74 protein-coding genes, 1 pseudogene and 1 other annotated feature (1 of these 76 cut by a window edge) are annotated in these 55,570 nt (G+C 41.2%); of the genes and pseudogenes, 4 read left to right on the forward strand and 71 right to left on the reverse strand.

Annotation, left to right across the window (positions count from 1 at the left end):
- Positions 1–491: 491 nt before the first annotated feature.
- Positions 492–725, reverse strand: coding sequence for a hypothetical protein (locus tag AC3WR0_RS20005; protein WP_166030281.1), 234 nt, complete (start codon positions 723–725; stop codon positions 492–494).
- A 136-nt stretch (positions 726–861) separates the two neighbouring features.
- Between AC3WR0_RS20005 and pdaB the strand changes: the two genes are divergently transcribed.
- On the forward strand, positions 862–1,611 hold the full coding sequence (gene pdaB / locus AC3WR0_RS20010; protein ID WP_492553959.1) for a polysaccharide deacetylase family sporulation protein PdaB: 750 nt from the start codon (positions 862–864) through the stop codon (positions 1,609–1,611).
- A 23-nt stretch (positions 1,612–1,634) separates the two neighbouring features.
- Here pdaB and AC3WR0_RS20015 read toward each other — a convergent pair whose 3' ends face one another.
- Positions 1,635–2,303, reverse strand: coding sequence for a KinB-signaling pathway activation protein (locus tag AC3WR0_RS20015; protein WP_492553960.1), 669 nt, complete (start codon positions 2,301–2,303; stop codon positions 1,635–1,637).
- A gap of 149 nt (positions 2,304–2,452) precedes the next feature.
- Between AC3WR0_RS20015 and gerD the strand changes: the two genes are divergently transcribed.
- Positions 2,453–3,061, forward strand: a complete 609-nt coding sequence (gene gerD, locus AC3WR0_RS20020; RefSeq protein WP_492553961.1) for a spore germination lipoprotein GerD — start codon at positions 2,453–2,455, stop codon at positions 3,059–3,061.
- 54 nt (positions 3,062–3,115) lie between these two features.
- Here gerD and AC3WR0_RS20025 read toward each other — a convergent pair whose 3' ends face one another.
- The 3 genes from AC3WR0_RS20025 to AC3WR0_RS20035 all read right to left on the reverse strand — a co-directional run bounded on the left by AC3WR0_RS20025 (position 3,116) and on the right by AC3WR0_RS20035 (position 5,819).
- Positions 3,116–4,174 carry an Mrp/NBP35 family ATP-binding protein gene (locus AC3WR0_RS20025; protein ID WP_492553962.1) on the reverse strand — a complete coding sequence of 353 codons (1,059 nt, stop codon included), beginning with the start codon at positions 4,172–4,174 and terminating at the stop codon, positions 3,116–3,118.
- Between the two features lie 158 nt (positions 4,175–4,332).
- A complete protein-coding gene (cwlD, locus tag AC3WR0_RS20030; protein WP_492554007.1) occupies positions 4,333–5,052 on the reverse strand; it encodes an N-acetylmuramoyl-L-alanine amidase CwlD in 720 nt (239 codons plus the stop codon).
- Between the two features lie 323 nt (positions 5,053–5,375).
- Positions 5,376–5,819, reverse strand: a complete 444-nt coding sequence (locus AC3WR0_RS20035; RefSeq protein WP_492553963.1) for a YbaK family protein — start codon at positions 5,817–5,819, stop codon at positions 5,376–5,378.
- Between the two features lie 475 nt (positions 5,820–6,294).
- Between AC3WR0_RS20035 and AC3WR0_RS20040 the strand changes: the two are divergent.
- Positions 6,295–6,378: pseudogene (locus tag AC3WR0_RS20040) on the forward strand (DUF1232 domain-containing protein); the annotation flags it as partial.
- Positions 6,379–6,411: 33 nt separating this feature from the next.
- Entirely contained in the window at positions 6,412–6,549 is a 138-nt protein-coding gene (locus tag AC3WR0_RS20045; protein WP_492553964.1) for a hypothetical protein, read from the forward strand.
- 99 nt (positions 6,550–6,648) lie between these two features.
- Here the strand turns inward: AC3WR0_RS20045 and pqqE are convergent, their stop codons facing one another.
- The 66 genes from pqqE to cysE form a co-directional block, all read right to left on the reverse strand.
- A complete protein-coding gene (gene pqqE, locus AC3WR0_RS20050; RefSeq protein WP_492553965.1) occupies positions 6,649–7,785 on the reverse strand; it encodes a pyrroloquinoline quinone biosynthesis protein PqqE in 1,137 nt (378 codons plus the stop codon).
- A complete protein-coding gene (gene pqqD / locus AC3WR0_RS20055) occupies positions 7,763–8,101 on the reverse strand; it encodes a pyrroloquinoline quinone biosynthesis peptide chaperone PqqD (RefSeq protein WP_492553966.1) in 339 nt (112 codons plus the stop codon). Before pqqD ends, pqqE begins: the two co-directional genes overlap by 23 nt.
- A gap of 46 nt (positions 8,102–8,147) precedes the next feature.
- Positions 8,148–8,876, reverse strand: coding sequence for a pyrroloquinoline-quinone synthase PqqC (pqqC, locus tag AC3WR0_RS20060; RefSeq protein WP_492553967.1), 729 nt, complete (start codon positions 8,874–8,876; stop codon positions 8,148–8,150).
- Positions 8,877–8,878: 2 nt separating this feature from the next.
- Positions 8,879–9,805, reverse strand: a complete 927-nt coding sequence (gene pqqB, locus AC3WR0_RS20065; RefSeq protein ID WP_492554008.1) for a pyrroloquinoline quinone biosynthesis protein PqqB — start codon at positions 9,803–9,805, stop codon at positions 8,879–8,881.
- Positions 9,787–10,029 (reverse strand): hypothetical protein, encoded by a 243-nt coding sequence (locus AC3WR0_RS20070; protein ID WP_492553968.1) that lies wholly within the window; start codon positions 10,027–10,029, stop codon positions 9,787–9,789. Before AC3WR0_RS20070 ends, pqqB begins: the two co-directional genes overlap by 19 nt.
- Before the next feature lie 55 nt (positions 10,030–10,084).
- Entirely contained in the window at positions 10,085–10,159 is a 75-nt protein-coding gene (gene pqqA, locus AC3WR0_RS20075) for a pyrroloquinoline quinone precursor peptide PqqA (RefSeq protein ID WP_155900136.1), read from the reverse strand.
- A gap of 358 nt (positions 10,160–10,517) precedes the next feature.
- Positions 10,518–10,982 (reverse strand): hypothetical protein, encoded by a 465-nt coding sequence (locus tag AC3WR0_RS20080; protein WP_027322875.1) that lies wholly within the window; start codon positions 10,980–10,982, stop codon positions 10,518–10,520.
- A 102-nt stretch (positions 10,983–11,084) separates the two neighbouring features.
- Positions 11,085–13,016: an outer membrane protein assembly factor BamB family protein gene (locus AC3WR0_RS20085; RefSeq protein ID WP_492554009.1), complete on the reverse strand. Its 1,932-nt coding sequence runs from the start codon at positions 13,014–13,016 to the stop codon at positions 11,085–11,087.
- A 350-nt stretch (positions 13,017–13,366) separates the two neighbouring features.
- Positions 13,367–13,759: a 30S ribosomal protein S9 gene (rpsI, locus tag AC3WR0_RS20090; RefSeq protein ID WP_027322877.1), complete on the reverse strand. Its 393-nt coding sequence runs from the start codon at positions 13,757–13,759 to the stop codon at positions 13,367–13,369.
- A gap of 20 nt (positions 13,760–13,779) precedes the next feature.
- Complete coding sequence (gene rplM / locus AC3WR0_RS20095) at positions 13,780–14,217, reverse strand: 50S ribosomal protein L13 (protein ID WP_027322878.1); 438 nt, start codon at positions 14,215–14,217, stop codon at positions 13,780–13,782.
- A gap of 277 nt (positions 14,218–14,494) precedes the next feature.
- Positions 14,495–15,235 (reverse strand): tRNA pseudouridine(38-40) synthase TruA, encoded by a 741-nt coding sequence (truA, locus tag AC3WR0_RS20100; protein ID WP_492553969.1) that lies wholly within the window; start codon positions 15,233–15,235, stop codon positions 14,495–14,497.
- Between the two features lie 12 nt (positions 15,236–15,247).
- A complete protein-coding gene (locus AC3WR0_RS20105; protein ID WP_027322880.1) occupies positions 15,248–16,045 on the reverse strand; it encodes an energy-coupling factor transporter transmembrane component T family protein in 798 nt (265 codons plus the stop codon).
- Positions 16,045–16,911, reverse strand: a complete 867-nt coding sequence (locus tag AC3WR0_RS20110; RefSeq protein WP_492553970.1) for an energy-coupling factor ABC transporter ATP-binding protein — start codon at positions 16,909–16,911, stop codon at positions 16,045–16,047. The genes AC3WR0_RS20105 and AC3WR0_RS20110 overlap by 1 nt, the downstream gene beginning before the upstream one ends.
- Complete coding sequence (locus tag AC3WR0_RS20115) at positions 16,887–17,726, reverse strand: energy-coupling factor ABC transporter ATP-binding protein (protein ID WP_492553971.1); 840 nt, start codon at positions 17,724–17,726, stop codon at positions 16,887–16,889. Before AC3WR0_RS20115 ends, AC3WR0_RS20110 begins: the two co-directional genes overlap by 25 nt.
- A gap of 344 nt (positions 17,727–18,070) precedes the next feature.
- The gene (rplQ, locus tag AC3WR0_RS20120; protein WP_027322883.1) at positions 18,071–18,433 is read right to left on the reverse strand and encodes a 50S ribosomal protein L17; all 363 of its coding nucleotides are present in this window, start codon (positions 18,431–18,433) and stop codon (positions 18,071–18,073) included.
- An 82-nt stretch (positions 18,434–18,515) separates the two neighbouring features.
- On the reverse strand, positions 18,516–19,460 hold the full coding sequence (locus AC3WR0_RS20125) for a DNA-directed RNA polymerase subunit alpha (protein WP_492553972.1): 945 nt from the start codon (positions 19,458–19,460) through the stop codon (positions 18,516–18,518).
- A gap of 178 nt (positions 19,461–19,638) precedes the next feature.
- A complete protein-coding gene (gene rpsK, locus AC3WR0_RS20130) occupies positions 19,639–20,028 on the reverse strand; it encodes a 30S ribosomal protein S11 (RefSeq protein ID WP_027322632.1) in 390 nt (129 codons plus the stop codon).
- 24 nt (positions 20,029–20,052) lie between these two features.
- Positions 20,053–20,418 (reverse strand): 30S ribosomal protein S13, encoded by a 366-nt coding sequence (gene rpsM, locus AC3WR0_RS20135; RefSeq protein ID WP_027322633.1) that lies wholly within the window; start codon positions 20,416–20,418, stop codon positions 20,053–20,055.
- A 24-nt stretch (positions 20,419–20,442) separates the two neighbouring features.
- Positions 20,443–20,556, reverse strand: a complete 114-nt coding sequence (rpmJ, locus tag AC3WR0_RS20140; protein ID WP_000868344.1) for a 50S ribosomal protein L36 — start codon at positions 20,554–20,556, stop codon at positions 20,443–20,445.
- Positions 20,557–20,591: 35 nt separating this feature from the next.
- Positions 20,592–20,810 (reverse strand): translation initiation factor IF-1, encoded by a 219-nt coding sequence (gene infA, locus AC3WR0_RS20145; protein ID WP_027322634.1) that lies wholly within the window; start codon positions 20,808–20,810, stop codon positions 20,592–20,594.
- The gene (locus tag AC3WR0_RS20150; protein WP_492553973.1) at positions 20,788–21,123 is read right to left on the reverse strand and encodes a KOW domain-containing RNA-binding protein; all 336 of its coding nucleotides are present in this window, start codon (positions 21,121–21,123) and stop codon (positions 20,788–20,790) included. Before AC3WR0_RS20150 ends, infA begins: the two co-directional genes overlap by 23 nt.
- Before the next feature lie 15 nt (positions 21,124–21,138).
- A complete protein-coding gene (gene map / locus AC3WR0_RS20155; protein ID WP_492553974.1) occupies positions 21,139–21,885 on the reverse strand; it encodes a type I methionyl aminopeptidase in 747 nt (248 codons plus the stop codon).
- Positions 21,885–22,535 (reverse strand): adenylate kinase, encoded by a 651-nt coding sequence (locus AC3WR0_RS20160; protein ID WP_492553975.1) that lies wholly within the window; start codon positions 22,533–22,535, stop codon positions 21,885–21,887. The genes map and AC3WR0_RS20160 overlap by 1 nt, the downstream gene beginning before the upstream one ends.
- A gap of 59 nt (positions 22,536–22,594) precedes the next feature.
- Entirely contained in the window at positions 22,595–23,890 is a 1,296-nt protein-coding gene (gene secY / locus AC3WR0_RS20165) for a preprotein translocase subunit SecY (protein WP_492553976.1), read from the reverse strand.
- Positions 23,890–24,330 (reverse strand): 50S ribosomal protein L15, encoded by a 441-nt coding sequence (rplO, locus tag AC3WR0_RS20170; RefSeq protein WP_492553977.1) that lies wholly within the window; start codon positions 24,328–24,330, stop codon positions 23,890–23,892. The genes secY and rplO overlap by 1 nt, the downstream gene beginning before the upstream one ends.
- A 33-nt stretch (positions 24,331–24,363) precedes the next feature.
- Positions 24,364–24,546 carry a 50S ribosomal protein L30 gene (gene rpmD / locus AC3WR0_RS20175; RefSeq protein ID WP_027322640.1) on the reverse strand — a complete coding sequence of 61 codons (183 nt, stop codon included), beginning with the start codon at positions 24,544–24,546 and terminating at the stop codon, positions 24,364–24,366.
- Between the two features lie 14 nt (positions 24,547–24,560).
- Positions 24,561–25,061, reverse strand: a complete 501-nt coding sequence (gene rpsE, locus AC3WR0_RS20180; RefSeq protein WP_027322641.1) for a 30S ribosomal protein S5 — start codon at positions 25,059–25,061, stop codon at positions 24,561–24,563.
- 24 nt (positions 25,062–25,085) lie between these two features.
- Positions 25,086–25,448, reverse strand: coding sequence for a 50S ribosomal protein L18 (gene rplR / locus AC3WR0_RS20185; protein ID WP_492553978.1), 363 nt, complete (start codon positions 25,446–25,448; stop codon positions 25,086–25,088).
- 32 nt (positions 25,449–25,480) lie between these two features.
- Entirely contained in the window at positions 25,481–26,017 is a 537-nt protein-coding gene (rplF, locus tag AC3WR0_RS20190; protein ID WP_492553979.1) for a 50S ribosomal protein L6, read from the reverse strand.
- A gap of 31 nt (positions 26,018–26,048) precedes the next feature.
- Positions 26,049–26,447: a 30S ribosomal protein S8 gene (gene rpsH / locus AC3WR0_RS20195; RefSeq protein WP_027322644.1), complete on the reverse strand. Its 399-nt coding sequence runs from the start codon at positions 26,445–26,447 to the stop codon at positions 26,049–26,051.
- Positions 26,448–26,476: 29 nt separating this feature from the next.
- Positions 26,477–26,662, reverse strand: coding sequence for a 30S ribosomal protein S14 (gene rpsN, locus AC3WR0_RS20200; RefSeq protein ID WP_027322645.1), 186 nt, complete (start codon positions 26,660–26,662; stop codon positions 26,477–26,479).
- A 26-nt stretch (positions 26,663–26,688) separates the two neighbouring features.
- Positions 26,689–27,228 (reverse strand): 50S ribosomal protein L5, encoded by a 540-nt coding sequence (rplE, locus tag AC3WR0_RS20205; RefSeq protein WP_027322646.1) that lies wholly within the window; start codon positions 27,226–27,228, stop codon positions 26,689–26,691.
- Positions 27,229–27,253: 25 nt separating this feature from the next.
- Positions 27,254–27,562 carry a 50S ribosomal protein L24 gene (gene rplX / locus AC3WR0_RS20210; protein WP_492553980.1) on the reverse strand — a complete coding sequence of 103 codons (309 nt, stop codon included), beginning with the start codon at positions 27,560–27,562 and terminating at the stop codon, positions 27,254–27,256.
- Positions 27,563–27,598: 36 nt separating this feature from the next.
- A complete protein-coding gene (rplN, locus tag AC3WR0_RS20215) occupies positions 27,599–27,967 on the reverse strand; it encodes a 50S ribosomal protein L14 (RefSeq protein ID WP_027322648.1) in 369 nt (122 codons plus the stop codon).
- Between the two features lie 39 nt (positions 27,968–28,006).
- Complete coding sequence (gene rpsQ / locus AC3WR0_RS20220; protein ID WP_027322649.1) at positions 28,007–28,270, reverse strand: 30S ribosomal protein S17; 264 nt, start codon at positions 28,268–28,270, stop codon at positions 28,007–28,009.
- 21 nt (positions 28,271–28,291) lie between these two features.
- On the reverse strand, positions 28,292–28,492 hold the full coding sequence (rpmC, locus tag AC3WR0_RS20225) for a 50S ribosomal protein L29 (protein ID WP_027322650.1): 201 nt from the start codon (positions 28,490–28,492) through the stop codon (positions 28,292–28,294).
- Positions 28,482–28,916 carry a 50S ribosomal protein L16 gene (rplP, locus tag AC3WR0_RS20230; RefSeq protein ID WP_492553981.1) on the reverse strand — a complete coding sequence of 145 codons (435 nt, stop codon included), beginning with the start codon at positions 28,914–28,916 and terminating at the stop codon, positions 28,482–28,484. The genes rpmC and rplP overlap by 11 nt, the downstream gene beginning before the upstream one ends.
- 1 nt (position 28,917) lies before the next feature.
- Positions 28,918–29,574 carry a 30S ribosomal protein S3 gene (gene rpsC, locus AC3WR0_RS20235; protein WP_027322652.1) on the reverse strand — a complete coding sequence of 219 codons (657 nt, stop codon included), beginning with the start codon at positions 29,572–29,574 and terminating at the stop codon, positions 28,918–28,920.
- A gap of 3 nt (positions 29,575–29,577) precedes the next feature.
- Positions 29,578–29,919, reverse strand: a complete 342-nt coding sequence (gene rplV / locus AC3WR0_RS20240) for a 50S ribosomal protein L22 (RefSeq protein WP_027322653.1) — start codon at positions 29,917–29,919, stop codon at positions 29,578–29,580.
- A gap of 18 nt (positions 29,920–29,937) precedes the next feature.
- Entirely contained in the window at positions 29,938–30,216 is a 279-nt protein-coding gene (gene rpsS, locus AC3WR0_RS20245; protein ID WP_027322654.1) for a 30S ribosomal protein S19, read from the reverse strand.
- A 60-nt stretch (positions 30,217–30,276) separates the two neighbouring features.
- The gene (rplB, locus tag AC3WR0_RS20250) at positions 30,277–31,107 is read right to left on the reverse strand and encodes a 50S ribosomal protein L2 (RefSeq protein WP_492553982.1); all 831 of its coding nucleotides are present in this window, start codon (positions 31,105–31,107) and stop codon (positions 30,277–30,279) included.
- A gap of 29 nt (positions 31,108–31,136) precedes the next feature.
- A complete protein-coding gene (rplW, locus tag AC3WR0_RS20255; RefSeq protein ID WP_027322656.1) occupies positions 31,137–31,421 on the reverse strand; it encodes a 50S ribosomal protein L23 in 285 nt (94 codons plus the stop codon).
- Positions 31,421–32,044 (reverse strand): 50S ribosomal protein L4, encoded by a 624-nt coding sequence (gene rplD / locus AC3WR0_RS20260; protein WP_027322657.1) that lies wholly within the window; start codon positions 32,042–32,044, stop codon positions 31,421–31,423. Before rplD ends, rplW begins: the two co-directional genes overlap by 1 nt.
- A gap of 29 nt (positions 32,045–32,073) precedes the next feature.
- Positions 32,074–32,700, reverse strand: a complete 627-nt coding sequence (rplC, locus tag AC3WR0_RS20265) for a 50S ribosomal protein L3 (RefSeq protein WP_027322658.1) — start codon at positions 32,698–32,700, stop codon at positions 32,074–32,076.
- Between the two features lie 33 nt (positions 32,701–32,733).
- Positions 32,734–33,042, reverse strand: a complete 309-nt coding sequence (rpsJ, locus tag AC3WR0_RS20270; protein ID WP_027322659.1) for a 30S ribosomal protein S10 — start codon at positions 33,040–33,042, stop codon at positions 32,734–32,736.
- A gap of 812 nt (positions 33,043–33,854) precedes the next feature.
- Entirely contained in the window at positions 33,855–35,042 is a 1,188-nt protein-coding gene (gene tuf / locus AC3WR0_RS20275; protein ID WP_492553983.1) for an elongation factor Tu, read from the reverse strand.
- 127 nt (positions 35,043–35,169) lie between these two features.
- Entirely contained in the window at positions 35,170–37,251 is a 2,082-nt protein-coding gene (gene fusA, locus AC3WR0_RS20280; RefSeq protein ID WP_492553984.1) for an elongation factor G, read from the reverse strand.
- Positions 37,252–37,299: 48 nt separating this feature from the next.
- Entirely contained in the window at positions 37,300–37,770 is a 471-nt protein-coding gene (gene rpsG / locus AC3WR0_RS20285) for a 30S ribosomal protein S7 (RefSeq protein ID WP_492553985.1), read from the reverse strand.
- A gap of 42 nt (positions 37,771–37,812) precedes the next feature.
- Positions 37,813–38,235, reverse strand: coding sequence for a 30S ribosomal protein S12 (rpsL, locus tag AC3WR0_RS20290; RefSeq protein ID WP_308179751.1), 423 nt, complete (start codon positions 38,233–38,235; stop codon positions 37,813–37,815).
- A 103-nt stretch (positions 38,236–38,338) separates the two neighbouring features.
- Positions 38,339–38,587: a 50S ribosomal protein L7ae-like protein gene (locus tag AC3WR0_RS20295; RefSeq protein ID WP_492553986.1), complete on the reverse strand. Its 249-nt coding sequence runs from the start codon at positions 38,585–38,587 to the stop codon at positions 38,339–38,341.
- Positions 38,588–38,881: 294 nt separating this feature from the next.
- On the reverse strand, positions 38,882–42,478 hold the full coding sequence (gene rpoC / locus AC3WR0_RS20300) for a DNA-directed RNA polymerase subunit beta' (RefSeq protein WP_492553987.1): 3,597 nt from the start codon (positions 42,476–42,478) through the stop codon (positions 38,882–38,884).
- Positions 42,479–42,569: 91 nt separating this feature from the next.
- On the reverse strand, positions 42,570–46,130 hold the full coding sequence (gene rpoB, locus AC3WR0_RS20305) for a DNA-directed RNA polymerase subunit beta (RefSeq protein WP_492553988.1): 3,561 nt from the start codon (positions 46,128–46,130) through the stop codon (positions 42,570–42,572).
- A gap of 252 nt (positions 46,131–46,382) precedes the next feature.
- Entirely contained in the window at positions 46,383–46,985 is a 603-nt protein-coding gene (locus AC3WR0_RS20310) for a class I SAM-dependent methyltransferase (RefSeq protein ID WP_492553989.1), read from the reverse strand.
- 155 nt (positions 46,986–47,140) lie between these two features.
- Positions 47,141–47,503 carry a 50S ribosomal protein L7/L12 gene (gene rplL, locus AC3WR0_RS20315; protein ID WP_492553990.1) on the reverse strand — a complete coding sequence of 121 codons (363 nt, stop codon included), beginning with the start codon at positions 47,501–47,503 and terminating at the stop codon, positions 47,141–47,143.
- Positions 47,504–47,557: 54 nt separating this feature from the next.
- Positions 47,558–48,058, reverse strand: a complete 501-nt coding sequence (gene rplJ / locus AC3WR0_RS20320) for a 50S ribosomal protein L10 (protein WP_492553991.1) — start codon at positions 48,056–48,058, stop codon at positions 47,558–47,560.
- A 31-nt stretch (positions 48,059–48,089) separates the two neighbouring features.
- Positions 48,090–48,216, reverse strand: a sequence feature (ribosomal protein L10 leader region).
- Positions 48,217–48,267: 51 nt separating this feature from the next.
- Positions 48,268–48,966, reverse strand: a complete 699-nt coding sequence (rplA, locus tag AC3WR0_RS20325) for a 50S ribosomal protein L1 (protein WP_027322670.1) — start codon at positions 48,964–48,966, stop codon at positions 48,268–48,270.
- A gap of 164 nt (positions 48,967–49,130) precedes the next feature.
- The gene (gene rplK / locus AC3WR0_RS20330) at positions 49,131–49,556 is read right to left on the reverse strand and encodes a 50S ribosomal protein L11 (RefSeq protein ID WP_166030241.1); all 426 of its coding nucleotides are present in this window, start codon (positions 49,554–49,556) and stop codon (positions 49,131–49,133) included.
- Between the two features lie 263 nt (positions 49,557–49,819).
- Complete coding sequence (gene nusG / locus AC3WR0_RS20335; protein WP_027322672.1) at positions 49,820–50,353, reverse strand: transcription termination/antitermination protein NusG; 534 nt, start codon at positions 50,351–50,353, stop codon at positions 49,820–49,822.
- A 292-nt stretch (positions 50,354–50,645) separates the two neighbouring features.
- Entirely contained in the window at positions 50,646–50,828 is a 183-nt protein-coding gene (secE, locus tag AC3WR0_RS20340) for a preprotein translocase subunit SecE (protein WP_492553992.1), read from the reverse strand.
- Positions 50,829–50,872: 44 nt separating this feature from the next.
- On the reverse strand, positions 50,873–51,022 hold the full coding sequence (gene rpmG / locus AC3WR0_RS20345) for a 50S ribosomal protein L33 (protein WP_166030238.1): 150 nt from the start codon (positions 51,020–51,022) through the stop codon (positions 50,873–50,875).
- 113 nt (positions 51,023–51,135) lie between these two features.
- Entirely contained in the window at positions 51,136–51,786 is a 651-nt protein-coding gene (sigH, locus tag AC3WR0_RS20350) for an RNA polymerase sporulation sigma factor SigH (protein WP_027322674.1), read from the reverse strand.
- A gap of 70 nt (positions 51,787–51,856) precedes the next feature.
- Positions 51,857–52,366 (reverse strand): NYN domain-containing protein, encoded by a 510-nt coding sequence (locus tag AC3WR0_RS20355; protein WP_492553993.1) that lies wholly within the window; start codon positions 52,364–52,366, stop codon positions 51,857–51,859.
- Between the two features lie 2 nt (positions 52,367–52,368).
- Positions 52,369–53,112 carry a 23S rRNA (guanosine(2251)-2'-O)-methyltransferase RlmB gene (gene rlmB / locus AC3WR0_RS20360; RefSeq protein ID WP_492553994.1) on the reverse strand — a complete coding sequence of 248 codons (744 nt, stop codon included), beginning with the start codon at positions 53,110–53,112 and terminating at the stop codon, positions 52,369–52,371.
- Positions 53,109–53,534 (reverse strand): Mini-ribonuclease 3, encoded by a 426-nt coding sequence (locus tag AC3WR0_RS20365; RefSeq protein ID WP_492553995.1) that lies wholly within the window; start codon positions 53,532–53,534, stop codon positions 53,109–53,111. Before AC3WR0_RS20365 ends, rlmB begins: the two co-directional genes overlap by 4 nt.
- Positions 53,535–53,537: 3 nt before the next feature.
- Positions 53,538–54,935, reverse strand: a complete 1,398-nt coding sequence (cysS, locus tag AC3WR0_RS20370) for a cysteine--tRNA ligase (RefSeq protein ID WP_492553996.1) — start codon at positions 54,933–54,935, stop codon at positions 53,538–53,540.
- Positions 54,916–55,570 carry the 3' portion of a serine O-acetyltransferase gene (gene cysE, locus AC3WR0_RS20375; protein WP_492553997.1) on the reverse strand. It continues 14 nt past the right edge of the window, so the window shows 655 of its 669 coding nt (coding positions 15–669); the start codon falls outside the window, past its right edge; the stop codon is at positions 54,916–54,918. The genes cysS and cysE overlap by 20 nt, the downstream gene beginning before the upstream one ends.

A 55,570-nucleotide genomic window follows, 5' to 3' on the forward strand; every position in this document is an offset into this window, starting at 1 on the left:
GTTCGTCCTGAGCCAGGATCAAACTCTCCGATAAAGAGAATGAGTTTTAGCTCATAAAGTTACGTTGGCTGATGAATAAAATTCATCATGTTATTGTTTGTTTGTTTGTTTGTTCACGCTTTGTTTGTTTAGTTTTCAAAGAGCAAGGCAACTTCTCTGATTCATCCTCTTTGCAGCCTTGCGACGAGCTGAACATATTCCTCTTGAATACGTGCTGGCACAGGAGCAATTATAAGGTTTGCATCGTGAAGTTCATTGTGTTAATCGCTCATAGGCGACTTTCTTAATATATCATCTTTCTAACCGTGATGTCAACAACTTTTTTCGCTAACCTTCAATGGCTATCAGCGACGTTTATTAATATACCAAGATAACAATTAAAAGTCAACGGCTTTTTTGAAAAAGTAATACATAACTTTTTCGAGTCTTTAGGAGCTTTGCTCTAAGAAGCTTTTACATATACCAGTCTGTTTATTAAATTGTTTTCATCGCTATATTTTATTAATTGTCTTTGTCTTTTTTCGGCGCATATATCGCAGACATTCATTTGGAGAGGCAACCCGTTTAAAAAGGGTAAATAAAATTTTATAGCGTTCATCCATGGCCCTTTTTACAATGTGATCAATTCGATCATCTTTTAAATCAAATAGAATTTCGTCCATTTCTCTTTTGATTAAATACTGCATTTCTTGGGTTTCCTTTTCACTTAGAAGAATGCCAATCATTTTTTCACGCTCCAAAATAGTGTTGTGATAGTATTCTTTTCCATTAAATCCAATTTTATAATTAATGGTATTCATATTTTTTTGAAAAGGCTCATAGGTATGAGACAAGGAATGCTATGGACGAGGTGAGGAAGACATGAATTTTTATGTTTTTAACGTTAAGGTTTTTAAACAGCTTACCCTAGTAATAATTGCTGCATTTTTCACAGCCTGGTTTTTGTATATGGACCAAATTGCCCAACTGCCAGTCTTCTCTACAAAGGATGGACCAAAAGCTGTTTATAAAGGGGAAAAGGATATTGCCTTAACCTTTGATATTGGTTGGGGAGATGAAAAGGCAGGGCCTATATTAGATGTTTTAAAACAAGAAAATGTTAAGGCAGCTACCTTCTTCCTCTCTGGTGCCTGGGCAGAGCGTCACCCTGACCTGGTAAGCAGAATTGCAAAGGAAGGATATGAAATCGGGATATTAGGATACAATTATGAGGATTACATGAAGTTGGAAGAGGCAGGAATCAGAAAGGACCTATCTAAAGCACAGACTGTTTTTCAAAAGTTGAATATTAAGGATATAAAGCTGGTAAGAGCACCTACAGGACACTTTGACAGCCGGACATTAAAAGCCGCAGAGAGATTTGGTTTAACTGTTGTACACTGGAGCATTGACTCAAAGGATTGGACTAATCCTGGCGTTACCACCATTGTTAAAAATGTCAGTAAGGCCGATAAAGGAGATATTGTGCTTCTCCATGCATCCGACTCTGTTAAACAAACAGCCAAGGCACTGCCTGAGGTTTTACAGGAAATTCGCAGCAAAGGGCTTAAACCCGTTTCAGTATCTGAAATGATTGCCAACGGGACTGCCCAATCAAATGAAATACGGTAATCCTATACAAAAAAGCCGTCCAATTAAATGGACGGCTTTTTTTTTGTCTTTCCCCCAGCCTTAGGGTTAGCTGCAAGCTCTTCCCGCCGGCGATCAGACTGTGCATTAAGCTTATGAAGAATTAATATCTGATAAGCATTACACACCAATAAAGCAAAAAGCATCAAATAAAACCAGCTGTGCTCATTGACCCGAAGAACTGGCACCCACTCTATGACTGTTACCACAATCATAAAAAATAATGCAGGAATAAATGCCTCTTTATTCGTTTCTTTCGCCTTTATCCAGGCCACCAAAAGACCAACGGCCAATAAAAAGGCAGCAACACCGATATACGGCAAAATACTGTCTCCACTTTTAGCAAATGATTGGTAACGTAAATAAACAAGGTCAAATAAAACAAAAATAGTAAGGACCGCTTGTACTCCATTCCAAAGTGAAACGGATTTAAAGATGCCGAGCCCAAATCGATGAACGGTCAAATAAGCAAAAAAGCCCATTTGGCTTATTACACTAAAAAGAAATCCCATTACAATAAGCCAGACCAGAACTGAAAGAATTTCAACTACTTTTATATCAGCGAATATCGGCTGGAATTCATTCCATCTTACAATAAGGCCGACTATGGCAGTTGTCAGGCCGCCAATCAAGCAGGTATTTATAAACAATTTTACCCAGTTACGGCTAGTCACTCTATTCTTCCCCCACACACTAAATTAATTCCCTTATGATTGTACCAATGAGGGTCTGAAAAATCCAGATATAGAAGAATTTAAGCGAATAATACTTCTCCATTTTCTTCATCCTAACATTAAGGATTCATGTGAAAGGGGCTTATCAAATGAACAAAAAGTTGATGCCGCTATTGCTTTTCACCCTATTTCTAAGTGCCTGCTCTTCAGGCGGCAGCAGTAGTGGTGCAGGTCAAGTTGATTATGATCAAACAAAGAAAATGGTTGTTGATATACTAAAGACAGATGATGGGAAAAAAGCTATTCAAGATGTTATGTCTGATGACAAGATGAAAGAGAAATTAGTAATGGATCAAAAAGTTGTGACCGATACAATCCAGCGGACCCTTACTTCAGATAAAGGAACTGAAATATTAAAGAAAACCTTTAGTGATCCAAAATTTGCTGCAGGCGTCGCAAAAAATATGAAATCCGAGAACCAGCAGCTTTTGAAAGATCTAATGAACGATCCTGAGTACCGCGGAATGATGGTGCAGGTTTTTAAGGAACCGGAAATCCAAAAAGAAATGGCGGACTCCTTAAAAACAAAAGAATACAGAGCGAATCTTCAAAAGGTTATTACTGAAACAATGGCAAGCCCCATTTTTCAAGTTAAAATGCAGAGCTTGCTCCTAAAGGCAGCCGAAGAAACACAAAAGGGCAAGTCCGACCAGAAAAGCGGCGGAAGCCAAGGCGGTGGCAGCCAGGGAGGAAGTTAACTTTTGAAATAAAGAAAAGAGGCCTCTTCAGATGAAGAGGCCTTTTGATGTGAATTATTTTTGATCAAGCAGATGAACCACTTTTTCAGCAATAGTCATATAAATTTTTCCCGTTTCATGATCTTCCTGATATATAGATGGAGCAAAGTCATAATCATTCCAATCAGGCTGTGCCAGAGGAAGTCTTCCTAGAACTTCGGTTTCCAGTTCATCAGCAAGCTTGTCTCCGCCGCCTTTTCCGAATACATATTCCTTCTCGCCTGTCTTTTTGCTTTCAAAAAAGGCCATATTTTCAACTATACCTAATATCTCATGTTCTGTTCTTAATGCCATGGCACCCGCTCTTGCTGCTACAAAGGCAGCAGTTGGATGAGGTGTGGTTACTATGATTTCCTTACAGGACGGCAGCATCGAATGTACATCAAGCGCTACATCCCCTGTTCCTGGAGGCAAATCCAGAAGCAAATAGTCAATATCTCCCCATTCAACCTCATTAAAGAAGCTGCTTAGCATTTTTCCAAGCATTGGGCCGCGCCAAATGATTGGAGCGTTGTCCTCGACGAAGAACCCCATTGATATAACCTTAACACCAAAACGCTCAACTGGAATAATTCTTTCCCCTCTTACTTGAGGACGCTTGGTAATTCCCATCATATCCGGTACGCTGAAACCATAAATATCAGCATCAATTAAGCCAACCTTTTTGCCAAGGCGTGCCAAAGATACTGCAAGATTGACTGATACTGTTGATTTTCCTACTCCGCCTTTTCCGCTGGCAATCGCAATAAAGGTAGTCTTGCTGCCTGGGGAGAGAAGACCCTTGTCCGTTTCAGGCATAGAAGCACGATGCTTTTGCAGTTCTTCCTCAGGAAGCTCAGCGAAACGGATACCGACTGTTTCCGCTCCGGCCTCCTTTAGCTTGTTTACGATTTCTGTTTGGAACTGCAGCTGTTCTGCTGTTCCTGTTTTCGCAATTGCTACCTTAACACTTACATGATTTTTCTCTTCTTTGATTTTAATCTCCTGAATGCCATTAATTTCACCCAGTGTTTTATGTAAAAATGGTTCCTTTAAGCCGCTTAGTATTTCCTGAATTTTTGCTTCCGTTAACATCCTGCACCCACCTTTAATTCATTTTTTAAAACAAGTATAACACACGTCATAAATTAAACAGTTAAATGAATCACACTGCCCCTATTGCAATACAAGAAAGATTCTATATAAGGGAGTAAGACAATTATATAAAAAAAGAGAAGGTGTTTTCCACCTTCCTACTCAGTCTCCTTTAATCCCTTTTCATTGGTGAAAAACCGAAGGACCCCTTTATAAACAGATGCTGCAACCATATCCTGATATGCTTCACTTTTTAAATTTGCTCTTTCCTGTGGATTGGAGAGAAATCCAATTTCAACAAGAGCGCCTGGTCTCTTAGCATACTTTAAAATATAAACCTGGCCTAAAGGCTTTGCATTTCTAGTTGTATTCTCAAGGTTGCGCCGGAGCTCGTCCTGAATAAACCGGGCAGCCTTTTGGTTTTCCTTAAACTGAGGTGCATAGAAGGTTTGAGCACCGCTCCATCTAGCAGAAGGAATTGCATTTAAGTGGAGACTGATAAATAGATCGGCATCAGATTCATTAATTATTTTTAGCCGTTCTTTTAAATCAGCAACCTTTCTTCGGCTGTATCCCTTCATTCCATCCGGGGCAAGGTCTTTATCCGTTTCTCTAGTCATGACAACCGTAGCTCCCTGCTGCTGAAGGTAATCTCGGACCTTAAGAGAAACATCGAGTGCGATATCCTTTTCAAGCGCCTTTTTATCGCCTGCTCCCCCGTCGGGACCACCATGGCCAGGATCAATTAATATCACTTTTCCAGTTAGAGGGAGATTCCAAGTATTCCAGGATTTATTCTCCGTAAAGTCGTATTGAATGATTAAAAACAATAGGATAACCCCGGCAACTATTGCTGTTATTTTCAACTTACTCCTCAACAACTAAATCATTCCTTCCTGCTCGTCCCTTTTCACTTTCACTATATGGTGAGTAAAGAGAATTTAGAACAGGAAGTATTTGAGCCATAGAAGCCAAAAAACCAGTTGGTAGAGCGGAAAAAAGGTTTTTCTTTCCCCAGTTGACATTAAACAATCAGGCGAGTAAATCATCATCTGGGGAATGAATGGTCGATTCCAGCCAGGGCACCCGAAAACCGTGGTCTTTCAGGAGTTGAACAATTATCAGAAAAGCGTCCTTTTTACGGGGGATGAATGTCCGAACTCAGCAAGGGAACTAGAAAAACGTCTTTCTTCTGTAAAAATTAATGCAACCGCAGCTTATGGCGCCTTTGGCCTTTTTCATAACCCTCCATCCACCACACATCAACATATTGTTCACATAAATAATATAGTGACTCGCTTAAAACTCCGTCCTCTACCGTACTCCAATAAAGAAAGAAGTTATACAGCGTGTCAATTAAATGCTTTTCATCACTGTGGCAGCGCTTTTTTACATCTGTCATTGATTCACCATGAGCTCCAAATTTACTTAAATTTGCACCAAGCAAATATGATTCCAGTGCAACATCATAGCAGGCCTCCTGGATTCCTGAATTCATAAGCAAACTGGAAGTCAGCCTGAAGGATCCAAAGTATTTCTGTACCCTTTCTTTTAAAACATTTATCGATAGGTCTTTTAAAACAGACCGCTCATATTTAATCTGTCGTTCCTGTCTTTTTTCCTGTAAGGTTGTTATCACATTCAACTGTTTTCACCTCTTACAGGTAGTCTTTAACCTTGTCGGTGGAGAAATACAGCATAACAACCGTTTTCCATTTCCAATTCTTCATGACTTTTGAAAAAAAGCATAATTGGGGCAGTGGACGATTTTATAAAGGCAAGGAAAAGTAAAAATGAACCCGTCGCTTATGGCAATATGACTCATATTCCCGGAGCTTCTTTTTGTTAGATACATCAAAAATTTTATGTAACTTGTATTTCTTCGCTTGTATTTCTAACTAATCCCCTTAGGTTCTTTCCAGCAAACATTCTTCAGGAGGAACTTTGATAAACCCTTCAATACTTGGCTGCTTCATCTCTCCGTTTTCTGTCTACTCGGCAAGTTTAAATTTTACCGTCCTTTCCAGACGAACCCAGGTAGAATTTAAACCGGTGCCTGGGCAGCTTTACTAAAGCTAAATCGCCATCCGGAAACACCTTGGTACGCAAAGGCTTTTTCAATTTTAATAGTAGCCTATGCCTTAAGCCCCATTGATTTTATTCCTGACATTATTCCCATATTAGGATATGTGGATGAAGCTATCCTGCTTCCTTTAGGGATATTAGGAGCCTTTGCTATGATTCCAAAGAGGATATTAGAGGAATGTAATGCTACCGCCTATCAGAGTTCCACCAAACTAAGAAAGAATTGGGCTGCAGCCTTTATTATCCTTCTCGTTTGGGCGGGACTTGCAGCTTCCATCTTATTGCTTTAATCACTTAATTATTGGATAAAGGTCAACTAAAAATTTTTCTCAAACAAAAAGTGCCAAGTAGGCAGGATCCCAAATGGCACCAGAATTCAAATTTTATTTTTAATTCTTTACCTTATCTAGGTGATATTTTCGATATATCATAGTAGTAATAATTTCGTTATCGGGATTCTTGTTTATATCCTGTACGGCCGATTCAATTAGATGATGATCCGGCGACCACTCACAGACTGGGTCAGCAGCAGATGCATTTCCAGTTAAAGCGAAAGCCTGGCAACGGCAGCCACCTCCATCTTCATGACGGAAGTCACAAGAACTGCAAGGTTCTGGCATCCATTCTTCCCCACGGAAGTTGTTAAAGGATTTTGACACGTACCAAATCTGTTTCAGTGAAGACTTACGGACATTCTCAAATGTAAGACCCTCAATGATTCCCGCTGTAGGACACGGCAGAACATCACCATTTGGGGCTACTGTAAACCCAATTGTCCCCCAGCCTCCCATACAAGGCTTTGGAGAAGATGCATAATAATCAGGAATAACCCAAATAATTTCCATTTCTTTTCGAAGCCGCTCTTTAGCAGCCATATAGATACTATTTGCCCTTTCGACTTGTACCCTGCTTGGTAATAACTGATCGCGATTGAGCAATGCCCAATTATAATATTGAGCATTCGCCAGTTCCAAACGTTCAGCTCCCAAGTTCTCTGCGAGTTGAATAATCTCCTGCAATTGATCTATATTCATTCGATGTAAGACAACGTTTAATGATAAATGCAATTCAGCCTTCTTCACTGCTTTTACAGCTTCATGTTTCTTCTCAAACGCTTTATATCCTCCGATAACATCGGAAAGCTTTGCTTCCGCTGCCTGGAAGCTTATTTGTACATTTGCTAACCCGGCTAACTTTAGTTGATTCACCTTTTCCTCCGATAGCCCAATACCGCTTGTAATAAGGTTTGTGTACATCTCCAAATCATTAGCATGTCGGATTAGTGTTTCCAAGTCATCACGTATAAGGGGCTCCCCTCCAGAAAAGTGAACTTCTACTACTCCCATTTCGGCAGCCTCCGTCAAAACACGACGCCAATCTTCCGTTTTCAACTCCTCTTTCTCAAGTGTTAACTCTAAAGGGTTGGAACAATATGGACAATGTAAAGGACATCGATGTGTTAACTCTGCAAGAATTGAAAATGGTGCTCCGACGGGATTGCTGCTAGTTCGCTTCAATTGCGTCATAATTAGGCACCACCACCCATCCTTGATCCACCATTTCTTGCAGAAATTCTAAAATATCAGGCTCCATTGCTTTTAAATCAGGCAATGGTTCTGTTTCCATTGATTCTTTGCCCACCTGCAAAGAATCTCTAATTTTTTCAACTATGCTATGCACCGTTAGGCTTCCATCACATAGAATAAGGATAGAGGCGGCGGTTTCGTTCATGACCACAACCTTTTCCGGTAACAAAAGGAGATGCTTTTCTCTCACTTTATCAAATTTAATTCGTGCTTTTCCAGCAAGCTTAGGGTAGCTATTTTCTAAAATTTGTTCCACCACCTATCCCTTTTTTCTTATAAGTAAGGAACCATTGGTTAGCATTTTACGGGAATGCTTTTTCAATAGCGTCAAGCTGCACCCATAACACATCACATTTAAAACGTAATGCTTCTACCGCATTCTGTTGCTCCGCAGGGGTTTGACAGTATGACAACACAAAATTTAAAGCAGTATTCGAATCACGGGGAGCTTGAGTTAAACGGTTTTGGAAATATTCAAATCCAGTGCTGTCAATCCAAGGATACAATCGCTCCATTACCTTCATTCTTTTAAAAATAAGGTCCGGGGAAAATAACTCTGTTAAAGAAGAGGCAACTGCCTCAATCCACGGCTTAGACCGTGCAAAGTTTACATAAGCATCTACCGCAAAACGAACACCTGGTACGACTCTCTCCTCCTGTACAATCTCCTCCCTAGTTAACCCAACAGCTTCTCCAAGTCTTAGCCATGCCTCAATGCCGCCATCTTGCCCATGTGTGCCATCATGGTCGATAATACGCCCAATCCATTCACGCCGTAATTGTGGGGACGGTAATTTTGAAAGAATTGCGGCATCTTTAATCGGAACCGACTTTTGATAGTAGTATCGGTTCGCAACCCACCCTTGAAACTGCTCCCGGCTCAAGGCTCCCTCATGCATCTTTATATGAAAGGGATGTTTATCATGATAATAGGAACGGCCGACATCCTTTAAACGTTCTGTAAATTCATCTTGTGACCAAATCTTTTTCTGATGTTCTTTTTCGTTGACTGACATACTTTTTCCCAGCATGATTACACCTCCACTTCCATGCCATCAAAAGCAACTTCAAATCCCATTTCCTTTAATATATTTCTTTCCTTGGAACCTATTTTCAAAATGGGGTTGCTATTGTTAACGTGTATTAAGATTTTGCGCTCAGCTGGAAACGCCGCTAACTTTTCCACTGTTCCTCCACTACCGCCAATTGGTAAGTGTCCCATATTTCGTGCATCACGCTTCGTTGCACCCATCTGTACCAATTCATCCTCTGACCAAAAAGTTCCATCTACCATTAATATATCTGCTTTCATTAAGCTTTCTTCTATAGAAGTGGTTATCTCTTCAAGTGTAGGGAAGTATGCAAGACATTTGTTGGTTTTCTTATTATGGAAAACCAACCCGACCTCCCAAATATCTGACATTTCATCGTGTTTCCACTTTGTATAAAGTGGTGGTTTCCTTGAAACAGGAATAGTCTCAATGGTTATGGCTTCCTCGTAATTTTCATCAGAAGCTCCAATCACTTGCAAACATTCAGGTGAAAGAGATTTCCATTGCCAAGAACAATAGCTTTGTAACATAGGGAATACCGGGAAGGCGGATTGCAATGTTTTTCGTACGCTTTCTGTTCCATAAATGGTTAAATGTGAGCCTTCTCTTAGCGATAATAACCCGATTGTATGGTCAAGCTCAGCATCAGTTAAAATAACTCCAGCTAACGGGGTCTCTCTTATACCAGGTCCAGCATGCAGCTGAGGATAGGACTCGATTTGTTGGTGAACGTCAGGTCCAGCATTTATAAGATACCAATCCCTTTCATTTGCACTTATTGCAAGAGAAGATTGTAACAACGGTCGGAATGCTTTGTTACCTGTACGAACCTCTCGACAATTTATACATGCACAGTTCCATTGTGGAAATCCTCCTCCTGCCGCTGTTCCTAAGACTCTAATTCGAATATGGGCCCATTCCCTTCACCATTAACTTTGTTTTGGCTAACCTCTCCAGATTTCACCGTAAGCCTTCCAACTTGCCATCCAATTACCACATTGGTAATACCCAATAAGGAAAATAATAAATAATCTCCAATTGGCTCAGGGGTTAGAAGATCAACGCCTAACCAAATGCCTGTTGTAGCAGCACCAATAATGGCACCCAGTACTGATTTTAAGTAAGGATTCATTCTATTGCACCACCTCGTGTTTTGTTAAACCTATTTATAGCATACGACACAGATGCTATTTACCAATATAGGCGTACATTGTTACCTCAGAAGATGTATTAACCACTTTATATTCAGGCTTCTTCCACATGTTAGTCACCACCTTTCATGACACCAATAATTGTGAAAGTAGTACTAAGAGTGTTTGATTTCCCTTACAAAATAATCTTATGTAGATTGTTTCCTCGAAATAACCAGAATTTTGACTAGAAATTGTCCTAATTGTACGGATTATTGCAATGAATAACAAAGAGAGACAAGCTTGTTGCATCTGTCACCCTTGCTTTGTCTGTGACTGAATTAAAAATAACCTGAGCTTATCAAAGCTCAGGTTAAAAACATTCATTTATTCACAAATTCTTCAATTGAAAAGTCATTATTACCTCAAAAGATTTATCCCGTACGATTTAAGAATGATACGGGATACTTTTAGTTTTTCAACATCTACCTCAGTACTGACTACTCCTTAAGATAAAGTTAACTGTCCATTGACCCTTTTGATTCAATATTCCATGTGTATGAAATGACATTTCGGAAGTATCGGGTCTGTAATGATGTAGCTGTGCTATTATCGTTCCTTTATACTCATTATTACTTACTTTCTTAAACGATTCTGATTCCTCGCGAACTAACGTATGCCCAATCCAAATATACGGGTTTTCAATCAAACTTTTAGTATTCGAACTAACTTGTATATTCGAATTTGAGTATATCGTATAATGCAGCTGAATATTTTGGCCGTGGTTTATTATGGAATAGTCACTGATGGTTAACCTGATTCCGTTATCCTCGGATGAACCTAAGCCCATATTTGATTGAGCATTGGACAAAGTTGGGAAGGCAAATCCAAAGAGTAAGGAAATACATAAGGCGGCACCAATGAATCGCACGGTACAATTCGGTAATTTCCTCATTTTACCACCATCCTTATTTTTCTTGTATATCTGATGTTTCGCCAATTTATAATGACAATCTAAGTCCGAGTAAACAGAATCGGATTGCTTCTAGAGTAAAAATCATTTCTTTTTGGAAAGCCAATCCGCTAGTGCTTCAGCCTCTGCACCTTTGGCCAAGCCTGCTGGCATGCGGTCGCCACCATTAAGAATTTGATTCAATATGTCCTCTCTAGACATAGTTTTACCTATGTGTTGAAGATTTGGTGCTGTTGCACCTTGTAGATTATCCCCGTGACAGGAAATACAACTTCTTTTGTAAACCTTTTCCGGATCGACACTTGCTGGTTTGTCGGCTTCCCCTTGTAATTTTGCCTTTTTATTTATAGCTCCAGGTTTTAACTTACCTCCGAGACCATAAACAACAACCTTCGTACCACCAGTAATGACTGCAACATATTCATGGCCGTCAACGGTATATATGGAAGGTGCCATTTTGATTTGTTTTCCTCCACTTTGCATCTTCCATAATACTTTACCTTTTTTAATATCAAGAGCATTTACGTTTCCATCCAATTCCCCGTAGAAAGCAAGACCGGCAGCAGTGCTTGTGAATCCGCCATACATCGGATCGTTCGTTTTCTTTTGATATACTTTTTTCCCTGTATTCATATCAATTGCTGTAATGGTACCAGAAACATCAACACCTTTTGGCAAAGGAAGTATCTTTGTACCTGGGAAGGTATTATTATCTTTTGCAATCTCTTCTGCATCTTTAGCTGCTACCATTAAATTTGGGCTATTAATACCTGGAATAAGCACATAGTTGGTTTCAGGGTCATAAGTCTCTGGAGCATAGCTTTCTCCACCTGGCGTTCCTGGCCATTGAAGTTTAGCCTTACTCTCATCGCTTGGTACGGTCGAATGTTGAATTTTTACAAAAGGTATCCCATCATAAATGTTTTTCCCCGTTTTTGCGTCCCATGCATACCATTTTCCATTCTTACCGCCTTCCACCACTACCTTTTGTTTTTTCCCGTCGACCTTTGCATTGAGGATCATCGGCGTTGCGGCAGCGTCATAATCCCATACATCATGATCAACTTGACTGGATGACCATTGAAATTTCCCTGTTTTACTATCTAAAGCAACGATAGAATCGGTATATGGATTTTTTCCTTTTCTATCTGCATCGTAAAAGTCCGGAGCTGGATTCCCTACTGCAAAATACATCATATCAGTATCTGGATCAAACGACATCGGTGTCCATACGGAGCCTCCGCCCGTATATTTACCCTTCGCCCAGCCCGTTCCTCTTTCAGGAACGGTCCAAAACGGCTCTTTCCATAGCGGTTCCAGGGTATCTGCTTTAAACGCCCAAACAAAACCTCGTGTACCATTATCACCGCCGCTGCTTCCAACGTAGACATTGCCATCATAATACATCGGAGCTGAAGATTCATAATATCTGTTTTCTAACTTTATAGAAGGTATATGATCCCAAAAGTTGACCATTTTTAAAAGTTTTCCGTTCTTCGCATCAAGTTTGGCCAGTCGATTATCTATCATCAAGACAAATACATTTCCATTGGCCACAGCGACACCCCTACTTGCCACATTGGACTGCCATTGCAAACTATTAAGATGATCAAGTACGTCCTTAGGCGGTGTCCATGCCCAAAGTTTCTTTCCACTTGCGGCATCGATCGCAAACACATGATTTTTCGCACTAGTCACATACATAACCCCGTCATGGACGACAGGGAAATCTTCTTGTAAATTTGGAACATCCTTATTCCAATCTAAGATATCCTGCTGCCAAGCAATCCCCATTTTTTTCACATTATTTTTTGTAATCTGTTTATAGGGCACATGTCGGGTATGTTGAAAGTCATACCCCCAATTTGGGAATCCTGTCTCATCTTCCTGATTTGCCTGGTTGGATTCCTTGGTTTCCCCTTTGTTATTTGCATTATTCTTGTTATTATTCGACTGACAGCCAACTGTAACCATACTCGCCAGCAAAACTAAACCTAATGACTTTAAAACTCGCATCACGGAAATACACTCCTGACTTTATGAAATAATACATTGAATGTTTGATGATGAATTGGTTCCACTTTGAGTCTTTAAACCTCCTTAAATATAAGAACATTGGTATAATCACCTAAAGCACATTAAATTATGCAAATTGTGACTAATTCTTCCTTCCCTCTTTTTAAAATGCGAGTGAAAAGTTTTCGATGAATTCCACTTTACCTCATAAACGATGACCAATCCCCCTTAATGATCAATTGGTTCTTTTATCAAAAGTTTAATTTTACTGTTGTACGACCAATTACTGATTTTAAGCATAAAAAAAGACCCCCAACCAAAATGGTTGAGAGCCTTTGAAATGTTGATAATTAACGTTTTGAGAACTGAGGTGCACGACGAGCGCCTTTAAGACCGTATTTCTTACGTTCTTTCATACGAGCGTCACGAGTTAATAGTCCTGCACGCTTAAGTGTTGGACGGAATTCTGGATCAGCTTGAAGCAATGCACGTGCGATACCGTGACGGATTGCGCCAGCTTGGCCAGTGTAACCACCGCCATTTACGTTTACAACTACATCATAGCTGCCAAGTGTTTCAGTAGCCACTAATGGCTGCTTAACAACTTCACGTAAAGCTTCGAATGGGATATAGTCTTCAATTCCACGATCATTGATTAAGATTTGTCCGTTACCTGGTACTAAACGTACACGTGCAACAGAGCTCTTACGACGGCCTGTGCCGATATATTGAACTTGTGCCAAGTTAATACCCTCCCTTTAAATTATCCGCGAAGTTCGTAAACTTCCGGTTGTTGTGCTTGGTGTGGATGCTCGCTGCCTGCATAAACGTGCAGCTTTTTGAACATTTGACGGCCAAGAGAATTCTTTGGAAGCATGCCTTTAACTGCAAGCTCAAGCATTCTTTCAGCGTAGTTAGTACGCATTTCAAGAGCTGTTCTAGTTTTCAGACCGCCTGGGTGCAAGCTGTGTCTGTAGTAGATTTTATCAGTAAGCTTTTTGCCTGTAAGGTGTACTTTTGAAGCGTTAAGAATGATAACATTATCACCAGTGTCAACATGTGGTGTAAAAGTTGGTTTGTTTTTTCCACGTAAAATTGATGCTACTTCTGAAGCAAGACGTCCAAGAGTTTTGCCCTCTGCATCAATAACGTACCATTTACGCTCAATATTGTTTGCATTTGCCATAAACGTTGTACGCATGAGTTTCCCTCCTATTAGATCCTTAAAAGATGTTTTTTTTCGACCGCGCTTTATATGAGCTTTCAGCATTTGATTTGTTCCGGAATCAACCACTGACAGATTCGTGCGCTAGCATTTTCAATCATATATTTTCAATCACGATGAAGACTTTCCGGGGCTTTATCGTGGGATTAAAATACATACATATGCTATAATAAAGCCTTGTTGTCGATATGTCAAGAAAATGTTACACCCGGATTAGTTGCTTTTGCGATTTTATACCTAAAGTCTTTAAGAACTACTCGTAAAATACTTTCCATAGATAAAGCCCTTGTGGTGGGGCAGTTTTACCTGCCAGCCTTCGGTCTTTCCCCTTAAGAATCACTGCTATTTCCTCAGGCTTTCTCTCACCTGCTCCTACTTCCAGTAAAGTACCTGTCAAAATACGGACCATATTGTATAAAAAGCCATTGCCGACAAATCTAAATATCAGAAGATTATCCTCTATGGAACAGTCGATTTCCCTAATCGTTCTGATTTTATCTGACACTTCTGTTTTAACGGAGCAGAAGCTAGTAAAGTCATGGGTGCCCCTTAAATAATTAAAAGCTTCCTCCATTGCTGCCACATTCAATGGGTATGGATAATGGTATGCATAATTGCGGAGTAATGGACTCCTGATTTTTGATAAAAGTAATTGATAACGGTATTCTTTTTCCACCACATCAAATCTTGCGTGGAAATGAGAATTCGTTTTTTCGACCTTTAAAATAGCTATATCCGGGGGCAAAAGTGAGTTAAGAGCCAAACCCCATTTTTCTTCAGGAATAGAGAGCGCTGAATCAAAATGGATAACCTGGCCTTTTGCATGCACTCCTGCATCCGTTCTACCTGATCCTGATACTTTGACAGGAACACCTTTATGAAGCTTTATCAGAACCCTTTCCAGCTCTCCCTGGACCGTCCTGCCATTAGGCTGTATCTGATATCCTTCAAAACCTGTGCCATCATACGAAACTAAGCATTTATATCTCTGCATTTTTCTTCACCATTATGTTCGAAATAAAAACAGCAGCAAGGTCAAAACCAATAATATTAACAGAATAAGTGTATCTGCTGCTTTCCAGTCCAAAAGGCGGTATTTTGTGCGTCCTTCTCCGCCTTTGTATCCTCTAGCCTCCATGGCAATGGCCAATTCCTCTGCACGTTTAAAAGAGCTGACAAACAAAGGGATAAGCAAAGGAACTACTGCCTTGATCCGGTCCTTAATCGGCCCGCTTCCAAATTCTACTCCACGGGCAATTTGCGCTTTCATGATTTTGTCGGTTTCCTGCATTAAAGTCGGAATAAAACGAAGCGAAATCGACAGCATTAATGCCATTTCATGTACAGGAAAACGAATCTTTTTCAGAGGATGCAATAGCGATTCTAACCCGTCAGTAATTTCAATGGGAGTAGTGGTCAAAGTAAGCAGGGATGTCATCAAGATAAGGAAAAAGAACCTGAAAGAGATGAAAATCCCCTGTCTGATTCCTTCCTGATAAATCTTAACAGGTCCGTAACTAAAAACAAGCTCTCCTCCTTTTGTAAAAAACAACTGGAGGATTAAAGTAAAGATAACAAGCCATAGTACAGGCTTTAAACCCGCATACAAAAACCTGGCGGGTATCTTGGACATGGCGATCATTAAGAATGTATAAATTCCAAGAAGAAGGTAGGTAACCCCATTATTGGCCAGGAATACCACGCAAACAAATAAAAAGACAATCAAAATTTTGGCACGGGGGTCCATTCTGTGAATGGCTGAATCCGAAGGAACATAACGGCCAAAAATCATTTTTTCCATCATCATTTTTCACCCCCGGACAGTAATCGGGTGAAAGCCTCTGACAATTGATCTATCGTCAAATATGTTTTATCCAGCCGAATACCAAACTGTTTTTCCAATTTCAGCTGGAATCTAACTACTTCCGGAACATCAAGCCCCATTTTAACCAGGCCTTCTGGAGATGAAAAAATCTCTTGAGGAGTCCCCTGCCTGACTAGTCTTCCATCTTGCATAATAGCTATCTGATCAGCATATCGTGCAGCATCTTCCATACTGTGAGTAACAAGGATCGTGGAAAGATTTCTTTCCTTATGAAGGCGATAAAACATATCCATAATTTCTTTTCTTCCGCGTGGGTCCAGTCCTGCAGTAGGCTCGTCCAGGACGATTACATCCGGTCCCATGGCAAGTACTCCCGCAATAGCCACCCGGCGCATTTGGCCTCCTGAAAGGTCAAACGGTGACTTTTGAAGAACCTCTTCGCTTAAACCGACCTGTTTTATAGCCAGGCTTGCCCGCTCCTTAGCTTCAGTTTCGGATACACCGAAATTAAGAGGCCCAAAGCAAATGTCCTTTTCCACTGTCTCTTCAAATAATTGATGTTCTGGAAATTGAAAGACGATTCCAACCTTTTGGCGAACCTCTTTTAGATTCTTTTCTTTCCTATTTGCCCGAATCTCCCGGTCTCCTATTCTGACCATACCTTTTGTCGGCTGCAAGAGAGCATTTAAATGTTGGAGAAGAGTGGACTTACCGGAGCCTGTATGTCCTATAACAGCCATATAGGTTCCTGTGGGAATATCTATAGAGACATCCTGAATGGCGAGTCTCTCAAAGGGTGTATTAACCTGATAACGGTATTCTACTTGCTGGATTGAGATGTCCATAGCTCATTCACCAACTCTTCTTCTGTTAAGTAATACTTGGATAGTTTAAGGCCTTGTTCACGGAATGCATTGCTCATTTTTATCGAAAAAGGAATATCGAGCCCCAAAGAAACTAATTCTGCATCCATTTGGAATATTTCTTCAGGTGTTCCTTCTCTGTAAAGCTGACCTTTGTTCATAACGATGATTCGATCTGCTTTAGCAGCCTCGTCCAAGTCATGAGTAATAGATATTACCGTGATTTCTGTTTTTCCCTTTAACTCCCTGACGGTTGCCAAAACCTCTTCTCTTCCTCGAGGGTCAAGCATAGAGGTTGCTTCGTCCAATATAATAATCGAAGGCTGGAGCGCAAGAACGCCTGCAATGGCGACGCGCTGTTTCTGGCCTCCTGAAAGATGGTGCGGCTCTTGATCGAGAAACTGGTCCATTTTTACATTACTAAGAGATTCTTGAACACGTAAAACCATTTCTTCCCGAGGAATGCCGTTATTTTCTAAACCAAAAGCCACATCATCCTGTACAGTTGTCCCAACAAACTGATTATCAGGATTTTGAAAAACCATACCAATTTTCCTGCGTACATCCCACACCGTTTCCTCATTCAGTTCCAGGCCGCACACTGATATGCTGCCATTTAGCGGAAACTGCAAACCATTTAAAAGCTTTGCCATGGTAGATTTCCCTGAACCATTATGTCCGACAATGGCAAGCCATTCCCCTTCATAAATTTCAAAAGAAACATCTTTTAGGGCGTAGTCTTCCTGGGAATCGTATTGAAAAGAAACATTATTTAATGCTATGACTGACTTTTTCAATGAGTTATTCCCCTCTCTCCTCATCTAAACTCTCTCTATGCTAAGCTGATTTTTTTCTGAATACAAAAAAAGCCTGCACCTCTCTCCGACAGAAGAAGTTCTTCTGCTGCAAGATAAGTCCCCGCAAAAAATGGGAGGAGGTGCATGAGCTAGACGGGGCGTGATCAGTTGGCCGCAAGTAAAAAGCAGTTAAGGAAGCTATTCCATCCATCTGTAAAACCATCACGCTCATCGTAACGCTCGTTTTGGCTTGGTTCGTTTTTGTATTCAGTTTTCTGCAGAAAAAGGGCAGAGAACAAGTTTGTTATAAACTGTCTGCGCCCTTGTTGTCTGTTTGAAAGGTATTAAACTAACTCGATAATTACCATTGGTGCACCGTCGCCGCGGCGAGGACCAACTTTCATGATTCGAGTGTATCCACCTTGGCGCTCTTGATAACGTGGAGCGATATCAGTGAATAGTTTTTGAATTGCAGAAACATTGTTTTCAGCATCCGCAATCTCATTACGTACGTATGCAGCTGCCTGGCGGCGTGCATGAAGATCTCCGCGTTTGCCAAGAGTAATCATTTTTTCAACAGTACCGCGAATTTCCTTCGCACGAGTTTCTGTTGTTTCAATACGCTCGTTGATAATTAAATCTGTTGTTAAATCACGCAGCATTGCTTTACGCTGTGCAGAAGTGCGTCCTAACTTTCTGTATGCCATGAAGGGTTCCCTCCTTTGTTGAAGTCATTAATCAGCTGTCATAGGCTCACAGGAAAACCCGTGAAAATCAGGGGACTGCTATTCAGTCATCCTTGCGAAGACCTAATCCTAGCTCTTCAAGTTTCGCTTTCACTTCTTCAAGTGATTTACGTCCCAAGTTACGTACTTTCATCATGTCTTCTTCAGTCTTATTAGCTAATTCTGAAACAGTGTTGATTCCAGCACGTTTTAAGCAGTTATAAGAACGAACAGAAAGATCCAATTCTTCAATGGTCATTTCAAGAACTTTTTCTTTTTGATCTTCTTCTTTTTCTATCATAATTTCAGCATTTTGCGCTTCGTCAGTTAAACCAACGAAAATATTCAAATGCTCGGTCAAAATCTTAGATCCAAGAGCAATCGCTTCTTTTGGCCCAGTGCTTCCATCTGTCCAAACATCAAGCGTTAGCTTATCGTAATTAGTCATTTGACCTACACGTGTATTTTCTACCTGATATGTTACACGAGAGACCGGAGTGTAAATAGAGTCAATAGGAATTACACCTATAGGCTGATCTTCTCTTTTATTTTGTTCAGCAGGTGTATAGCCTCTGCCTCGTCTGGCAGTAAGACGCATACGTAAATGTCCGTTTGATCCTAAAGTCGCAATATGAAGATCTGGATTTAGAATTTCAACGTCACTGTCATGCGTAATTTTTCCAGCTTTAACTGGGCCTTCTCCCTGAAGATCAATTTCAAGAGTTTTCTCGTCATCAGAGTAGATTTTCAAAGCTAGTTTTTTAATGTTCAAAATGATTGATGTTACATCCTCTACGACGCCTTCAATTGTTGAGAACTCATGAAGTACCCCATCGACCTGAATCGATGTAACAGCGGCACCTGGGAGTGAAGATAGCAGGATACGACGTAAGGAGTTACCCAAAGTGGTACCATATCCACGCTCAAGTGGCTCTACGACGAACTTCCCAAATTTGGCGTCATCGTTGATCTCAATCGTTTCAATTTTTGGTTTTTCTATTTCGATCATAAAATATACCCTCCTTCAAAACGTCGAAACCCCGGCCGGTTTCATATGCCAACCGAAATTCCCCCATGTATACGTTCCCGTTTTGTGCACAACAACTGGAAAAATGTTTTCTGCATGATTTGAAAATATTAGTATCATATCCCATTATAGACATGGATACAAATTCTATACAGAAAAATTAAACACGGCGGCGTTTTGGTGGGCGGCATCCATTATGCGGAACAGGTGTTACGTCTTTAATAGCTGTAACTTCTAGTCCTGCAGCTTGAAGAGCACGGATCGCTGCTTCACGTCCTGCACCAGGTCCTTTAACCGTTACTTCTAATGTTTTCATGCCATGGTCCATAGAAGTCTTAGCTGCAGTTTCAGCAGCCATTTGAGCTGCAAACGGAGTGGATTTACGAGAGCCTTTAAATCCAAGCGAACCTGCACTTGACCATGAAATAGCGTTACCATGAACGTCAGTAATCGTTACGATAGTATTGTTGAACGTAGAACGAATGTGTGCAATACCAGCTTCGATATTCTTTTTCACACGACGTTTACGTGTATTAGTTTTACGTGCCATTTAAAAAGTTACCTCCTTTACCGATTATTTCTTCTTGTTCGCTACAGTCTTACGAGGACCTTTGCGAGTACGAGCGTTGTTTTTTGTATTTTGTCCGCGAACCGGTAAGCCACGGCGATGACGCAAACCACGATAGCATCCGATTTCCATTAGACGTTTAATGTTAAGGGAAATTTCACGGCGAAGGTCACCTTCAACCTTTAGTCGGTCAATGATATCACGAATTTTGTTTAGTTCGTCTTCAGTAAGGTCACGAACACGAGTATCTTCAGAAACACCAGCTTCTGCAAGAATTTTTTGTGCTGTATTTTTACCAATTCCATAAATGTAAGTCAAAGAGATTACTACACGTTTTTCACGTGGAATATCTACACCTGCAATACGTGCCATTGAAATAGCGCACCTCCTTCAATTTTAGCCTTGTTTTTGTTTGTGTTTAGGGTTTTCACAGATAACCATGACTTTACCGCGTCTACGGATAACTTTACATTTCTCGCAGATCGGCTTAACTGATGGTCTTACTTTCATTATCCTAACCTCCTTAATAGTACGGAGTGCAAGTATTATTTAAAGCGGTAAGTAATTCTTCCGCGTGTTAAGTCATACGGGGAAAGCTCTACAGTAACTTTGTCACCTGGAAGAATACGAATGAAGTGCATTCGAATTTTACCGGAAACATGAGCAAGCACACTATGACCATTTTCTAATTCTACCTTAAACATTGCATTTGGCAAAGTTTCAATTACTTTACCTTCAATTTCAATAACATCGTCTTTCGCCATCGATCTCGTCTCCCTTCTCTATTTCAGATAGGTGTTCATTCAAAAACTTCGCAAGAGCATAACGAAGTTTTCCATTTGTTACACGACCTGTTTCCATAATACTGTTATGAACTTCAGGAGATACTTGATCAAATAAGCGAAGGTGGAGAATGTTCTTCTTTTTGGGAGATTCAAACTTGCGTTTATCCCCATCCGCCAGAAAAACAAATTTTTCATCAGCCAACCTTACTATTATAACATACTGACCTGCATCCCGTCCTCTGGAAACTCTAACAAATTGTCCAGGTATCGGGAGAGAGTCTGCATTGATCATGTAATCACCTGCTTTTTAGGCTTTTGTAAGAATCTCAAAACCTGTTTCAGTGATTGCAATGGTATGCTCGAAATGGGCACACACCTTACCGTCTTGTGTAACAACGGTCCAGTCATCAGCCAGCGTTTTTACATACCGACTTCCTGCATTAACCATCGGTTCAATTGCCAGTACCATCCCAGGCTTTAGACGTGGGCCTTTGCCGGGCGGTCCATAATGAGGAATATCCGGATCCTCATGTAAGTCTTGCCCTACTCCGTGCCCGACATACTCGCGCACAACGGAAAATCCATTTGCTTCCACATGTTTTTGAATCGCATGAGAGATATTTGAAAGACGCTCGTCTGGTTTTGCTTCTTTCAAGCCTTGATAAAGTGATTCTTCCGTAACGTCCAAAAGACGCTGGGATTCTTCATCAATACTTCCAACAGCATAGGTCCATGCTGAATCGCCATGATATCCGTTAAACTTGGCTCCAATATCAATACTGATAATGTCGCCATCATTTAAAACTCGGCTCCCCGGGATTCCATGAACAAGTTCATTGTTCACTGACGTACAAATGCTGCCGCGAAAACCATTATACCCTTTGAACGAAGGAATTGCATCCTTACTGCGAATAAAATCCTCAGCAATCTGATCAAGCTTTTTTGTTGTTATACCAGGAGCAATATGTTTTTTAAGCTCCTGATGGGTCAGAGCAACAATCTTGCCAGCTTCACGCATGATCTCAATCTCGCGTGGGGTTTTGCAAATGATCATTACTTTAAGCCCCCAAGCAATTGATCAACATCCGCAAAAACCTTGTTGATATCCTGCTGGCCGTCAATATTGCGTAAGTACCCTTTTGATTCATAAAAGTTTAGCAAAGGCTGAGATTGCTTAATGTTAACTTCCAAACGAGTTTGAACAGTTTCAGCATTATCATCTGCCCTTTGATAAAGTTCACCGCCACAGCGGTCACAAACATTTTCCTTTGCAGGAGGATTAAATACCAGGTGATAGGTTGCGCCGCAATCTTTGCATATTCGGCGTCCTGTCAGACGTTCCATCAAAATATCCTGGTCTACATCAATATTAATGACATAATCGATTTTTTTATTTAAATCACTCAGGATTTCTTCTAGCGCTTCTGCCTGGGGAACCGTTCTTGGAAAACCATCAAGCAAGAAACCACTTTCGCAGTCCTGTTTGCTTAGACGCTCCCGAACTATTCCAATTGTCACCTCATCAGGAACAAGTTCACCTTTATCCATGTAAGACTTAGCTTTTAAACCAAGCTCCGTTTCTTCTTTCATAGCTGCACGGAACATATCTCCAGTCGAAATATGAGGGATGCCGTATTTATTGACAATTTTTTCGGCCTGAGTACCCTTGCCGGCACCAGGAAGCCCCATTAAAACTAAATTCACACGTGTACCCCCTCGGGTTTAAAAATTGGGTTTAAGGGGAACATTCCCCCTAAATCCATTTATTTAATGAAACCTTTATAGTGGCGTTTAACTAGCTGCGCTTCCAGCTGCTTCATTGTATCAAGCGCAACACCAATAACGATTAGCAGGCTGGTTCCGCCGATTTGGGCAGTTGCAGGCAAGTTCGCTATTTTAATAAAGATAACCGGAAGAACGGCGATAACAGCCAGGAATAAAGATCCAACAAATGTTAAGCGATATAAAACACGTGTTAAATATTCCTGTGTGCTTTTTCCCGGGCGAATGCCTGGGATATAGCCGCTTTGCTTTTGCAGGTTTTCTGCTGCTTGCTCAGGGTTAACCTGGATAAAAGCATAGAAATAAGTAAACGCGATTATTAACGCTGCATATAAAACCATACCAATAGGATGAGAGTAATCAAAGATTTTTTGAATCCAGAGTGTCACATTATTGGTTGGGAAAAAGGACGCAATTGTCCTTGGTGTCACAATAAAGGAGATTGCAAAGATTACAGGAATTACACCGGCAGCGTTAACCTTCAACGGCATATGTGTTGATTGTCCGCCAACAGGATTACGGCCAGCAACTACACGCTTTGCATACTGAATTGGAATCTTGCGGTTCGCCTGTTGGATAAAGATAACACCAACAACAATCGCAATAACGGCAATCAATATGAGGACAGATGTTACGATATTCATAAACAGTTTGTCCCCAGCATTTTCAAATTGCTGTACATATATTTGATTGACTGTAGTAGGAATTCCTGCCACAATACCAGCAAAAATGATAATGGAAATACCATTTCCAACACCTTTAGAAGTGATTTGTTCACCAAGCCACATCAGGAAAGATGTACCGGCAGTTAAAACTGTCGCAATTAATAAATAAGTACCTATTCCCGGGTTTTCAATTAATTGATTGCCTGCTAAATTATTAAACCCATAAGACATGCCTAATGCCTGGATAAATCCAAGCACAACAGTGAAATAACGGGTAAATTGAGCAAGTTTGCGACGGCCCGCATCTCCTTGCTTGGACCATTCCGTAAACTTAGGCACGACATCCATTTGCAACAGCTGAATGATGATCGATGCTGTGATATACGGCATGATTCCCATCGCAAAAATGGAGAATTTTTTCAGGGCGCCACCGCCGAAAGTATTCAGGATGCCGAATACGCTAAGCTTATCCTGGGCACCAAGAATATCGGCATTTACGTTTGGTACTGGAATAAAAGTACCAAGACGAAATACTATTAACATTAAAAGGGTGAAACCGATCTTTTGTCTAATATCACCCACGCGCATAAAATTGGAGATTGACTGGAACATTAGATCACCTCAGTTTTTCCACCGACAGCTTCGATTGCTTCCTTGGCAGCAGAGGAGAATTTATGAGCTTTTACAGTTAACTTTTTCTCAACGTTCCCTTTTGCAAGAATCTTAATTCCTGCACGCTCGTTGCTAACAACGCCTGATTCGATAAGAAGTTCTGGAGTAACTTCTGTACCTTCTTCAAAACGGTTTAATGCATCAAGATTAACAACTGCGTACTCTTTACGATTGATGTTTGTAAATCCACGTTTTGGCAAACGACGGAATAAAGGTGTCTGTCCACCCTCAAATCCAAGGCGAACACCGCCACCGGAGCGGGCATTCTGACCTTTGTGACCTTTACCGGATGTCTTACCTTGACCCGAACCGATACCACGTCCTAAACGTTTGCGCTCTTTACGAGAACCTTCGGCAGGTTTTAATTCATGAAGTTTCATATTGGCACCTCCTTATGAAAGAAAAGAATCAAATTATAGTTCTTTAACCGTTACAAGGTGAGCAACTTTATTGATCATACCGCGAATAGCAGCATTGTCTTGTTGTTCAACAGTTTGATTAACTTTGCGTAATCCCAGAGCCTTTACTGTTTCGCGCTGGTCTTGAGGACGACCAATAACGCTGCGAGTGAGGGTAATTTCAAGTTTATTCGCCATTTGATTTCCCTCCCTTATCCTAACAGTTCTTCTACTGATTTTCCGCGTAATTTTGCTACGTCTTCAGCACGTTTTAATTGTTTAAGTCCATCTAAAGTAGCACGAACCATGTTGATTGGTGTGTTAGTACCTAAAGATTTAGAAAGGATATCTGCTACACCTGCAAGTTCAAGTACCGCACGGACTGGTCCGCCAGCGATAACACCTGTACCTTCTGAAGCAGGCTTAAGAAGAATTTCTCCTGCACCAAAATGTCCGATTACTTGGTGAGGAAGAGTTGTCCCTACGATTGGTACTTCGATAAGGTTTTTCTTTGCATCTTCGATAGCTTTACGGATTGCATCAGGAACTTCCTGAGCTTTACCCGTACCGAAACCGACATGACCGTTTTTGTCTCCAACTACTACAAGAGCAGTGAAACGGAAGCGGCGTCCACCTTTAACAACTTTAGCAACACGGTTAACCGTAACTACGCGTTCTTCAAGTTCAAGTTTGTTTGGATCAATACGACGCATTTGTATGTGTCCCTCCTTTGTCTATTAAAATTGTAGGCCGTTCTCACGTGCAGCATCAGCCAACGCTTTAACTCGACCATGATATAGGTATCCGCCACGGTCAAAAACAATAGCTGAAACGCCTTTTTCAACTGCGCGTTTTGCAACTAGTTCTCCAACCTTTTGAGCAGCTTCAAGATTGCTTGTAGATTCAAGAGCTAATTCTTTATCTAATGTAGAAGCACTAGCGATAGTAACTCCATTGATATCATCAATTAGTTGAGCATAAACATGTTTATTGGAACGAAACACATTTAGACGTGGACGAGCTGAAGTTCCGCTAAGTTTCGCACGAACACGGGCGTGTCTCTTTTTGCGAGTAGCGTTTTTATCAAGCTTCGAAATCATATCCGTCACTCCTTTCGTTTACCTATGCGGCATTACTTACCTGTTTTACCTTCTTTACGACGCACATATTCGCCTACATAACGGATTCCTTTGCCTTTATATGGCTCTGGAGGACGTACTCCACGAATATTGGCAGCAAGAGCGCCAACGCGTTCTTTATCAGTACCTTTAACAATTATTCTTGTATTTGCAGGTACTTCTACTTCCAAACCTTGCTCAGGCTCGATTTCAACTGGATGAGAGTAACCAACGTTTAACACTAGCTTGGATCCTTGCTTGGAAGCACGGTATCCAACCCCGATTAATTCTAAGCCTCTTTCAAATCCTTTTGAAACACCTTCAACCATGTTAGCAATAACAGCACGAGTTGTGCCATGCAGCGCACGGTGTTCTTTTGAATCAGATGGACGGGTTACAGTAACCACGTTATCTTCAACTTTGATTTCGATATCAGAATTAAAAGAACGAGTTAATTCGCCTTTTGTTCCTTTAACTGTAACATTGTTATTATCTAAAGTAACCGTAACTCCTTCAGGAATTTCGATTGGTTTTTTACCTACGCGAGACATTTAGTGCACCTCCATTCATTCAGAAACTCTATTACCAAACGTATCCTAATACTTCTCCGCCAATTTGCTTTGCACGAGCTTCTTTGTCAGTTACAACACCAGTTGATGTTGAAACAAGTGCGATGCCCAAACCGTTAAGTACGCGTGGTACTTCAGTTGATTTAGCATAAACACGTAGCCCTGGCTTGCTGATACGTTTTAAACCAGTGATAACACGCTCGTTATTTGCACCGTATTTTAAGAAGATACGGATAATACCTTGTTTGTTGTCCTCGATATATTCAACATCACGTACAAAACCTTCACGCTTTAGGATTTCAGCGATCTGTTTTTTGATGTTAGAAGCAGGCACTTCTAACTTTTCGTGACGAACCATGTTCGCATTTCGAATGCGAGTAAGCATATCTGCAATCGGATCTGTCATGACCATTATTTTTACCTCCTTCCCAGAATTGGGTTTTACCAGCTAGCTTTCTTCACACCAGGAATTTGTCCTTTGTATGCTAATTCACGGAAACAAATACGGCAAAGCTTAAATTTACGGTATACAGAGTGTGGACGTCCGCAACGTTCGCAACGAGTGTACTCTTGAACCGGAAATTTAGGTGTGCGTTTTTGCTTCGCAATCATCGACTTTTTAGCCACGATTTCGCCTCCATTCTATTTAGCAATTACTTTTGGAAAGGCATACCGACTTGTGTAAGAAGTTCACGAGCTTCTTCATCGGTATTTGCAGTTGTAACGATAACAATATCCATTCCACGAACCTTGCTTACTTTATCGTAATCAATTTCAGGGAAGATCAATTGTTCTTTTACACCTAAAGTGTAGTTTCCGCGGCCGTCAAATGCTTTTTTAGAAACACCTCGGAAGTCACGTACACGTGGCAATGATACAGATACCAATTTATCAAGGAATTGGTACATGCGCTCACCACGAAGTGTAACTTTCGCACCGATTGGCATACCTTCACGAAGACGGAATCCAGCGATGGACTTTTTAGCGCGTGTAACTACAGGTTTCTGTCCTGTAATTGTTGTAAGCTCTTCTACAGCGTTGTCAAGAGCCTTTGCGTTTGCTACTGCGTCACCAACACCCATGTTGATAACGATCTTCTCAATCTTGGGAACTTCCATGACTGACTTATAGTTGAACTTGCTCATAAGAGCAGGAGTAATTTCACTTACGTACTTTTCTTTAAGGCGGTTCATCATTTTACCTCCCTTCTGCTATGAACTATTTATCTAAAACTTCACCGGATTTTGCTACGCGTACTTTTTTGCCATCAACCGTCTTAGAGCCTAAACGAGTCGGCGTTCCAGTCTTTGGATCGATAGGCATAACGTTTGATACATGAATAGGTGCTTCCTGGCTGTTAATTCCGCCTTGTGGATTAGCCTGTGAAGGTTTTGAATGTTTCTTAACGATATTCACGCCTTCTACTAATACACGGCTTTGTTTTGGATAGGCTGCAAGGATTGTTCCTGTTTTGCCTTTATCCTTACCAGAGATGACCATTACTTTGTCACCTTTTTTTACATGCATCTGTGCGCACCTCCTTAAAGGCATTTGAATTTATAATTATATTACTTCTGGAGCTAAAGATACGATTTTCATAAAGTTGTTTTCGCGAAGTTCGCGTGCAACTGGTCCGAAGATACGAGTTCCACGAGGGCTCTTATCATCACGGATAATTACACATGCGTTTTCATCGAATTTAATATAGGAACCATCAGTACGGCGGGCACCTGTTTTTGTACGAACAACAACCGCTTTAACTACGTCGCCTTTTTTAACAACGCCTCCTGGTGTTGCTTGTTTCACTGTACAAACGATAACATCGCCAATATTAGCGAACTTGCGGCCAGAGCCACCAAGAACTTTAATTGTAAGTACTTCACGTGCACCAGAATTGTCAGCAACTTTTAAACGAGTTTCTTGTTGAATCATGCGTGTAACCTCCCTTCGGATTGAAGCTTATCCGAACAATTAAATGATAACTGCTTTTTCTACTACCTCTACAAGACGGAAACGTTTTGTAGCTGAAAGTGGGCGAGTTTCCATGATGCGTACGATGTCGCCAACTTTTGCTTGGTTTTGCTCATCATGAGCCTTAAACTTTTTAGAGTACTTAACGCGTTTACCATAAAGAGGATGCTTTTTGTGTGTTTCTATAAGAACGGTTATTGTTTTATCCATTTTGTCAGAAACAACGCGTCCAGTGTAAACTTTGCGCTGGTTACGTTCACTCATGTGTGAACCTCCTCTCGATTATTACTTGTTAAAGCCGATTTCTCTTTCACGAACTACAGTTTTCATACGAGCAATAGATTTACGTACTTCACGGATACGAGCTGTATTTTCAAGTTGTCCAGTCGCCAATTGAAAGCGAAGGTTGAAAAGCTCTTCTTTTAATGATTTTACTTTTTGTTCAATTTCAGCAGTGGTTAAGTCACGAAGTTCATTAGCTTTCATTTGATTCACCACCAATTTCTTCTCGTTTTACAAACTTACACTTAATAGGAAGTTTGTGCATTGCAAGACGAAGAGCTTCACGTGCGACTTCTTCAGGAACACCCGCAATTTCAAACATAACCTTACCAGGTTTTACAACTGCTACCCAGCCTTCTGGCGCACCTTTACCGGAACCCATACGTACCTCTAAAGGTTTAGCTGTGTAAGGCTTATGTGGGAATATTTTAATCCAAACTTTACCGCCACGTTTCATGTAACGAGTCATTGCAATACGGGCAGCTTCGATTTGACGGTTTGTGATCCAAGAAGCTTCAGTTGCTTGAAGACCGAATTCACCGAAAGTTACTTCAGCGCCGCCTTTTGTAAATCCACGCATTTTCCCACGGTGCTGACGGCGATATTTTACGCGTTTAGGCAATAACATATTATTTGCCTCCTTCCGCAGTTTTCTTCTTAGTTGGAAGGACTTCCCCACGATAGATCCATACTTTTACGCCAAGCTTACCATAAGTAGTGTCAGCTTCAACTGCAGCATAGTCAATATCAGCGCGAAGAGTATGAAGTGGAACTGTTCCTTCGCTATAGTGTTCAGAACGAGCGATATCAGCTCCGCCTAAACGACCAGATACCATTGTTTTGATACCTTTAGCTCCCGCACGCATAGCACGTTGGATAACTTGCTTTTGAGCACGACGGAAAGATACACGGTTCTCTAATTGACGAGCGATATTTTCAGCAACCAATTTTGCATCGATATCTGCCCTTTTGATTTCAAGAATGTTGATATGAACACGTTTGCCAGTAAGCTGGTTTAACGCTTTACGAAGAGCTTCAACTTCAGTTCCGCCCTTACCGATAACCATACCAGGCTTCGCAGTGTGTACAGTAACATTCAAACGGTTAGCGGCGCGCTCGATTTCTACTTTAGAAACAGAAGCGTCTTTTAAACGTTTTGCAATGTATTCACGAACTTTAATGTCTTCGTGTAAAAGAACAGCATAGTCTTTGCCTGCGTACCACTTGGATTCCCAGTCACGGATAATACCGACGCGCAGACCGACCGGATTTACTTTTTGACCCACTGATTATCCCTCCTTCTTTTCTGATACAACGATTGAAATATGGCTTGTGCGTTTGTTAATTGCGCTTGCACGGCCCATTGCACGAGGACGGAAACGTTTTAAAGTTGGTCCTTCGTCGACGAAAGCTTCAGTAATAACTAAGCTATTAACGTCCATTTCATAATTATGCTCGGCATTAGCCATAGCGGATTTTAATACTTTCTCAACGATTGGAGAAGCTGCTTTAGGAGTCAGGTTAAGAATCGCTACCGCTTCACCAACTTGCTTACCTCGAATTAGATCTATTACCAAACGAACTTTACGAGGAGCAATACGAACTGTTCTTGCAACAGCTTTAGCTTGCATGAAGATGCCCTCCTCTCATTAACGTCTTGTTTTCTTATCATCATTTCCATGGCCTTTGTAAGCACGAGTTGGAGCAAATTCTCCAAGCTTGTGGCCTACCATGTCTTCAGTCACATATACAGGAACGTGTTTACGTCCGTCATATACTGCGATTGTGTGGCCAATGAATTGTGGGAAGATCGTAGAACGGCGTGACCAAGTTTTAACAACTTGCTTGCCTTCAGTTTCATTTAACTTTTCGATCTTTGTGATTAAATGCTCATCAACAAAAGGTCCTTTTTTCAAACTGCGACCCATGATTGAACCTCCCTTCGTGATTGTTCTACGGCTCGTTTTTGGAACCGTAGGTCAATCCCGTTATTTTTTACGGCGACGTACGATAAATTTATCGGACTTGTTTTTCTTCTTACGAGTCTTATAGCCAAGTGTTGGTTTGCCCCATGGAGACATTGGAGATTTACGACCGATAGGTGAGCGTCCTTCACCACCACCGTGTGGGTGATCATTAGGGTTCATAACAGATCCACGGACAGTTGGGCGTTTGCCTAACCAGCGTGATCTTCCGGCTTTACCTATGTTGATAAGTTCATGCTGTTCATTACCTACTTGACCGATAGATGCACGGCAAGTTGCAAGGATCATGCGAACTTCTCCAGAGTTCAAACGTACAAGTACGTATTTGCCCTCTTTACCAAGAACTTGAGCGGATGTACCTGCAGAACGAACTAATTGTCCGCCTTTGCCAGGCTTTAATTCAATGTTGTGAACAACTGTACCAACTGGAATATTAGCCAGTGGAAGTGCATTACCAACCTTGATATCTGCTTCAGGACCAGCTGTTACTTGCATTCCTACTTCCAAGTTCTTTGGAGCCAGGATATAACGCTTTTCTCCATCCACATAATTAATTAGTGCAATATTTGCTGAACGGTTTGGATCGTATTCGATAGTGGCAACGCGTCCTGGAATGCCATCTTTATCGCGCTTAAAGTCGATAATACGATATTGACGCTTATGGCCGCCACCTTGATGACGAACTGTTAACTTACCTTGGTTATTACGGCCGCCTTTTCTCTTTAACGGAGCTAATAGAGATTTTTCCGGAGTGCTAGTTGTGATTTCAGCGAAATCAGAACTTGTCATCCCACGACGACCGTTGGAGGTAGGTTTGTACTTTTTAATCGCCATTTTTATTCCCTCCTCTTCTTGTTAGGTTCTTATGCTTCAAAAAATTCGATTTCTTTGCTGTCAGAAGTTAATTTAACAACAGCTTTACGACGTTTGTTTGTGTAACCACCGAATTTTCCCATACGCTTGAATTTACCTTTGTAGTTCATGATGTTAACTTTCTCAACATTAACGCCGAAGATTTCTTTAACGGCATCTTTAACTTGAGTTTTATTAGCTCTTACATCAACTTCAAAAGTATATTTTCTTTCAGCCATTAGGTCAGTAGAACGTTCAGTGATAACGGGGCGCTTAATGATATCGCGTGCATCCATTATGCAAGCACCTCCTCTACTTTTTCAACCGCTGCTTTAGTAATGATCAGCTTGTCATGGTTTACAACATCCAAAACATTAATGCTGTTAGCTGTTACTACTGTTATACCAGGAATGTTACGAGCTGATAATGCAACATTTTCTTCAAGGTCAGCAGTTACAACAAGAGCTTTTCTATCAACAGAAAGACCTGCTAATACTGTTTTGAATTCTTTTGTTTTTGGAGCATCGAAAGCAAGGCTTTCTAACACTAAAATGTTTTCCTCAAGAACTTTTGAAGAAAGTGCAGATTTGATAGCTAAACGACGTACCTTCTTAGGTAGTTTATAGCTGTAGCTGCGTGGAACAGGACCGAATACAGTTCCACCTCCGCGCCATTGTGGAGAACGGATAGAACCCTGACGCGCACGTCCAGTACCTTTTTGGCGCCATGGCTTACGTCCACCGCCGGCTACTTCAGAACGTGTTTTTACTTTATGAGTACCTTGACGTAACGAAGCTCTTTGCATAACAATCGCTTCGAATAATACGTGTTGGTTAGGCACAATGCCGAATACAGAATCGTTAAGTTCGATTTCACCAACCTGTGAGCCAGTTTGGTTAAATAATGCTACTTTAGGCATTCCTTTGTTCCTCCTTTCTTATAAATTAATTATGCTTTAACCGCACTTTTAATTTTTAATAATGCTTTTCTCGCACCTGGAACATTACCTTTGATCAAAAGTAAGTTACGCTCAGCGTCAACTTTTACGATCTCAAGGTTTTGTACTGTTACTTGTTCTCCACCCATACGTCCTGGCAATGCTTTGCCTTTGAATACACGGTTTGGAGCAACAGGTCCCATTGAACCAGGACGACGGTGATAACGGGAACCGTGAGCCATTGGGCCGCGTGATTGTCCGTGGCGCTTGATTGAGCCCTGGAAACCTTTACCCTTTGAAATTCCTGTTACATCAATTACATCGCCTGCTGCGAAAATATCAACTTTGACTTCTTGACCAACTTCATACCCAGCTAATTCAACTCCGCGTAATTCGCGAACGAAGCGCTTAGGAGCAGTATTCGCCTTTGCAACATGGCCTTTTTCAGGTTTATTTGAAAGCTTTTCACGCTTGTCTTCAAAACCAAGTTGGATTGCTTCATAACCATCGTTCTCAGTAGTTTTCATTTGAAGAACTACGTTAGATGCAGCCTCAACTACAGTTACCGGAATTAAGTCACCATTTTCAGCAAATACTTGAGTCATACCAATCTTTCTTCCTAAGATTCCTTTGGTCATTAGTCACACCTCCTATAATTTATAAAATATCTATTAAAGTTTAATTTCAATGTCAACGCCTGACGGTAAGTCTAAACGCATTAACGAATCGACTGTTTGTGGCGTTGGGTTGATGATGTCGATAAGACGCTTGTGAGTGCGCATTTCAAACTGTTCACGAGAATCTTTATACTTATGAACCGCACGCAGAATTGTGTAAATCGTCTTTTCAGTTGGAAGAGGTATCGGACCAGACACCGCTGCACCTGAACGTTTTGCAGTTTCCACAATCTTCTCTGCGGATTGATCAAGAATCCTGTGATCATACGCCTTTAAACGAATACGAATTTTTTGTTTTGCCATTATTTTCCCTCCTTTTCGCCTATTTTTAAAATAGACATTTTCTCAGTAGAAATTTCCCACACACTCGCCATGGCAAAGCGGCCGGGTGTGTCAGCAACCTTCCACTTCATCGCTGTCAAAGACCAACATTGTCTATTATACATAAAACATAAACCAAACGCAACATGTTTTCGTTTTTCTTTTATGCCTCACACACTTTTATTATTATAACGGCAAACATCATACTTTTCAAGGCATTTTCTGCAGCTCCAGAAATAACCACTCACCTTAGGTGTATTCTTGTTTTTAAATATATTATATAGAAGAAACACGTTTTTATTTCTCGTTGTAAAACCTGAAACGCTTTTGTTTTAATCAGTGTACATCCATATAAATCTAGAAAATACTAAATACTTTCAGACTCGAAAGCATTCTGTTTTACTAATGCCGTCCGAATCCATCCCTGTTTCAGACTCGAAAGCACTCTGATTTACTAATGCCGTCCGAATCCATCCCTGTTTCAGACTCGAAGGCACTTTGATTTAGCAATGCTGTCCGAATACTTCCCTGTTTCAGACTCGAATTCTCTCCGGCTTACCAATGCTGTCCGAATAGAACCGTGATTCAAGCTCAAAGGTTTTCGTACGTAAATTGGTTGTTTATAATTCATTTGAAATAAAAACTTTATAAAAAAACAGCCTTTTCCAGAAATCCTGATATATTTGTGCCATTACTATGCTGATAACTTCATTACAAAAATCATTTAAATGTAAGTTAATTAAAACAACAAAAAACAGGCGGATCGTCATCCGCCTGTTTTTAAACTACAATTATTATTCAGTGATAGTTGCTACAACGCCAGCGCCTACTGTACGGCCGCCTTCACGAATTGAGAACTTAGTTCCTTCTTCGATAGCGATTGGTGCAATAAGTTCAACTGACATTTCGATGTTGTCGCCAGGCATAACCATTTCAACGCCTTCTGGAAGATTACAGATGCCTGTAATATCAGAAGTACGGAAATAGAATTGTGGACGATAGTTTGTGAAGAATGGAGTATGACGTCCACCTTCTTCTTTTGATAATACATAAACTTCAGCTTTGAACTTTGTATGAGGTGTGATTGTCTTTGGCTTAGCCAAAACTTGTCCACGCTCGATTTCTTCACGTGCTACACCACGAAGAAGGGCACCAATGTTGTCGCCAGCTTCAGCAAAGTCAAGAAGCTTACGGAACATTTCTACACCTGTTACAGTTGTAGATTTTGGCTCTTCAGTGAAACCTACGATTTCAACTACGTCACCAACTTTAACTTGTCCACGCTCAACACGTCCTGTAGCAACTGTTCCACGACCAGTGATTGAGAAAACGTCCTCAACTGGCATCATGAATGGCTTTTCAGTGTCACGAGTTGGAGTTGGGATGTAGCTATCAACAGCATCCATTAGTTCATAGATTTTTTCTTCCCAAGAAGCTTCGCCTTCAAGAGCTTTAAGAGCAGAACCTTTGATAACAGGAATGTCATCGCCAGGGAACTCATACTCAGTAAGAAGGTCACGAATTTCCATTTCAACTAATTCAAGAAGTTCTTCGTCGTCAACCATGTCACACTTGTTCATGAATACTACAAGGTAAGGTACACCTACTTGACGAGAAAGAAGAATGTGCTCACGAGTTTGTGGCATTGGGCCGTCAGTTGCAGAAACAACTAGGATACCGCCGTCCATTTGAGCAGCACCAGTGATCATGTTTTTAACATAGTCAGCATGTCCAGGGCAGTCAACGTGTGCATAGTGACGTGCATCAGTTTCGTACTCAACGTGTGCAGTAGAGATTGTGATACCACGCTCTCTTTCCTCTGGAGCTCCGTCGATTTGATCATATGCACGAGCTTCTGCTTTACCTGTCTTTGCTAGAACAGAAGTGATTGCAGCAGTTAAAGTTGTTTTACCATGGTCAACGTGACCAATTGTTCCGATGTTAACATGGGGCTTAGAACGGTCGAATTTAGCTTTTCCCATTAGAGAAATCCTCCTTTAAATTATAAGGTTAAGTATTATAGAGATGGAACTGTGAAAAAGGTCGACTCAGTTTCACAGTTTCCATGCTTATATAAGTAGTTATACTTGATATATAGGTGAAAATCAATTATTCACCTTTATTTTTTTTGATGATTTCTTCAGAAATTGACTTTGGTACTTCTTCATAGTGATCGAAGTGCATGGAGAATACTCCACGGCCTTGTGTACTTGAACGAAGTGCTGTAGCATAACCAAACATTTCAGATAGTGGAACCATTGAGCGAACAACTTGTGCGTTACCGCGTGCTTCCATACCTTCAACACGGCCACGGCGTGCAGTAATTTGGCCCATGATATCCCCAAGATATTCTTCAGGAATAACAACTTCAACTCTCATTACTGGTTCAAGGATTACAGGCTTACACTTAGATGCTGCGTTTTTAAGAGCCATAGAAGCTGCAATTTTAAACGCCATTTCAGAAGAGTCAACATCATGGTAAGATCCATCGAACAATCTTGCTTTGATATCTACTAGCGGATAACCTGCAAGAACACCTCTATCAAGAGAATCTTCAAGACCAGCTTGTACAGCAGGAATGTATTCACGAGGAACTACACCGCCGACGATTCCGTTTTCAAATTCAAAACCTTTTCCTTCTTCATTTGGAGAGAACTCAATCCAAACGTGTCCGTATTGTCCGCGTCCACCAGATTGACGTGCGAACTTACCTTCTACCTGAGCAGAACCACGGAAAGTTTCACGGTACGCAACCTGTGGAGCACCAACATTTGCTTCTACCTTGAATTCGCGACGCATACGGTCAACGATGATATCCAAGTGAAGCTCACCCATACCAGCAATGATGGTTTGACCAGTCTCTTGGTCAGTATGAGCACGGAACGTTGGGTCTTCCTCTTGAAGCTTTTGAAGAGCTTGACCCATTTTGTCCTGGTCAGCTTTTGATTTTGGTTCAACTGAAAGCTGAATAACTGGTTCAGGGAATTGCATAGACTCTAAGATAACAAGGTTTTTCTCATCACATAGAGTATCACCAGTTGTAGTGTCTTTAAGACCAACAGCTGCTGCAATATCACCGGCAAAAACCTTAGCGATTTCCTGACGGCTGTTTGCGTGCATCTGAAGGATACGTCCGATACGCTCACGCTTGCCCTTTGTAGAGTTTTGGACATATGATCCAGACTCTAAAGTACCAGAGTAAACACGGAAGAACGTTAATTTACCAACATAAGGGTCAGTCATAACTTTAAATGCAAGAGCTGAAAATGGCTCTTCATCACTTGAATGACGTTCAATAACATCTTCGTCGTCATCTACTGCATGACCTTTAATTGCAGGTACATCAAGTGGAGATGGAAGATAGTCAATTACAGCATCAAGCATTAACTGAACACCTTTGTTTTTAAATGCAGATCCACAGATAACAGGGTAGAATTCTACATTAACGGTACCTTTACGAATCGCTGCTTTCAGCTCTTCTTTAGTGATTTCTTCACCGCCAAGGTATTTTTCCATTAATTCTTCATCTAATTCTGCTACTGCTTCAACAAGCTTTTCACGGTATTCTTCAGCTAGTGCTTTGTGTTCTTCAGGAATTTCACGGACTTCGATATCTGTGCCCAAGTCATTTCCGTAGAATACTGCATTCATTTCAACTAAGTCGATGATAGCCTCGAATTCATCTTCGGCACCAATCGGAAGTTGAATTGGATGTGCATTAGCCTGCAGACGCTCATGTATTGTTTTCACAGAGTACAAGAAGTCAGCACCGATTTTATCCATTTTGTTAACAAAAACTACACGAGGTACACCGTAAGTTGTAGCTTGACGCCAAACTGTTTCAGTTTGGGGTTCTACACCAGACTGTGCATCAAGTACAGCCACAGCTCCATCAAGAACACGAAGGGAACGTTCAACTTCAACTGTGAAGTCTACGTGTCCTGGAGTGTCAATGATGTTTACGCGATGGCCTTTCCATTGTGCAGTTGTTGCAGCAGAAGTGATTGTGATACCACGTTCCTGCTCTTGCTCCATCCAGTCCATTTGAGAAGCGCCTTCATGAGTTTCACCGATCTTATGGATACGGCCAGTATAATAAAGTACGCGCTCAGTGGTAGTCGTTTTACCGGCATCGATGTGAGCCATGATACCGATATTACGAGTGTTAAATAAGGAGAACTCTCTTGCCATTGGGTCTTTCTCCTTCCTAGTATGAAAAATTTTATATTGAAGGTTAGATTACCAACGATAGTGAGCAAACGCTTTGTTTGCTTCAGCCATTTTATGAGTGTCTTCACGTTTTTTAACAGAAGCACCTGTATTGTTGGCAGCATCAAGGATTTCATTAGCTAAACGCTCTTCCATTGTTTTCTCACCACGAAGACGAGAATAGTTTACCAACCAGCGAAGACCAAGTGTTGTACGGCGGTCAGGTCGCACCTCAACTGGTACTTGATAGTTAGCTCCACCTACACGGCGGGCTCTAACTTCAAGAACTGGCATAATATTTTTAAGTGCTGCTTCGAATACTTCCATTGGCTCTTTTCCAGAACGCTCACGAATAGTATCGAACGCGTTATAAAGAATAGCCTGGGACTTACCTCTTTTACCGTCTTCCATCATTTTATTGATCAGACGAGTAACTAACTTTGAATTGTAAAGCGGATCTGGCAAAACGTCTCTTTTTGCTACAGGACCTTTACGAGGCATGTAATTTCCTCCTTTCAAAAAAATCTTCTATTTTTAGAGTGTTTATTTCTTTGGTGCTTTCGGACGCTTAGTACCGTACTTAGAACGGCCTTGCATACGATTGTTAACTCCAGCTGTATCAAGCGCACCACGAACGATGTGGTAACGTACCCCTGGTAAGTCTTTTACACGTCCTCCGCGAATAAGAACAACACTGTGCTCTTGAAGGTTGTGGCCAATACCAGGAATGTATGCAGTCACCTCAATACCGTTTGTCAAACGTACACGAGCATATTTACGTAACGCTGAGTTCGGTTTCTTTGGAGTCATTGTACCAACACGAGTACATACTCCGCGTTTTTGTGGTGAAGATACATTTGTTTGTGATTTCTTGAAGCTGTTGTAACCTTTATTAAGTGCAGGTGATTTTGACTTTTCCTCTTTTGTTTGGCGAGGTTTACGCACTAATTGGTTAATAGTAGGCATGTTTTTTCCTCCTTTCACGACTTTGTTGACCCACACATCCAGGTGGTTCATTTTTTTGCAAAAACAAAGTTTTTGCAGACTCATCTATCTACAAAAACAGTTTTTAACTGATAATAGCAACAGCTGCGGCACCAACTTTTATCCCACATGCTTTTCCGAGTTTTTTCATCGTATCGGCATAATGGACAGGCACTTTCTTCTTAAGAGCAATATTTATAACAGGATCAGTGAGTTTTGGATCAGCATCCTCCGCTATAATAACCTCTTTGGCCGTACCTTCATTAAGTGCTTTGACTGTCTGTTTTGTCCCTATACTGACTTCTTTAGCCCGTAATACTTTTTCATAAGACATTTTTGATATCCTCCAAAGTATCAGGTGAATAGGAGCACCTTTGATATATTAACATCTAGTGAATCTAATGTCAACACAACTTTGAAAAATCGTTTTCTATGAAAGTTAAACATTCCTTTAGATTTCACTTCAGGCGCTCCCTTTCCGCCGGCAGTCTGTGAGCATCCGGCGCTCTGCGCCTGTGAAGTCTCACTTGGTCCTGCTTTCCCGGAGTCTCACACCTTCTATTCCAATAAAGATCTTGTTTCTTTCAAAATGCGGCACCTGCTCCATCGCAAGTGCCGCTCATAAAAATTACTCGATTGTCATTTCTTCTGTTTCTGTACCAGCAAATACAGGTTCAGCCCTTCGGTAACGCTGCATTCCTGTTCCTGCTGGAACAAGTTTACCGATGATAACATTCTCTTTTAGGCCAAGAAGCTCATCGCGTTTACCTTTAATAGCTGCGTCTGTAAGAACTCTTGTAGTTTCCTGGAAGGAAGCTGCTGACAAGAAGGAATCAGTCTCAAGAGATGCTTTGGTAATTCCAAGAAGAACTGGACGGCCAGTTGCTGGGAGTTTACCGCTAAGAAGCGCTCTCTCGTTCGCATCTGTAAATTGATGTATATCAAGCAAAGTACCTGGCAGAACCTCAGTTTCACCGGCATCAATAACACGTACTTTACGAAGCATCTGGCGTACCATTACCTCAATGTGCTTGTCACCAATTTCAACACCCTGCATACGGTATACTTTCTGTACCTCGCGAAGCAAGTATTCCTGAACAGCGCCAACGTCTCTGACCTTGATAAGTTCTTTCGGGTCGATAGAACCTTCAGTCATTTCAGTTCCGCGATGTACTTTATCATTAACTGCCACTTTGAGTCTTGCTGTGTAAGGAGCTGTATATGTTCTTGATTCAACATCACCTTGTACAACAATTTCCTGCTGACGGTCACGACCCTCATTAATGCCAACAATCACACCTTCGATTTCGGAAATGACTGCCTGCCCTTTAGGGTTACGTGCTTCAAAAATTTCCTGGATACGAGGCAAACCTTGTGTAATATCGTCTCCAGCAACACCACCGGTATGGAAGGTACGCATTGTTAACTGCGTTCCTGGCTCACCGATTGACTGAGCAGCGATAATACCAACCGCTTCGCCCACTTCCACTTCCTGGCCAGTTGCCAGATTGCGTCCGTAACACTTCTTACACACACCATGGCGTGTATTACATGTAAAGGCGGAACGGATATTAACTTCATCTATGCCTGTGCCTACAATTATTTCAGCAAGATCCTCTGTGATCAGGCCATTCTCCGGAACTAAAACTTCTTTTGTTTCCGGATGCTTGATTGCGCGGCGTGCATAACGGCCAATTAAACGTTCTTCCAGGGATTCAATAATTTCAGTGCCATCTTTCAAAGCTTGTATAACGAGTCCACGGTCAGTTCCGCAATCATCTTCACGGACGATTACATCCTGCGCTACGTCAACCAGACGTCGAGTCAGGTAACCAGAGTCAGCTGTTTTAAGAGCTGTATCAGCAAGTCCTTTACGCGCACCGTGAGTTGAAATGAAGTATTCCAAAACGGTTAATCCTTCACGGAAACTTGATTTGATTGGGAGCTCGATAATACGGCCGGCCGGGTTGGCCATCAGACCACGCATACCAGCAAGCTGGGTAAAGTTGGACGCGTTACCACGGGCACCAGAGTCACTCATCATAAAAATTGGATTCGTCTTATTCAAAGACTTCATCAGTTTACCCTGAATTACATCTTTCGCCTGGCTCCGAATAGAGATAACACGGTCATAGCGCTCTTCTTCAGTGATAAGACCACGTCTGAACTGTTTCAAAACGTTATCTACTTTATGCTGGGCTTCTGTCAAAATTTCCTGCTTCTCAGGAAGTACGACGATATCAGCCACACCAACAGTAATACCGGCTTTAGTTGAGTGCTTAAATCCTAGATCCTTCATACGGTCAAGCATCTTAGAAGTTTCAGTGATTTTGAATCGCTTGAATACTTCTGCGATGATATTTCCGAGAATTTTCTTTTTAAACGGATCAACCAATGGAAGATCCTTAATTCTTGCTTTTATATCTGCACCTTTTTCGACAAAGTATCTTTCAGGTGTTTTTACTTCCAGGTTATCTCTTGTTGGTTCATTAATATATGGGAACGATTTCGGCAAGATTTCATTAAACACAAGCTTTCCTACTGTAGTAAGTAGAAGCTGGTGATTTTGTTCTTCCGTAAATGTTTCATTTTTCAATGAGCCTGCATGCACGGCAACTCTTGTATGCAGATGAACGTAGCCATTTTGATATGCGATAAGGGCTTCATTTGTATCATTAAAGACCATACCTTCGCCTACTGAACCTTCTCTTTCAAGTGTGAGGTAGTAGTTTCCTAGCACCATATCCTGGGATGGAGTAACAACCGGCTTTCCATCTTTCGGATTAAGGATGTTTTGGGCAGCAAGCATCAGCATACGTGCTTCAGCCTGGGCTTCAGCAGAAAGCGGTACGTGAACAGCCATTTGGTCACCGTCAAAGTCAGCGTTGTATGCAGTACATACAAGCGGGTGAAGGCGGATTGCACGGCCTTCTACAAGAGTTGGTTCAAACGCCTGAATTCCGAGTCTGTGAAGTGTAGGGGCACGATTCAGAAGAACCGGATGCTCCTTAATAACTTCTTCTAGTACATCCCATACATCAGGTGATAATCTTTCAATTTTGCGTTTTGCAGACTTGATGTTGTGAGCCAATCCTTTTTCAACTAGTTCCTTCATAACAAATGGCTTGAAGAGTTCAATTGCCATTTCCTTTGGAAGACCACATTGATACATTTTTAGATTTGGACCTACAACGATTACAGAACGGCCCGAATAGTCAACACGTTTTCCTAACAGGTTTTGACGGAAACGTCCCTGTTTCCCCTTCAGCATATGTGAAAGAGATTTTAACGGGCGATTACCAGGACCAGTAACCGGTCTTCCGCGACGTCCATTATCAATTAATGCGTCAACAGCTTCCTGGAGCATACGCTTTTCGTTTTGAACAATAATGCTTGGAGCACCAAGGTCCAATAAACGCTTTAAGCGATTGTTCCGGTTGATGACACGGCGGTATAAATCGTTCAAGTCAGAAGTAGCAAATCTTCCTCCATCCAACTGTACCATTGGACGAAGTTCCGGAGGAATAACCGGAAGAACATCAAGGATCATCCATGAAGGCTCATTGCCTGAACCACGGAATGCCTCAACTACTTCTAGGCGTTTGATAGCGCGAGTACGGCGCTGGCCTTGTGCAGTTTTTAATTCCTCTTTAAGAGTGTCAGCCTCTTTATTTAAATCAATATCAGAAAGAAGCTTTTTAATCGCTTCCGCACCCATGGAAGCCTGGAATTTGCTTCCATACTTTTCACGGTATGCACGATATTCTTTTTCAGATAATAGCTGTTTTTTCTCGAGAGCAGTATCTCCTGATTCAGTTACAACGTATGAAGCAAAGTAAATAACTTCCTCAAGTGCACGGGGTGACATATCCAAAACAAGACCCATACGGCTTGGAATGCCTTTGAAATACCATATGTGTGATACAGGAGCAGCCAATTCAATATGGCCCATGCGCTCACGACGTACCTTAGCGCGTGTTACTTCAACTCCGCATCGGTCACAAACAACGCCTTTATAACGGACGCGTTTATACTTTCCGCAGTGACATTCCCAGTCTTTTGTCGGACCAAAAATACGTTCACAGAAGAGACCGTCTTTTTCAGGCTTCAGTGTTCGATAGTTGATGGTTTCCGGTTTTTTTACTTCACCAAAAGACCAAGAACGGATCTTATCGGGTGAAGCAAGACCGATTTTCATATACTCAAAATTATTAACATCCAGCAAGGGGCCTACCTCCCTTTCGATATCCAGGTTTTCCCTAAACGAGCGGATAAGGCCAAACAACTTTTGCTATTTGGCCTAAATTCCCTCTTTATTACTCTTTGGAACCCACTTTTTCGGATTCAAAACTATTTTTTTCAGGAGTAATGTTTAATGTATCTGATTGATGAATATCATCATCATCATCTGTATCGCGTAATTCAATTTCCTGCTCATCGCTGGAAAGCATCTTAACATCCATACCCAAGCTTTGAAGTTCTTTGATTAATACCTTGAAAGACTCAGGAATGCCCGGTTCAGGAACATTTTCGCCTTTAACAATTGCCTCATATGTTTTCACACGGCCGACAACGTCATCGGACTTCACTGTCAATATTTCCTGAAGTGTATAAGCAGCACCGTAAGCTTCAAGAGCCCAAACTTCCATTTCTCCGAAACGCTGTCCGCCGAATTGAGCTTTACCGCCAAGAGGCTGCTGCGTAACAAGAGAGTAAGGACCAGTAGAACGCGCATGGAGCTTATCGTCAACCATGTGCGCAAGTTTGATCATGTACATGACACCAACAGACACTCGGTTATCAAACGGCTCACCTGAGCGGCCATCATACAGGACTGTTTTTGCGTCACGGGCCATACCTGCTTCTTCGATTGTAGACCAAACATCTTCTTCTCGTGCTCCGTCAAATACAGGAGTTGCTACATGGATTCCAAGTGCCCTTGCAGCCATTCCAAGATGGAGTTCAAGCACCTGTCCAATGTTCATACGAGAAGGAACCCCTAGTGGGTTTAACATGATATCAACCGGTGTTCCATCAGGAAGGAAAGGCATATCTTCTTCAGGCAATATTCGGGAGATAACCCCTTTATTACCGTGGCGTCCTGCCATTTTATCGCCTTCATGAATTTTACGTTTTTGAACAATATACGCACGAACAAGCTGGTTAACACCCGGTGGCAGTTCATCTCCGTCTTCACGGTTAAATACTTTAACGTCAAGAACGATTCCGCCTCCGCCATGCGGAACACGAAGTGAAGTGTCTCGGACTTCACGGGCTTTTTCACCAAAGATAGCGTGTAATAGCCTTTCTTCCGCTGTCAGTTCAGTTACTCCCTTTGGAGTTACTTTACCAACAAGAAGATCTCCATCCTTAACTTCGGCTCCAATTCGGATAATTCCGCGCTCATCCAAATTGCGAAGTGCATCTTCACCAACGTTTGGAATATCGCGTGTAATTTCCTCAGGTCCAAGCTTAGTATCACGTGATTCTGATTCATATTCTTCAATATGAATTGAAGTATATACATCGTCTTTAACAAGACGTTCACTCATAATAATTGCATCTTCATAGTTGTATCCGTCCCAAGTCATGAAAGCAACAAGGACGTTACGGCCAAGAGCCAGTTCACCAAGTTCCATAGAAGGTCCGTCCGCAAGGATTTCACCTTTTGTTACACGATCTCCTACAGCTACAATTGGACGCTGGTTGTAGCAGGTACCCTGGTTGGAACGAATGAATTTAAGCATTCTGTACTTCTTAAGGTCACCTTTGACTTCCTGTCCGTCAACCTCATGTGTTTCGCGAACCCACACTTCACGTGCTTCAACGTGTTCAACGATACCATCAGATTTACAAATAACAGCCGCGCCGGAGTCTTTACCTGATACATATTCCATACCAGTTCCAACTCTTGGTGCTTCAGGCTGCAGCAATGGAACAGCCTGACGCTGCATGTTCGCACCCATCAGGGCACGGTTGGAGTCGTCGTTTTCTAAGAACGGAATACATGCGGTCGCCGCAGATACAACCTGCTTTGGAGATACATCCATGTAGTCAATTCTATCACGATTAACAACTGTATTTTCGCCACGGAAACGGGCAACGATATCCTGATCAATAAACGAACCATCTTCATCAAGGCGTGAATTTGCCTGGGCAACAACATAGTTATCTTCTTCATCTGCAGTCAGGTAGTCGATCCTGCTTGTCACTTTTCCTGTCTCCGGGTCAACCCTTCGATATGGAGTTTCAATGAAACCAAAGCGGTTTACCTTTGCAAAAGAGGATAAGGAGTTGATAAGACCAATGTTTGGTCCTTCAGGCGTTTCAATCGGACACATACGGCCATAGTGAGAATAATGAACGTCACGCACCTCAAAGCCGGCACGTTCTCGTGTAAGTCCACCTGGTCCGAGTGCTGAAAGACGGCGCTTATGCGTCAATTCTGCAAGCGGATTTGTTTGATCCATAAATTGCGATAATTGAGAGCTTCCAAAGAACTCCTTAATTGAAGCAATAACCGGACGAATATTAATTAGCTGCTGCGGTGTAATAGTTGCTGTATCCTGAATGGACATTCTTTCACGAACAACACGTTCCATCCTTGATAAACCAATACGGAACTGGTTCTGCAGCAATTCACCAACAGAACGAAGGCGGCGGTTACCCAGATGGTCAATATCATCTGTGTCTCCCACTCCGTGAAGCAGGTTAAAGAAATAACTGATGGATGAAATAATATCAGAAGGGGAAATATTCTTCACCGCTTCTTCAACATAAGCATTTCCAATTACATTAATTACTTTTTCATTTTCATCATTAGGAGCGTAAATCTTAATGGATTGAAGAAGAATGTCATCCTCTACTACTCCACCTGATGGATGGAAATTACCAAAATTAATGTTCTTTTCAAGCGCAGGGATAATCCTGTCTAGATTACGGCGGTCAAGAAGTGTTCCTTTATCCGCAATAATTTCACCTGTGTCCGGATCAACTAAGGCCTCTGCAAGACGCTGTCCAAACAGACGGTTTTTAATATGAAGCTTTTTATTAATCTTATAGCGTCCTACATTTGCCAGGTCGTAACGCTTAGGGTCGAAAAATCTTGAGACTAAAAGACTCTTTGCGTTGTCAACTGTTGGCGGTTCGCCTGGACGAAGTCGCTCATAGATTTCTAGAAGTGCTTTTTCAACACTTTCTGTATTGTCTTTTTCAAGCGTATTTCGGATATATTCATTATCTCCGATTAACTCGATTATTTCTTGATCAGAGCCAACTCCAAGGGCACGCAAAAGAACCGTAACGGGCAATTTCCGAGTACGATCTATCCTGACATACACGACGTCTTTTGCGTCGGTTTCATATTCCAGCCAGGCGCCACGATTCGGAATTACAGTAGCTGTGTATCCTCTTTTTCCGTTTTTATCGACTTTTCCGCTGAAATAAACACTCGGAGATCGAACCAACTGAGATACGATAACACGTTCAGCACCATTAATTACAAAGGTGCCTGTCTCAGTCATAAGCGGGAAATCACCCATGAAAACTTCCTGGTCTTTTACTTCTCCTGTTTCTTTGTTTAAAAGACGTACCTTCACACGCAGTGGTGCTGCATAAGTAACATCTCTTTCTTTTGATTCCGGAACGGAATACTTTGGTTCGCCAAGGCTATAATCAATAAATTCCAGTGATAGGTTACCAGTAAAGTCTTCAATTGGAGAAATGTCCTGGAACATCTCACGCAATCCCTCATCAAGAAACCATTGATAAGAAGAGGTTTGGATTTCGATTAGATTTGGTAATTCTAAAACTTCACTGATTCGCGCGTAACTTCTTCGTTGGCGGTGTCGTCCATACTGAACTAGTTGACCTGTCAACTGATTCACCCCTCAAATCAAGCTTTATTAAAATCTATTTGCGCCTTACAAAAAGGAAAATCACAGCCTTTTCATAAGACAAAAAGAAAAAGGGTTTTTTCCTTAAAAACCACATTTTCACATTTTTGACTATTATTTTGTCATCTTTTCCGTCTTTATCCACTTTTATACAACAAAAAAGGGTAAAAAAGGGAATAATCCAGAAAATATTATGTTGGCATTGTACAATACTAACATAGTGACATTTCACAGTCAATCTTTTTTAGCTCTTAGGATAAAATAACCCTTTTCTTTTGCTGCAACCTCAACATGACCATACAACTCTTTTAATTTTTCAATTGCAGAGGGCGCCCCCTGCTTTTTTTGAATAACAACCCACAATTCTCCGCCTTGCACTAAATGATCATGGCTTTGTTCAAAAATCTCATGGACAACTTTTTTTCCTGCCCTGATAGGAGGATTAGTGAGAATTGCCGCAAACTCTGTTTCTTTCACTTCATTAAGCCGGTCACTTTCATAAATCTCCACGTTGCTAACGTTATTGATTTTGGCATTTTCCTGCGCCAGTTCCAATGCCCGTTCATTTACATCCACCATATGTACTGACCTCTGCTCATGGTGTTTCGCAATAGCGAGCCCAATTGGACCATATCCGCAGCCAACATCAAGTATCTTTCCGTCTGTTTCAGGAAGATTAAATGTTTCTATTAATAGCCGCGAACCAAAGTCTACCTCTCTCTTTGAAAATACTCCATTATCGGTTTTAAAACGGAAATGGGTATTCAAAAGGGCAAACTCCCAATATTTAGGGTCACTTTCAACTTTTTGGGTTCGGGAATAGTAATGTTCAGTCAAAATCATCACCTCCAGCGGTGAATAAATAATGAAGATACTATAGAGGAAAAACAGATACGAAATGAATTATATTTCATTTAATAGAGAAAAGCAAAAAGATGAATTTAAAAAGTTAAAAAAAGCCCGCTTATGCAGCGAGCTTTTTTACAGTCAGATTACTTAACTTCAACGCCAGCTCCAACTTCTTCAAGTTTGCCTTTGATTTCTTCAGCTTCTTCTTTAGAAGCGCCTTCTTTAACAGCTTTTGGAGTGTTGTCAACAAGGTCTTTTGCTTCTTTAAGTCCAAGACCAGTGATTTCACGAACAACTTTGATAACTTTAATTTTTTGGTCGCCAGCGCTAGTTAGAACAACGTCAAACTCAGTTTGTTCTTCAACAGCAGCGCCGCCAGCAACAGCACCCATTGCTACAGGAGCAGCAGCAGTTACGCCGAATTCTTCTTCAATTGCTTTAACAAGATCGTTAAGTTCTAAAACAGTCATGCTTTTAACTGCTTCAATGATTTGTTCTTTAGTCATGATATATTTCCTCCTTGGGATTTTAGGTTTTTTATTTTTTAACCAAAGTGAAGCTTACGCGCCTTGTTCTTCTTTTTGATCTGCAACTGCTTTTGCAGCAAGAGCAAGATTGCGGATTGGAGCTTGAAGTACGCTAAGCAGCATAGAAAGCAAGCCTTCGCGTGATGGCAGTTCAGCAAGAGCTTTAACTTCTTCAACAGAAGTGATATTACCCTCGATTACACCTGCTTTAATCTCAAGAGCTTCATTTTTCTTAGCGAAGTCATTAAGAATTTTAGCTGGCGCTACTACATCTTCATTACTGAATGCAATTGCATTCGGACCTGTTAAAGCATCATTTAGACCTGAAAGGCCTGCAGCTTCAGCAGCACGACGAGTCATTGAGTTTTTGTAAACTTTGAAATCGATGCCTGCTTCACGAAGTTGTTTACGAAGTTCAGTTACTTCACCAACAGTCAATCCACGGTAGTCAACAACGATAGTTGATTGGCTAGCTTGGAACTTAGCTGTGATTTCGTCAACGATTTGCTTTTTAAGTTCAATTACATTGCTCATCTTTACACCTCCTGTAGTTGATGCATTTATACCGGGCAAATAAAAACCTCCATATCAAGAAGACACGGAGGTTTAATACAATAATTTATATCGTATTACCTCGGCAGGGAATTAAGCCGGCTGGCACCTGCTGTCTTCGGTACAAATGTTTAATTTATTCAAACAACAAAAATGATTATATAAAATACAATTCAAATTGTCAATTTGTATTATTTTACAGTTACAGTTGAAGGATCTACTTTTACGCCAGGTCCCATTGTAGAAGAAACAGTAACGTTCTTCATGTAAGTACCTTTTGCAGCAGCAGGCTTAACTTTTACTAAAGTATCAAAAATTGTGTTGAAGTTTTCAACAAGCTTTTGATCTTCGAAAGAAGCTTTGCCGATAGGAACATGAATGTTTCCTACTTTATCAACGCGGTATTCAACTTTACCAGCTTTGATTTCGTTAATAGCTCTAGTTACATCAAAAGTAACAGTGCCAGTTTTAGGGTTAGGCATTAAGCCTTTAGGTCCTAACACACGGCCAAGCTTACCAACTTCACCCATCATGTCAGGTGTAGCAACGATTACATCAAAATCAAACCAGCCTTGCTGAATTTTAGTGATGTATTCTGCATCTCCAACATAATCTGCGCCAGCTGCTTCTGCTTCTTTTACTTTTTCGCCCTTAGCGAAAACTAGAACGCGTTGAGTTTTACCAGTGCCGTTTGGCAGAACTACCGCGCCACGGATTTGCTGGTCAGCTTTCTTAGGGTCTACGCCCAGACGGAAAGCAGCTTCAACAGTTGCATCAAATTTAGCGAAGTTTGTTTTCTTCGCTAGTTCGATTGCTTCAGCAATCGCATAAGCTTTAGTATTGTCAACAAGCTTTGCAGCTTCTACATACTTTTTGCCTTTTTTAGCCATTTTTATTTCCTCCTAGATTGTGGTTTTAGCGGAATAACCTCCCACTTCGCGACACCCAGCTGGGCATCAAGAAAAGCACAGGCTTTTCTGCGGTACGAATAAAGGTTGCGAGTGAACAAATTCAGCCTCGCAACCCCAATCATACCAAAACAGTTTCGCCTTGATTAGTCTTCGATAACGATACCCATGCTGCGTGCAGTACCTTCAACCATGCGCATTGCGCTTTCAACGCTAGCTGCGTTTAGGTCAGGCATTTTCTGTTCAGCAATCTCGCGTACCTTATCACGTTTAACTGTTGCTACTTTATTACGGTTAGGCTGGCCTGAACCAGACTGGATTCCAGCTGCTACTTTCAAAAGAACGGCAGCAGGAGGAGTTTTCGTAATAAATGTAAATGAACGGTCTTCAAAAACCGTGATTTCAACAGGAATAATTAAACCAGCTTGATCTGCTGTACGAGCGTTAAACTCTTTACAGAATCCCATGATGTTAACACCTGCTTGACCCAATGCTGGACCAACCGGTGGAGCCGGGTTAGCTTTACCCGCAGGAATTTGCAATTTTACAACTTTAATTACTTTTTTAGCCACGAGACACACCTCCTTAAAGTCCGTGATGTGGTAATAGGGGAAAACCCCTCCCACTCAACAATAGCCTTTATATAAAATAAAGAACTTGATAACATATGTCCAGTCTCGTTGTCCAAGACATACTGACCTATGAAATATTATCACTTTTTACAATTCATTTCAAGTTATTTTGGAATATAGGATGATTTTTCTTTAAAAACTAGTAACTATCCATCTCTAATGTCCAGTATCTACCGCCCTAATCGGGCATTTAAGCTCATCTTTTATAATTTATCGATCTGTGTGAAGTCAAGTTCTACTGGGGTATCCCGTCCGAACATATTAACAAGAACCTTCAATTTAGACTTATCCTTGTCCATTTCTTCAATGCTTCCAGTGAAGTTAGCAAACGGACCTTCTTTGACTCTTACTGTCTCGCCAATTTCATAATCAATATCTGCGCGTCTTTCTTCTACACCCATTCTCTTCAGAATCACATTAACTTCTTCTGGCAAAAGCGCTGTAGGCTTTGATCCTGAACCCGCAGAGCCGACAAAGCCTGTGACCCCAGGAGTATTCCGGACTACATACCAGGAGTCATCAGTCATAATGATCTCAACTAATACATATCCAGGAAAAACTTTGCGTTTAACAACTTTCTTTTTACCATTTTTAAAATCAGTTTCTTCTTCTTCCGGTACAACCACGCGAAAAATCTTATCTGACATACCCATTGATTCTACACGTTTTTCAAGGTTTGCTTTAACCTTGTTTTCGTACCCTGAGTACGTATGAACAACATACCAATTCTTTTCCATTCAAGAGGACTATTCGTCCGTCCCTCCCTGCTCTAAATCTAATTATTTTAATCGTCATCAATACGAGTTTCACTTAATGATGTCTAGCTCCAGTGCCTCTCCCTCGTATTATGCCTGTCGGAGGCCCACAAATGTGGATGAGATATGCGTTGCAACAGGACGTAGCGCGTCAAGCCTTTAATCATTAAACCAAGACGCTTTCGCTTTTCTTGGACAAATTAAAAAACCCGTTAAACGGGCTTTACAAAAAATTTCCTTTGATATTCTCCATTATACCATGAAATGGTTATGGTTATTCAAGAATTAAACGGATCAATTTTGAAATACCTGAATCAATAATAGCGAAAAATATAGCAACGAATGCAACTGTTGATAAAACAGTGATGGTGTAGCGGGTTAATTCCTTGCGTCTTGGCCAGCTGACCTTTCTCATTTCACGGCCTATTTCACTGAAGAACTTGGTTAAACGCTGCATTTTTTGTGACCTCCATCTATGGGAATTGCTAAAATTTATGTGAGTTATTTTGTTTCACGATGAATTGTATGGGCGTTGCACGTTTTACAAAACTTGCTCAATTCCAATCTCTCAGGATTAGCTTGTTTATTCCCGGCCGTTGTATAATTTCGTGATCCGCAATTTGCACATGCAAGAATTATTTTTTTTGTCATATTCACACCTGCCAGGTACTGCTTTTAGTCCTTAAAACTGTAACATGCCCCCTATTTAATGTCAATATGAGGAGATAACGGTTTCATAGAACCGCCATAACTTATAAGACAATCTAAAAAGAAAACTCCCGAATCTCCAAATATCTCTCAAGTTTCCTTTTTACCCGCTGAAGAGCGTTGTCGATGGACTTTACATGACGGTTAAGTTCCTCAGAGATTTCCTGATAGGATTGGCCATCAAGATAAAGAGCTAATACCTTCCGTTCTAAATCGCTCAATAGTTCACTCATTTTTAATTCGATATGATCAAACTCTTCCTGGTTTATGATTAATTCTTCGGGATCCATTACTTTTGCTCCTGACAAGACATCCATTAGAGTACGGTCGGAATCTTCATCATAAATAGGCTTGTCCAAAGAAACGTAAGAATTGAGGGGAATATGCTTTTGCCTTGTGGCGGTTTTGATAGCTGTGATGATTTGTCTCGTGATGCAAAGTTCAGCAAAAGCCTTGAAGGATGTGAGTTTATCTTCTTTAAAATCACGTATGGCTTTATATAACCCTATCATGCCTTCCTGTACAATATCTTCTTTGTCTGCTCCAATTAAAAAGTAGGATCTTGCTTTGGCTCGAACAAAATTTCTGTATTTATGGATTAAATAATCGAGTGCTTCAGTATCGCCTTTATGCACTAAATCAACAATTTCTTCATCATCCAGCAGAAATAGCTTGTCGTTGATTTTTATTTTGAAGTCTAAACTCACTCAGATCCCCTCCGACCAGAAACGCATAGTTAGAAATATTATACAGTAGGTCTTTTTTTAGCGTCAATGCTCATTTGTCACCTCTGCGCCACTTTTCGAAAATTTCTGCCACTTCATCCGATAGCGGTATCTTAGAGAATGGCCGTTTCTCTTGAATTTTCTTTACTCTCTTATTTATTTTATTTTCAACCTCATTCATCTCGGTTAATAGTTCCCTGGCCGAAATTCTTAAAGCGCCTTGCCCGAAAATTGCCCACTGCTCCGTGTAATCGGATGTTGCTACGTGAATTTGCGTTGTTCTGCTATTTAGCCGGATTGCCATTTTTTCAATACGTTCATCGGCTGATTCATTTTCTTTTGTAAAAATAACTTCTATTCTATGATTTTTATATTTTTTTTCGTTCCCCTGAACATAATGAGCATCAAAAACGATGATTACCCGATAGCCGGAATAGCCCTGATATTCGGCCATCTTTTCTATTAGCCGGTCCCTGGCTGCTGCGAGATCCCTTTCTTTCAGAACCCGCAGCTCAGGCCAGGCGCCAATAATGTTATATCCATCAACAAGGAGGATGTCCATTTTTACCCCTCAAGAGGATGGCGCTTCCGGTAAACCTCATACATTAACAGGGCTGCCGCAACAGAAGCATTTAAAGATGTTACCTTTCCTGCCATTGGCAAGCGGATGAGAAAATCACATTTTTCTTTTATAAGCCTGCCCATGCCCTTGCCTTCACTTCCAATAATGAGCCCCAATGGAATTGTTCCATCCATTTGCCGGTAGTCCTCTTTACCACTCGCATCTGTACCGGCAATCCATACGCCCCGCTCTTTTAACTCTTCAATGGTTCTGGCCATATTGGTTACACGGACGACTGGTATATGCTCAATAGCGCCAGTCGATGCCTTGGCAACTGTTGCCGTCAGCCCGACCGCTCTTCGTTTAGGAATAATGATTCCATGAGCTCCAACTGCATCAGCAGTTCTCATGATGGAACCCAGGTTATGGGGATCCTCAATCTCATCCAGCAGCAAAAAGAAAGGCGACTCATTTCTTTTTTCCGCTGCCTGGAACAGGTCATCGATTTCCGCATATTGGTAAGCTGCAACAAACGCGAGAACCCCCTGGTGAATGGTGTCTGTTAACTGGTCAATTTTTTTCTTGGGTACAAACTGAACCAAAACATTTGTTTCTTTGGCAAGCTGAATAATTTGAGTCATTTGCCCTCTTTGCGATCCTTCAGCAATAAGAATTTTGTTGATATCCCGATTTGCCTTCAATGCTTCAATAACCGGATTTTTGCCAGTGATGTATTCCTCACTCATCCTTTTGCTCCTCCTTTCGTTTCATCCACATATTTTAACGACAATGAGATTAATTCCTCGAGGCGGCTTATGTCACCTGTTAAATAAAGATATCCCATTAATGCCTCAAAAGCTGTACTGTAACGATATGTCTGAACATCCGTGTTTTTTGGCACTGTGCCTGATTTGGCATTTCTGCCTCTCATAACAACGGCCATTTCCATTTCAGTTAATATACCTTTATTCTTTATTTCAAAAAGTATCTGGCTTTGAGCCTTGGCAGAAACATACTTTGTTCCTTCTCGGTGCAGGTGATTGGGCTTTACCCTTCCGCTTTGCAGAAGGTGACGCCTTACATATACCTCAAAGATTGCGTCACCCATATAAGCAAGAGCAAGGCTGTTTAGCTGTTTTGCATTAACATTTTCATCATACTGAAGCATGTATCAGCCTCTTTTCCATCTTGTGCCCTGAGGTGTATCTTCCAAAATAATATTCATTTCCTTCAGCTGATCCCTGATCTGGTCAGAAAGCTGGAAGTCTCGATCTTTTCGGGCCTGGATCCGTTTTTCAATAAGCGCTTCAATTTCCTCATCAAGCAATTCTTCTTTTCCGATTGAAAGTCCAAGAACCTGGAACAAGTCTTCAAATTCCTGAAGGAACGTATCGATTACTTCTGCTGCTGTATTCTTTTCGAGTAGATAATAGTTCGATAGCTTGGATAAATCGAATAATACGGAAATTGCTTTTGCTGTATTAAAATCATCATCCATATCCTCAATAAATTGCTGGTGTAAAGCCTTTATTTTATCCAGCCATTCCTGATTGTTTTCCGTCAAATTCGTGCTTGCTTCCTTCCTGTGCTTCAGGTTTTGGTAGGAAGTCATCAGCCTGTCATAGGCAGCCTTTGTATTCTCAAGCAATTCTTCACTGTAATTGATTGGATTGCGATAGTGAACTGACAGCATAAAAAATCTGAGTACTTGCGGGTTATGCTTTTTAATGATGTCATGAACAAGGACAAAGTTCCCAAGTGATTTGGACATTTTTTCATTGTCGATGTTGATATACCCGTTGTGCATCCAATAACGGGAAAACGTTTTGCCGTTTAGTGCTTCAGACTGAGCAATTTCATTTTCATGATGCGGAAAAGTCAAATCCTGTCCGCCGGCATGGATATCAATTGTTTCGCCCAGGTACTTTTTAGCCATCGCCGAGCACTCAATATGCCAGCCGGGCCGGCCAATTCCCCATGGGCTTTCCCAGTAAATCTCTCCCTCTTTGGCTGCTTTCCATAAGGCAAAATCCAGGGCATCTTGTTTCTTTTCGCCCACTTCAATTCTTGCACCTACTCTTAGTTCATCAACGGACTGATGCGAAAGCTTTCCGTAATCATCAAACTTCCTGGTACGGTAATAAACATCACCGTTTGATTCATATGCAAAGCCTTTTTCGATTAGTTTACCTATAAATTCAATAATAATATCCATGTTTTCCATTACACGTGGATGTATATTTGCCTTCTTGCAGCCCAATTCTGATACATCCTCAAAATACGCATCAATAAACCGCTGGGCAATTGTTGGTACGTCCTCTCCAAGCTCCTTTGCGGCGCGGATTAATTTATCATCAACGTCGGTAAAATTGGAGACGTACTGAACGTCATATCCCCTAAATTCTAAGTAGCGGCGTACTGTATCAAAAACAATCGCCGGACGGGCATTTCCAATATGGATATAGTTATAAACGGTTGGTCCGCATACATACATTTTCACTTTGCCTTCTTCGAGGGGAACGAATACCTCCTTTTGGCGTGTTAATGTATTATAAAGCTGAATGGCCATTGACCTTGCTCCTTTCTTCATGTAACTCTTTAATCTCCTGCTTTAATAGCTCAACTTGAGTTTCTAAAACCTGGAATCTGTCTGCAACTGGATCCGGAAGATCACAGTGATTCAAGTCCTTCTTTATACGGACTCCATCTCTTATTACTACTTTCCCTGGTATGCCGACTACAGTACTGTTGGGAGGAACCTCCTTCAACACAACTGACCCTGCTCCAATCTTCGAGTTTTCTCCTATCGTAATTGAACCCAGGACCTTTGCACCTGTTGCGATCAGGGCGTTATCTTTTATGGTTGGATGCCGCTTTCCTTTTTCCTTGCCGGTTCCGCCTAGGGTAACTCCCTGAAAAACAGTGACATTATCTCCTATTTCACAGGTTTCACCAATGACGACTCCCATGCCATGGTCAATAAAAAATCGGCGGCCTATTTTGGCTCCGGGATGAATTTCAATTCCGGTCATAAACCTGCTTGCCTGGGAAATAACTCTGGCAATAAAATAAAATTTACGTTTATAAAATGCGTGAGCAACCCTATGTGCCCAAATGGCATGAAGACCAGAATAAGTTAAAATTACTTCAAGATAGGTGCGGGCAGCCGGATCCTGCTCAAAAACAACCTCAATATCCTCTTTC

This window comes from Neobacillus sp. FW104-15D2, from assembly GCF_058790155.1.

Excerpts from the sequence above, each read along its gene's own strand:
- fusA (WP_492553984.1), bottom strand. The coding sequence starts at position 37,251 with ATGGCAAGAGAGTTCTCCTTATTTAACACTCGTAATATCGGTATCATG.
- rplX (WP_492553980.1), bottom strand. The coding sequence starts at position 27,562 with ATGCATGTAAAAAAAGGTGACAAAGTAATGGTCATCTCTGGTAAGGAT.
- rplV (WP_027322653.1), bottom strand. The coding sequence starts at position 29,919 with ATGCAAGCTAAAGCTGTTGCAAGAACAGTTCGTATTGCTCCTCGTAAA.
- AC3WR0_RS20365 (WP_492553995.1), bottom strand. The coding sequence starts at position 53,534 with ATGCTTCAGTATGATGAAAATGTTAATGCAAAACAGCTAAACAGCCTT.
- secE (WP_492553992.1), bottom strand. The coding sequence starts at position 50,828 with ATGCAGCGTTTAACCAAGTTCTTCAGTGAAATAGGCCGTGAAATGAGA.
- rplF (WP_492553979.1), bottom strand. The coding sequence starts at position 26,017 with ATGTCTCGCGTAGGTAAAAAACCAATCGAAATTCCTGAAGGAGTTACG.
- secY (WP_492553976.1), bottom strand. The coding sequence starts at position 23,890 with ATGTTCCAGTCAATCTCCAATTTTATGCGCGTGGGTGATATTAGACAA.
- rplJ (WP_492553991.1), bottom strand. The coding sequence starts at position 48,058 with ATGAGCAATGTAATTGAACTTAAAAAGCAAATCGTTGACGAAATCACA.
- rpsK (WP_027322632.1), bottom strand. The coding sequence starts at position 20,028 with ATGGCACGTAAAACTAATACACGTAAACGTCGTGTGAAAAAGAATATC.
- infA (WP_027322634.1), bottom strand. The coding sequence starts at position 20,810 with ATGGCGAAAGACGATGTTATTGAAATTGAAGGTAAAGTAATTGAAACT.
- rpsJ (WP_027322659.1), bottom strand. The coding sequence starts at position 33,042 with ATGGCAAAACAAAAAATTCGTATTCGTTTAAAGGCGTATGATCACAGG.
- cysS (WP_492553996.1), bottom strand. The coding sequence starts at position 54,935 with ATGGCCATTCAGCTTTATAATACATTAACACGCCAAAAGGAGGTATTC.
- rpmC (WP_027322650.1), bottom strand. The coding sequence starts at position 28,492 with ATGAAAGCTAATGAACTTCGTGACTTAACCACTGCTGAAATTGAACAA.
- rplL (WP_492553990.1), bottom strand. The coding sequence starts at position 47,503 with ATGACTAAAGAACAAATCATTGAAGCAGTTAAAAGCATGACTGTTTTA.
- rpsH (WP_027322644.1), bottom strand. The coding sequence starts at position 26,447 with ATGGTCATGACAGATCCGATTGCAGATATGCTTACTCGCATTCGAAAT.
- AC3WR0_RS20110 (WP_492553970.1), bottom strand. The coding sequence starts at position 16,911 with ATGGACATCTCAATCCAGCAAGTAGAATACCGTTATCAGGTTAATACA.
- rpmD (WP_027322640.1), bottom strand. The coding sequence starts at position 24,546 with ATGGCGAATAAACTTGAAATTACCCTCACTCGCAGCGTTATTGGTCGT.
- rplC (WP_027322658.1), bottom strand. The coding sequence starts at position 32,700 with ATGACCAAAGGAATCTTAGGAAGAAAGATTGGTATGACTCAAGTATTT.
- AC3WR0_RS20125 (WP_492553972.1), bottom strand. The coding sequence starts at position 19,460 with ATGATCGAAATAGAAAAACCAAAAATTGAAACGATTGAGATCAACGAT.
- AC3WR0_RS20355 (WP_492553993.1), bottom strand. The coding sequence starts at position 52,366 with ATGGACATCCTCCTTGTTGATGGATATAACATTATTGGCGCCTGGCCT.
- rpsL (WP_308179751.1), bottom strand. The coding sequence starts at position 38,235 with ATGCCTACTATTAACCAATTAGTGCGTAAACCTCGCCAAACAAAAGAG.
- AC3WR0_RS20085 (WP_492554009.1), bottom strand. The coding sequence starts at position 13,016 with ATGCGAGTTTTAAAGTCATTAGGTTTAGTTTTGCTGGCGAGTATGGTT.
- AC3WR0_RS20025 (WP_492553962.1), bottom strand. The coding sequence starts at position 4,174 with ATGTTAACGGAAGCAAAAATTCAGGAAATACTAAGCGGCTTAAAGGAA.
- rplQ (WP_027322883.1), bottom strand. The coding sequence starts at position 18,433 with ATGGCATACAGAAAGTTAGGACGCACTTCTGCACAGCGTAAAGCAATG.
- pqqC (WP_492553967.1), bottom strand. The coding sequence starts at position 8,876 with ATGCTGGGAAAAAGTATGTCAGTCAACGAAAAAGAACATCAGAAAAAG.
- rpsS (WP_027322654.1), bottom strand. The coding sequence starts at position 30,216 with ATGGGTCGCAGTTTGAAAAAAGGACCTTTTGTTGATGAGCATTTAATC.
- pqqE (WP_492553965.1), bottom strand. The coding sequence starts at position 7,785 with ATGACGCAATTGAAGCGAACTAGCAGCAATCCCGTCGGAGCACCATTT.
- rlmB (WP_492553994.1), bottom strand. The coding sequence starts at position 53,112 with ATGAGTGAGGAATACATCACTGGCAAAAATCCGGTTATTGAAGCATTG.
- rpmJ (WP_000868344.1), bottom strand. The coding sequence starts at position 20,556 with ATGAAAGTAAGACCATCAGTTAAGCCGATCTGCGAGAAATGTAAAGTT.
- rpsQ (WP_027322649.1), bottom strand. The coding sequence starts at position 28,270 with ATGAGTGAACGTAACCAGCGCAAAGTTTACACTGGACGCGTTGTTTCT.
- map (WP_492553974.1), bottom strand. The coding sequence starts at position 21,885 with ATGATCATTTGCAAAACCCCACGCGAGATTGAGATCATGCGTGAAGCT.
- AC3WR0_RS20070 (WP_492553968.1), bottom strand. The coding sequence starts at position 10,029 with ATGAATCCTTACTTAAAATCAGTACTGGGTGCCATTATTGGTGCTGCT.
- AC3WR0_RS20080 (WP_027322875.1), bottom strand. The coding sequence starts at position 10,982 with ATGAGGAAATTACCGAATTGTACCGTGCGATTCATTGGTGCCGCCTTA.
- rplO (WP_492553977.1), bottom strand. The coding sequence starts at position 24,330 with ATGAAACTTCATGAATTAAAACCTGCCGAAGGTTCTCGTAAAGAGCGC.
- AC3WR0_RS20005 (WP_166030281.1), bottom strand. The coding sequence starts at position 725 with ATGATTGGCATTCTTCTAAGTGAAAAGGAAACCCAAGAAATGCAGTAT.
- rpsE (WP_027322641.1), bottom strand. The coding sequence starts at position 25,061 with ATGCGTCGTATTGATCCAAACAAACTTGAACTTGAAGAACGCGTAGTT.
- nusG (WP_027322672.1), bottom strand. The coding sequence starts at position 50,353 with ATGGAAAAGAATTGGTATGTTGTTCATACGTACTCAGGGTACGAAAAC.
- gerD (WP_492553961.1), top strand. The coding sequence starts at position 2,453 with ATGAACAAAAAGTTGATGCCGCTATTGCTTTTCACCCTATTTCTAAGT.
- rplM (WP_027322878.1), bottom strand. The coding sequence starts at position 14,217 with ATGCGTACAACGTTTATGGCAAATGCAAACAATATTGAGCGTAAATGG.
- rplP (WP_492553981.1), bottom strand. The coding sequence starts at position 28,916 with ATGTTATTGCCTAAACGCGTAAAATATCGCCGTCAGCACCGTGGGAAA.
- rpmG (WP_166030238.1), bottom strand. The coding sequence starts at position 51,022 with ATGACAAAAAAAATAATTCTTGCATGTGCAAATTGCGGATCACGAAAT.
- tuf (WP_492553983.1), bottom strand. The coding sequence starts at position 35,042 with ATGGGAAAAGCTAAATTCGACCGTTCTAAGCCCCATGTTAACATCGGA.
- truA (WP_492553969.1), bottom strand. The coding sequence starts at position 15,235 with ATGCAGAGATATAAATGCTTAGTTTCGTATGATGGCACAGGTTTTGAA.
- rpsG (WP_492553985.1), bottom strand. The coding sequence starts at position 37,770 with ATGCCTCGTAAAGGTCCTGTAGCAAAAAGAGACGTTTTGCCAGATCCG.
- AC3WR0_RS20150 (WP_492553973.1), bottom strand. The coding sequence starts at position 21,123 with ATGATCAATGCAGACTCTCTCCCGATACCTGGACAATTTGTTAGAGTT.
- rplB (WP_492553982.1), bottom strand. The coding sequence starts at position 31,107 with ATGGCGATTAAAAAGTACAAACCTACCTCCAACGGTCGTCGTGGGATG.
- AC3WR0_RS20105 (WP_027322880.1), bottom strand. The coding sequence starts at position 16,045 with ATGATGGAAAAAATGATTTTTGGCCGTTATGTTCCTTCGGATTCAGCC.
- rplA (WP_027322670.1), bottom strand. The coding sequence starts at position 48,966 with ATGGCTAAAAAAGGCAAAAAGTATGTAGAAGCTGCAAAGCTTGTTGAC.
- rplN (WP_027322648.1), bottom strand. The coding sequence starts at position 27,967 with ATGATTCAACAAGAAACTCGTTTAAAAGTTGCTGACAATTCTGGTGCA.
- rplD (WP_027322657.1), bottom strand. The coding sequence starts at position 32,044 with ATGCCTAAAGTAGCATTATTTAACCAAACTGGCTCACAGGTTGGTGAA.
- AC3WR0_RS20295 (WP_492553986.1), bottom strand. The coding sequence starts at position 38,587 with ATGTCTTATGAAAAAGTATTACGGGCTAAAGAAGTCAGTATAGGGACA.
- AC3WR0_RS20045 (WP_492553964.1), top strand. The coding sequence starts at position 6,412 with ATGATTCCAAAGAGGATATTAGAGGAATGTAATGCTACCGCCTATCAG.
- rplW (WP_027322656.1), bottom strand. The coding sequence starts at position 31,421 with ATGGATGCACGCGATATCATTAAGCGCCCCGTTATCACTGAACGTTCT.
- pdaB (WP_492553959.1), top strand. The coding sequence starts at position 862 with ATGAATTTTTATGTTTTTAACGTTAAGGTTTTTAAACAGCTTACCCTA.
- rplR (WP_492553978.1), bottom strand. The coding sequence starts at position 25,448 with ATGATTTCGAAGCTTGATAAAAACGCTACTCGCAAAAAGAGACACGCC.
- rpsM (WP_027322633.1), bottom strand. The coding sequence starts at position 20,418 with ATGGCACGTATTGCAGGTGTAGATATTCCACGTGAAAAACGTGTAGTA.
- rplE (WP_027322646.1), bottom strand. The coding sequence starts at position 27,228 with ATGAACCGCCTTAAAGAAAAGTACGTAAGTGAAATTACTCCTGCTCTT.